This window comes from Mesorhizobium sp. M0771 (assembly GCF_040320155.1).
GTDB lineage: Bacteria > Pseudomonadota > Alphaproteobacteria > Rhizobiales > Rhizobiaceae > Mesorhizobium.
Genome location: NZ_JAMYPC010000019.1, coordinates 1 through 55,537, shown reverse-complemented (window position 1 = coordinate 55,537; position 55,537 = coordinate 1). Strand labels below are relative to the sequence as shown.

55 protein-coding genes and 1 tRNA gene are annotated in these 55,537 nt (G+C 63.9%); 28 read left to right on the top strand and 28 right to left on the bottom strand.

What is annotated here, in order from left to right; genetic code table 11:
* Window positions 1-76 precede the first annotated feature (76 nt).
* The gene (locus NKI05_RS24930) at window positions 77-1,084 is read right to left on the bottom strand and encodes an iron ABC transporter substrate-binding protein (RefSeq protein WP_023685327.1); all 1,008 of its coding nucleotides are present in this window, start codon (window positions 1,082-1,084) and stop codon (window positions 77-79) included.
* Window positions 1,085-1,288: 204 nt separating this feature from the next.
* Between NKI05_RS24930 and NKI05_RS24925 the strand changes: the two genes are divergently transcribed.
* The 3 genes from NKI05_RS24925 to NKI05_RS24915 all read left to right on the top strand — a co-directional run bounded on the left by NKI05_RS24925 (window position 1,289) and on the right by NKI05_RS24915 (window position 4,616).
* On the top strand, window positions 1,289-1,840 hold the full coding sequence (locus NKI05_RS24925) for a sigma-70 family RNA polymerase sigma factor (RefSeq protein ID WP_023671665.1): 552 nt from the start codon (window positions 1,289-1,291) through the stop codon (window positions 1,838-1,840).
* Window position 1,841: 1 nt separating this feature from the next.
* Complete coding sequence (locus tag NKI05_RS24920; RefSeq protein WP_023815693.1) at window positions 1,842-2,480, top strand: NrsF family protein; 639 nt, start codon at window positions 1,842-1,844, stop codon at window positions 2,478-2,480.
* 201 nt (window positions 2,481-2,681) lie between these two features.
* Window positions 2,682-4,616 carry a PAS domain S-box protein gene (locus tag NKI05_RS24915; RefSeq protein WP_023731059.1) on the top strand — a complete coding sequence of 645 codons (1,935 nt, stop codon included), beginning with the start codon at window positions 2,682-2,684 and terminating at the stop codon, window positions 4,614-4,616.
* Between the two features lie 27 nt (window positions 4,617-4,643).
* Here the strand turns inward: NKI05_RS24915 and NKI05_RS24910 are convergent, their stop codons facing one another.
* The 7 genes from NKI05_RS24910 to NKI05_RS24880 all read right to left on the bottom strand — a co-directional run bounded on the left by NKI05_RS24910 (window position 4,644) and on the right by NKI05_RS24880 (window position 10,071).
* Window positions 4,644-5,522 carry a 3-hydroxybutyryl-CoA dehydrogenase gene (locus NKI05_RS24910; protein WP_023671668.1) on the bottom strand — a complete coding sequence of 293 codons (879 nt, stop codon included), beginning with the start codon at window positions 5,520-5,522 and terminating at the stop codon, window positions 4,644-4,646.
* 120 nt (window positions 5,523-5,642) lie between these two features.
* Window positions 5,643-6,572, bottom strand: a complete 930-nt coding sequence (locus NKI05_RS24905) for an electron transfer flavoprotein subunit alpha/FixB family protein (RefSeq protein WP_352793369.1) — start codon at window positions 6,570-6,572, stop codon at window positions 5,643-5,645.
* A 20-nt stretch (window positions 6,573-6,592) separates the two neighbouring features.
* Complete coding sequence (locus tag NKI05_RS24900) at window positions 6,593-7,342, bottom strand: electron transfer flavoprotein subunit beta/FixA family protein (RefSeq protein ID WP_023671670.1); 750 nt, start codon at window positions 7,340-7,342, stop codon at window positions 6,593-6,595.
* 215 nt (window positions 7,343-7,557) lie between these two features.
* Window positions 7,558-8,358, bottom strand: a complete 801-nt coding sequence (locus NKI05_RS24895) for a rhomboid family intramembrane serine protease (RefSeq protein ID WP_023671671.1) — start codon at window positions 8,356-8,358, stop codon at window positions 7,558-7,560.
* Between the two features lie 29 nt (window positions 8,359-8,387).
* Window positions 8,388-8,969, bottom strand: coding sequence for a cob(I)yrinic acid a,c-diamide adenosyltransferase (locus NKI05_RS24890; RefSeq protein WP_023671672.1), 582 nt, complete (start codon window positions 8,967-8,969; stop codon window positions 8,388-8,390).
* A 19-nt stretch (window positions 8,970-8,988) separates the two neighbouring features.
* Entirely contained in the window at window positions 8,989-9,180 is a 192-nt protein-coding gene (locus NKI05_RS24885) for a twin transmembrane helix small protein (RefSeq protein WP_023671673.1), read from the bottom strand.
* A gap of 24 nt (window positions 9,181-9,204) precedes the next feature.
* Window positions 9,205-10,071, bottom strand: coding sequence for an SDR family oxidoreductase (locus tag NKI05_RS24880; protein ID WP_352793366.1), 867 nt, complete (start codon window positions 10,069-10,071; stop codon window positions 9,205-9,207).
* A 60-nt stretch (window positions 10,072-10,131) separates the two neighbouring features.
* On the opposite strand from NKI05_RS24880, the gene NKI05_RS24875 reads away from it, so the two are divergent.
* Entirely contained in the window at window positions 10,132-10,983 is an 852-nt protein-coding gene (locus NKI05_RS24875) for a YihY/virulence factor BrkB family protein (RefSeq protein WP_023671675.1), read from the top strand.
* Here the strand turns inward: NKI05_RS24875 and NKI05_RS24870 are convergent.
* On the bottom strand, window positions 10,980-11,855 hold the full coding sequence (locus tag NKI05_RS24870) for a DMT family transporter (RefSeq protein WP_031195766.1): 876 nt from the start codon (window positions 11,853-11,855) through the stop codon (window positions 10,980-10,982). The two genes, NKI05_RS24875 and NKI05_RS24870, sit on opposite strands and share 4 nt — an antisense overlap.
* A gap of 219 nt (window positions 11,856-12,074) precedes the next feature.
* Between NKI05_RS24870 and NKI05_RS24865 the strand changes: the two genes are divergently transcribed.
* Entirely contained in the window at window positions 12,075-12,362 is a 288-nt protein-coding gene (locus NKI05_RS24865; protein WP_023671677.1) for a hypothetical protein, read from the top strand.
* Here the strand turns inward: NKI05_RS24865 and gluQRS are convergent, their stop codons facing one another.
* A complete protein-coding gene (gene gluQRS, locus NKI05_RS24860) occupies window positions 12,363-13,238 on the bottom strand; it encodes a tRNA glutamyl-Q(34) synthetase GluQRS (RefSeq protein ID WP_023686689.1) in 876 nt (291 codons plus the stop codon).
* Window positions 13,239-13,312: 74 nt separating this feature from the next.
* Between gluQRS and NKI05_RS24855 the strand changes: the two genes are divergently transcribed.
* Both NKI05_RS24855 and NKI05_RS24850 read left to right on the top strand, forming a co-directional pair.
* Entirely contained in the window at window positions 13,313-13,954 is a 642-nt protein-coding gene (locus NKI05_RS24855; RefSeq protein ID WP_023685318.1) for a DNA-3-methyladenine glycosylase family protein, read from the top strand.
* 128 nt (window positions 13,955-14,082) lie between these two features.
* A complete protein-coding gene (locus tag NKI05_RS24850) occupies window positions 14,083-14,640 on the top strand; it encodes an HNH endonuclease (protein WP_008874122.1) in 558 nt (185 codons plus the stop codon).
* Window positions 14,641-14,923: 283 nt separating this feature from the next.
* Here NKI05_RS24850 and NKI05_RS24845 read toward each other — a convergent pair whose 3' ends face one another.
* A complete protein-coding gene (locus tag NKI05_RS24845; RefSeq protein ID WP_023686688.1) occupies window positions 14,924-15,442 on the bottom strand; it encodes a disulfide bond formation protein B in 519 nt (172 codons plus the stop codon).
* A gap of 62 nt (window positions 15,443-15,504) precedes the next feature.
* Window positions 15,505-16,089 carry a YqaA family protein gene (locus NKI05_RS24840; RefSeq protein ID WP_023815696.1) on the bottom strand — a complete coding sequence of 195 codons (585 nt, stop codon included), beginning with the start codon at window positions 16,087-16,089 and terminating at the stop codon, window positions 15,505-15,507.
* Between the two features lie 206 nt (window positions 16,090-16,295).
* On the opposite strand from NKI05_RS24840, the gene NKI05_RS24835 reads away from it, so the two are divergent.
* Window positions 16,296-16,380, top strand: a tRNA-Leu gene (locus tag NKI05_RS24835).
* Between the two features lie 188 nt (window positions 16,381-16,568).
* On the opposite strand, the gene NKI05_RS24830 is transcribed toward NKI05_RS24835, so the two are convergent.
* The 7 genes from NKI05_RS24830 to NKI05_RS24800 all read right to left on the bottom strand — a co-directional run bounded on the left by NKI05_RS24830 (window position 16,569) and on the right by NKI05_RS24800 (window position 22,669).
* The gene (locus tag NKI05_RS24830) at window positions 16,569-17,144 is read right to left on the bottom strand and encodes a cation efflux transmembrane domain-containing protein (protein ID WP_023815697.1); all 576 of its coding nucleotides are present in this window, start codon (window positions 17,142-17,144) and stop codon (window positions 16,569-16,571) included.
* 133 nt (window positions 17,145-17,277) lie between these two features.
* A complete protein-coding gene (locus NKI05_RS24825; RefSeq protein WP_023815698.1) occupies window positions 17,278-18,429 on the bottom strand; it encodes a YncE family protein in 1,152 nt (383 codons plus the stop codon).
* A gap of 75 nt (window positions 18,430-18,504) precedes the next feature.
* On the bottom strand, window positions 18,505-19,785 hold the full coding sequence (locus NKI05_RS24820) for a GNAT family N-acetyltransferase (protein WP_023815699.1): 1,281 nt from the start codon (window positions 19,783-19,785) through the stop codon (window positions 18,505-18,507).
* Window positions 19,785-21,188: a lipopolysaccharide biosynthesis protein gene (locus NKI05_RS24815; protein WP_023815700.1), complete on the bottom strand. Its 1,404-nt coding sequence runs from the start codon at window positions 21,186-21,188 to the stop codon at window positions 19,785-19,787. Before NKI05_RS24815 ends, NKI05_RS24820 begins: the two co-directional genes overlap by 1 nt.
* Window positions 21,189-21,451: 263 nt before the next feature.
* Window positions 21,452-21,955 (bottom strand): hypothetical protein, encoded by a 504-nt coding sequence (locus NKI05_RS24810; protein ID WP_023815701.1) that lies wholly within the window; start codon window positions 21,953-21,955, stop codon window positions 21,452-21,454.
* A gap of 158 nt (window positions 21,956-22,113) precedes the next feature.
* Window positions 22,114-22,419, bottom strand: a complete 306-nt coding sequence (locus NKI05_RS24805) for a hypothetical protein (protein ID WP_081726008.1) — start codon at window positions 22,417-22,419, stop codon at window positions 22,114-22,116.
* Complete coding sequence (locus tag NKI05_RS24800; RefSeq protein WP_023685308.1) at window positions 22,397-22,669, bottom strand: DUF4242 domain-containing protein; 273 nt, start codon at window positions 22,667-22,669, stop codon at window positions 22,397-22,399. The genes NKI05_RS24805 and NKI05_RS24800 overlap by 23 nt, the downstream gene beginning before the upstream one ends.
* A gap of 244 nt (window positions 22,670-22,913) precedes the next feature.
* Here NKI05_RS24800 and NKI05_RS24795 point away from each other — a divergent pair, with 244 nt between their 5' ends.
* Complete coding sequence (locus tag NKI05_RS24795; protein WP_031205507.1) at window positions 22,914-25,502, top strand: ATP-binding protein; 2,589 nt, start codon at window positions 22,914-22,916, stop codon at window positions 25,500-25,502.
* 224 nt (window positions 25,503-25,726) lie between these two features.
* Here NKI05_RS24795 and secA read toward each other — a convergent pair whose 3' ends face one another.
* A complete protein-coding gene (gene secA / locus NKI05_RS24790; protein WP_023714961.1) occupies window positions 25,727-28,459 on the bottom strand; it encodes a preprotein translocase subunit SecA in 2,733 nt (910 codons plus the stop codon).
* Between the two features lie 244 nt (window positions 28,460-28,703).
* On the opposite strand from secA, the gene NKI05_RS24785 reads away from it, so the two are divergent.
* The gene (locus tag NKI05_RS24785) at window positions 28,704-29,624 is read left to right on the top strand and encodes a peptidylprolyl isomerase (protein WP_023804562.1); all 921 of its coding nucleotides are present in this window, start codon (window positions 28,704-28,706) and stop codon (window positions 29,622-29,624) included.
* Between the two features lie 46 nt (window positions 29,625-29,670).
* On the opposite strand, the gene NKI05_RS24780 is transcribed toward NKI05_RS24785, so the two are convergent.
* Together NKI05_RS24780 and NKI05_RS24775 are read right to left on the bottom strand one after the other, a co-directional pair.
* Window positions 29,671-30,258, bottom strand: coding sequence for a TetR/AcrR family transcriptional regulator (locus NKI05_RS24780; protein WP_023694003.1), 588 nt, complete (start codon window positions 30,256-30,258; stop codon window positions 29,671-29,673).
* A gap of 130 nt (window positions 30,259-30,388) precedes the next feature.
* Entirely contained in the window at window positions 30,389-31,618 is a 1,230-nt protein-coding gene (locus tag NKI05_RS24775) for a caspase family protein (protein ID WP_023731046.1), read from the bottom strand.
* A 169-nt stretch (window positions 31,619-31,787) separates the two neighbouring features.
* Between NKI05_RS24775 and argJ the strand changes: the two genes are divergently transcribed.
* The 5 genes from argJ (at window position 31,788) to NKI05_RS24750 (ending at window position 34,937) form a co-directional block, all read left to right on the top strand.
* The gene (argJ, locus tag NKI05_RS24770; RefSeq protein ID WP_023751714.1) at window positions 31,788-33,029 is read left to right on the top strand and encodes a bifunctional glutamate N-acetyltransferase/amino-acid acetyltransferase ArgJ; all 1,242 of its coding nucleotides are present in this window, start codon (window positions 31,788-31,790) and stop codon (window positions 33,027-33,029) included.
* A 29-nt stretch (window positions 33,030-33,058) separates the two neighbouring features.
* Window positions 33,059-33,808, top strand: a complete 750-nt coding sequence (locus NKI05_RS24765; protein ID WP_023713717.1) for a GNAT family N-acetyltransferase — start codon at window positions 33,059-33,061, stop codon at window positions 33,806-33,808.
* Entirely contained in the window at window positions 33,805-34,221 is a 417-nt protein-coding gene (gene mutT, locus NKI05_RS24760) for an 8-oxo-dGTP diphosphatase MutT (protein WP_023685791.1), read from the top strand. Before NKI05_RS24765 ends, mutT begins: the two co-directional genes overlap by 4 nt.
* A gap of 97 nt (window positions 34,222-34,318) precedes the next feature.
* Window positions 34,319-34,627 (top strand): hypothetical protein, encoded by a 309-nt coding sequence (locus tag NKI05_RS24755; RefSeq protein ID WP_023686679.1) that lies wholly within the window; start codon window positions 34,319-34,321, stop codon window positions 34,625-34,627.
* A 127-nt stretch (window positions 34,628-34,754) separates the two neighbouring features.
* Window positions 34,755-34,937 carry a Flp family type IVb pilin gene (locus NKI05_RS24750; RefSeq protein WP_023672984.1) on the top strand — a complete coding sequence of 61 codons (183 nt, stop codon included), beginning with the start codon at window positions 34,755-34,757 and terminating at the stop codon, window positions 34,935-34,937.
* Between the two features lie 12 nt (window positions 34,938-34,949).
* Here the strand turns inward: NKI05_RS24750 and NKI05_RS24745 are convergent, their stop codons facing one another.
* A complete protein-coding gene (locus NKI05_RS24745; protein ID WP_023733657.1) occupies window positions 34,950-35,822 on the bottom strand; it encodes a methyltransferase domain-containing protein in 873 nt (290 codons plus the stop codon).
* A gap of 72 nt (window positions 35,823-35,894) precedes the next feature.
* Here NKI05_RS24745 and NKI05_RS24740 point away from each other — a divergent pair, with 72 nt between their 5' ends.
* The 4 genes from NKI05_RS24740 (at window position 35,895) to NKI05_RS24725 (ending at window position 38,359) form a co-directional block, all read left to right on the top strand.
* Window positions 35,895-36,680 (top strand): ComF family protein, encoded by a 786-nt coding sequence (locus NKI05_RS24740; protein ID WP_196814906.1) that lies wholly within the window; start codon window positions 35,895-35,897, stop codon window positions 36,678-36,680.
* 22 nt (window positions 36,681-36,702) lie between these two features.
* Window positions 36,703-36,984, top strand: a complete 282-nt coding sequence (gene grxC, locus NKI05_RS24735; RefSeq protein WP_023672982.1) for a glutaredoxin 3 — start codon at window positions 36,703-36,705, stop codon at window positions 36,982-36,984.
* An 86-nt stretch (window positions 36,985-37,070) separates the two neighbouring features.
* A complete protein-coding gene (locus NKI05_RS24730; protein ID WP_352793358.1) occupies window positions 37,071-37,937 on the top strand; it encodes a carbon-nitrogen hydrolase family protein in 867 nt (288 codons plus the stop codon).
* A complete protein-coding gene (locus NKI05_RS24725) occupies window positions 37,934-38,359 on the top strand; it encodes a DUF1178 family protein (RefSeq protein WP_023672980.1) in 426 nt (141 codons plus the stop codon). The genes NKI05_RS24730 and NKI05_RS24725 overlap by 4 nt, the downstream gene beginning before the upstream one ends.
* A 4-nt stretch (window positions 38,360-38,363) precedes the next feature.
* Here the strand turns inward: NKI05_RS24725 and NKI05_RS24720 are convergent, their stop codons facing one another.
* Complete coding sequence (locus tag NKI05_RS24720) at window positions 38,364-38,849, bottom strand: MarR family winged helix-turn-helix transcriptional regulator (RefSeq protein WP_023672979.1); 486 nt, start codon at window positions 38,847-38,849, stop codon at window positions 38,364-38,366.
* A gap of 101 nt (window positions 38,850-38,950) precedes the next feature.
* Here NKI05_RS24720 and NKI05_RS24715 point away from each other — a divergent pair, with 101 nt between their 5' ends.
* Window positions 38,951-39,841 (top strand): DMT family transporter, encoded by an 891-nt coding sequence (locus tag NKI05_RS24715; protein ID WP_023693996.1) that lies wholly within the window; start codon window positions 38,951-38,953, stop codon window positions 39,839-39,841.
* 87 nt (window positions 39,842-39,928) lie between these two features.
* Here the strand turns inward: NKI05_RS24715 and NKI05_RS24710 are convergent, their stop codons facing one another.
* The 4 genes from NKI05_RS24710 to NKI05_RS24695 all read right to left on the bottom strand — a co-directional run bounded on the left by NKI05_RS24710 (window position 39,929) and on the right by NKI05_RS24695 (window position 43,259).
* Window positions 39,929-40,261: an MmcQ/YjbR family DNA-binding protein gene (locus NKI05_RS24710; RefSeq protein WP_023693995.1), complete on the bottom strand. Its 333-nt coding sequence runs from the start codon at window positions 40,259-40,261 to the stop codon at window positions 39,929-39,931.
* A 25-nt stretch (window positions 40,262-40,286) separates the two neighbouring features.
* Window positions 40,287-41,036 (bottom strand): bifunctional 2-polyprenyl-6-hydroxyphenol methylase/3-demethylubiquinol 3-O-methyltransferase UbiG, encoded by a 750-nt coding sequence (gene ubiG, locus NKI05_RS24705; RefSeq protein WP_023672976.1) that lies wholly within the window; start codon window positions 41,034-41,036, stop codon window positions 40,287-40,289.
* An 85-nt stretch (window positions 41,037-41,121) separates the two neighbouring features.
* Window positions 41,122-41,421: an antibiotic biosynthesis monooxygenase family protein gene (locus NKI05_RS24700; protein WP_050588469.1), complete on the bottom strand. Its 300-nt coding sequence runs from the start codon at window positions 41,419-41,421 to the stop codon at window positions 41,122-41,124.
* On the bottom strand, window positions 41,418-43,259 hold the full coding sequence (locus tag NKI05_RS24695; protein ID WP_023731038.1) for a CHASE3 domain-containing protein: 1,842 nt from the start codon (window positions 43,257-43,259) through the stop codon (window positions 41,418-41,420). The genes NKI05_RS24700 and NKI05_RS24695 overlap by 4 nt, the downstream gene beginning before the upstream one ends.
* 245 nt (window positions 43,260-43,504) lie before the next feature.
* Here NKI05_RS24695 and NKI05_RS24690 point away from each other — a divergent pair, with 245 nt between their 5' ends.
* The 8 genes from NKI05_RS24690 to NKI05_RS24655 all read left to right on the top strand — a co-directional run bounded on the left by NKI05_RS24690 (window position 43,505) and on the right by NKI05_RS24655 (window position 55,424).
* Window positions 43,505-44,758 carry an aspartate kinase gene (locus NKI05_RS24690; protein WP_023707556.1) on the top strand — a complete coding sequence of 418 codons (1,254 nt, stop codon included), beginning with the start codon at window positions 43,505-43,507 and terminating at the stop codon, window positions 44,756-44,758.
* Between the two features lie 83 nt (window positions 44,759-44,841).
* Window positions 44,842-47,112 (top strand): phosphoenolpyruvate--protein phosphotransferase, encoded by a 2,271-nt coding sequence (ptsP, locus tag NKI05_RS24685; RefSeq protein ID WP_023672972.1) that lies wholly within the window; start codon window positions 44,842-44,844, stop codon window positions 47,110-47,112.
* Window positions 47,113-47,120: 8 nt separating this feature from the next.
* Window positions 47,121-48,200 (top strand): peptide chain release factor 1, encoded by a 1,080-nt coding sequence (gene prfA, locus NKI05_RS24680; protein WP_023686670.1) that lies wholly within the window; start codon window positions 47,121-47,123, stop codon window positions 48,198-48,200.
* Entirely contained in the window at window positions 48,193-49,071 is an 879-nt protein-coding gene (gene prmC / locus NKI05_RS24675; RefSeq protein ID WP_352793354.1) for a peptide chain release factor N(5)-glutamine methyltransferase, read from the top strand. Before prfA ends, prmC begins: the two co-directional genes overlap by 8 nt.
* A gap of 304 nt (window positions 49,072-49,375) precedes the next feature.
* Window positions 49,376-50,371 (top strand): DUF4167 domain-containing protein, encoded by a 996-nt coding sequence (locus NKI05_RS24670; protein WP_352793352.1) that lies wholly within the window; start codon window positions 49,376-49,378, stop codon window positions 50,369-50,371.
* Window positions 50,372-50,579: 208 nt separating this feature from the next.
* On the top strand, window positions 50,580-53,186 hold the full coding sequence (gene clpB / locus NKI05_RS24665) for an ATP-dependent chaperone ClpB (protein ID WP_023685772.1): 2,607 nt from the start codon (window positions 50,580-50,582) through the stop codon (window positions 53,184-53,186).
* Window positions 53,187-53,257: 71 nt separating this feature from the next.
* Entirely contained in the window at window positions 53,258-53,614 is a 357-nt protein-coding gene (locus NKI05_RS24660) for an MmcQ/YjbR family DNA-binding protein (protein ID WP_023685771.1), read from the top strand.
* Between the two features lie 292 nt (window positions 53,615-53,906).
* Entirely contained in the window at window positions 53,907-55,424 is a 1,518-nt protein-coding gene (locus NKI05_RS24655) for a L,D-transpeptidase family protein (protein ID WP_352793350.1), read from the top strand.
* The last annotated feature ends 113 nt before the right edge of the window (window positions 55,425-55,537 follow it).

The following is a 55,537-nucleotide window of genomic DNA, read 5'->3' as shown; positions in this document are numbered from 1 at the left end:
GCCATCTCGAAAACAGAGCGCTCCTGCGGAAAGTCCGGCAGGAGCGCAATCGTTGCCCTTTTAGGACGAACCCAGCCTAAAGCAAGCCGGCTGCCGTCATCAGGTCCGTCACCTTTTTGGAGTTCAGTGTCGCCGGATCGACCTTCGGCGCCTGCAGGTCGGCCAGCGGCACCAGCTTGGGATTGGACTGCGCGTCCTTGCCGATAGCGTATTCGAAGGACGTGCCGGTCTTCAGCACGTCCTGGCCGCCTTTCCCGGTCACCCATTTGAGGAACGCCTGGGCTTCCTTCGGGTGTTTGCTCGAGGCGAGCACGCCGCCGCCGGAGATCGAGACGAAAGCGCCGGGATCCTGGTTCTTGAAATAATGCAGTTCGACGTTCTTGCTGTTTTCGCCGGTCTTTGCCTGATCGCCGAAATAGTAATAGTGGTAGATGATTCCGCCTTCGATCTCGCCGGCATTGACCGCCTTCATCACCGTGCCGTTGCCCTTGTAGGCGGTGAAATTCTCCTTCATGGCCTTCAGCCAGTCGGCGGTTGCGGCTTCGCCCTTGAGCTCGAGCAACGCGCTGACGATGGCCTGAAAATCGGCGCCGGAAGGCGAGGCTGCCCAGCGGCCTTTCCAGCTCGGATCGGCGAGATCGAGCATCGATTTGGGCAGCTTTTCGGCCGTGAGCTTGGTTTTGTTGTAGGCAAAGACGGTGCTGCGCGCCGCGACACCCACCCATCTGCCGCTGCTCGGCTGGAATTCGGCCGGGACTTGCGCCAGCGTGTCGGCGTCGACCGGCGCGAAAAGGCCCGCCGCTTCGACCAGGGTCATCGCCGGCGAGTTTTCGGTCAGGAACACGTCGGCCGGCGAAGAAGCGCCCTCGGCGACGATCTGGTTGGAGAAATCGCTGTCGCCGCCATTGCGCAGCGTGACCTTGATGCCGGTTTCTTTGGTGAAACCTTCGACCCATTCCTTGGCCAGGCTCTCATGCTGGGCGTTGTAGACGATGATGCCGGCATCCGCGGCCATCGCCGGCCCGGCGATCATGCTCACGGCCAGCGCTGTGGCCCCCGCTAGGGTGGAGAGCGTGTATCTCATGGCGTCATCCTCAGTCTCGGTGGTTCTGGTTTCGCAGGCTGCACCTATCGATACCTGACAGCAGTAGTCAACATTGCTCGGCTGCTTCAATCGGTCGCCGCTCCCGCAAACTTTCGTGATTTTGCGGCACTTTGGCTTGGACATCATTTCGCCGGACACGTAACAAATCGGTGCCGAGGCGCGAAGATCGGGGAGTGAACTCTTGTGAGCGGCAAGGATGAGGCCGAGCTTTCCCGGCTGATGCGGGCCGCGATCGCGGGAGATGAAAGGGCCTACGCCGACTTTTTGCACCGGATCGCCGCGCTGGTTCGCGGCTTTGCGAGGCGCAAGATCGTACAGGGCGGGGTCGATCCCGAGGATGTCGTGCAGGAAACCTTGCTGGCCATTCATGTGAAACGGCATACCTGGCGCCAGGACGCGCCGGTGTTGCCATGGATCTATGCGATAGCCCGCTTCAAGCTGATCGATGCTTTCCGGCGGCGCGGACGGCGCATCGAAATCGAGATCGACGAGATCGCCGAGACCTTTGCCGAGCCGGAAACCGAGACCGTCAGCGAACGCGACATCAACCGGGCGCTGGACGGACTGCCGGCTGCGCAGCGTTCCGTCGTTTCTTCGATCTCGGTCGACGGCCGCTCCATCGGCGAGACGGCGGCCAGGCTCGGCGTCAGCGAGACGGCGGTGCGGGTGTCGCTGCATCGCGGGCTTGCCGCGATCGCCAAGCGATTTGGGCAGGGGCGCTTCGGGCGGCAGTGACATGAGGACGGAGGATCTCATCAAGGCACTCGACGCCGACACAAGCAGCAAGGCGATGCCGCTGCGCTCGGCCTGGTTGATGGCGGCGGCAGCCGCGGCGGTGATCGCGGCTCTGGTCTTCTTTCTCACCATCGGCCCGCGTCCCGACATCATGACCGCCATGCACACGATGCGGTTCCTGGCGAAGTTCGTGTTCACCATCGTGCTCGCCGTCACCGCCTTTGGCCTGGTCCGGGCGTTGTCGACGCCGGGCGCTTCGACGGCAAGAGCCGCGGCCTGGATGCTGGCGGCGCCGCTGCTGGTGGCCGTGGCGGTGGCTCTCGAACTGTTCATGGTGCCGGAGCCGATGTGGAGCACGCGCATGGTCGGCTCCAACATGATGATCTGCATGGGCTTCATCCCGCTGATCGGAATCGGCCCGCTTGCCGTCTTCCTGTGGATGCTGCGCTATGGAGCGCCGACGCGGCCGGTGTTGGCCGGGGCGGTCGCGGGACTGCTCGCCGGCGGCCTGGCGGCGACCTTCTACGCCACGCACTGCTTCGACGATTCGCCGCTTTTCGTCGCCACCTGGTACACGCTCGCCATCGCCGTCCTCGCCGGTCTGGGCGCGCTCGGGGGACGGTTCTTCGTGCGCTGGTGACCGGGCCGTCCAAGATCGCCCAATAATCACCGATCCTTAATCATGCCGGGAATTGTTTGCGGGTTCACCGTGTTGCCGGTGGCTCCGGCGCAACCTTTCCTTAAAATCGATCATCCAGTGTTTTTTGCAGAATGTGTTGCGCATGGGGTGGCATGCACAGTGATGCGACGAGAGCGAAAAAGCCTGCGGGCTGACAGTCACGTGGCTTTGGTGCTTGCGGCCGGAGGGCTTTGCGCTGCCGTGGTCGCGCTCCTGCTGTCGCGGCTCGATGTCAGCGCCGAAGTGCTGAAACTCTGCCTGCAGATATCGGTGCCGGTCGCCGCCGTTGCGCTGATTCTCGCCGCCCTGTTCATTTACCGGATACTGGACGACCGCCGGCAGATCGCCGAAAGCGAGCAGCGTTTCCGCCGCGCCATGGAGGATTCGGCGATCGGCATCGCCATTGTCGGCCTCGACGGCCGCATCCATGAAACCAACCCGGCCTTCGCCGCCATGCTCGGCTATAGCAAGCAGGAGATCGAGGCGCTGACCTTCTTCCAGATCACCCATCCCGACGATGTGCAGATCGGCCGTGAGACGATGGACGGCATGCGGGCGGGCACCGTCAACGCCTTCCACTTCGAAAAGCGCTACCTCAGGAAGGACGGCACGCCGGTATGGGCCCATCTTGCCGGTTCCGTCATTCGCGACGAGAAGAGCGGGAGCCCGCTCTACCTGGTCTCCCAGATCGAGGATATCGATGCGCGCAAGCAATCCGAGGCGCGCATAGCCGAAGCCGAAACGCGCTGGAATTTTGCCCTGGCCAGCGCCGGACAAGGCGTCTGGGATCTTGATATGCGGAAGGGCGGCACCACCTACTCCGCCACCTGGGTGAAGATGCTGGGCTATGCCGATGGCGAACTGGACGGCGACCCCGACCGCTGGCTGGCGATGATCCACCCCGACGATCGCGAAAACGTCGCCGAAGCCGATCGTGCCCATCTGGAGGGCAGGACACCGTTCTTCGAAGCCGAGTTCCGGATGCGCCACAAGGATGGCCACTGGGTCTGGATCCTCGACCGCGGCAAGACGCTCGAACGCGACAAGGACGGACGGCTGGTCAGGGCCATCGGCAGCCTGACCGACATCACCCAGCGCAAGCAAACCGAGGAAAGCCTCATCGTATCGGCGGCAATGCTGGCCGACGAGAAGGAGCGGCTGAGGGTGACGCTGCAGTCGATCGGCGACGCCGTCATCTGCACCGATGCCGCCAACCGCATCACCTTCATGAACCCGGTCGCCGAAAAGCTCACCGGCGTTGTTGGCGCGGAGGCGCTCGGCAAGACGCTTGGCCATGTCTACTGGGCGGTGGACGAAGAAACCGGGCAAAGGATCGGCATGACGCGGCCGGCGCTCGGCAGCGCCAGCCCTGTCGACCAGAACAGTCGCGCCGTCCTCATCCGTCGCGACGACACACGCTGCAGCATCCGCCAGGTGGTGTCGCCGATCATGAACGACCGCCAGGAGTTCTGCGGTCTTGTCATTGTCTTCCAGGACTTCACCGATGCGCGCGCCTTGCAGCGCCAGCTCGCCTATGCCGCCGCGCATGATGCGCTGACTGGCCTTGCCAACCGTTCGAGCTTTATCCGCACCATGGAGGAACTGGTCGACCGGAGCCGCAAGGCCGGCACAGCCAGGCCGGCGGGCGAACATCATTTCATGTTCATCGATCTAGACCATTTCAAGCTGGTCAACGACACTGGCGGGCACGCCGCCGGCGACGCCTTGCTGAAGCGGGTTGCCGAGGCCATTCGCGGTGCGCTTGGGCCGGAGGATATCGTGGCCCGCCTCGGCGGCGACGAATTCGCGGTCATCCTGAAAGCCGGGCCGAGCGCCGGCGCCAGGATTGCCGCACGCTCGGTCATCGACGCCATCCGCGGCCTGCAGTTCAGCTGGGACGGCCGGCCGCATGCGATCGATGCCAGCATCGGGCTGGCGCCAATCCACAGCAACAGCGGTGAAGTCGACGAGATCATCGCCCGGGCCGATGCTGCCTGCTATGCGGCCAAGGCCGCCGGCCGCGGCTGTGTTTCCGTGGCGCCTGACGATACCGGGTCAAGAGGCCAAGCAGAGCCGCCGCTTGCAGCGGCGTCCTGAGGGAGCACGGAACTTTCGTTCTGGTGGTTAGCGCGTCGGAACCGGATGCTCGCCGCGATAGTCGTAGAAGCCGCGCCCGGTCTTGCGGCCGAGCCAGCCGGCCTCGACATATTTCACCAGCAGCGGGCAGGGGCGATATTTCGAATCCGACAGGCCGTCATGCAGCACCTGCATAATCGACAGGCAGGTGTCGAGGCCGATGAAATCGGCGAGCTGCAGCGGTCCCATCGGATGGTTGGCGCCGAGCCGCATGGCGGTGTCGATGGCATCGACCGAGCCGACCCCCTCATAGAGCGTGTAGATCGCCTCGTTGATCATCGGCAACAGAATGCGGTTGACGATGAAGGCCGGAAAATCTTCAGAGACGGTGATGGTCTTGTCGAGCTGTTTCACATAGGCCTTGGCCGCCTCGAAGGTCTGATCCTCGGTAGCGATGCCGCGCACCAGTTCGACCAGCTTCATCAGCGGCACGGGGTTCATGAAATGTATGCCGATGAAACGCTCGGGACGGTCGGTCTGCGCGGCAAGCCGGGTGATCGAAATCGACGAGGTGTTGGTCGCCAGAATGGCTTCCGGGTTGAGCTGGGGACAGAGCTGCGCGTAAATCTTGCGCTTGACCGTCTCGTCCTCGGTCGCCGCCTCGATCACCAGATCGGCACCGGCGAGATCAGCCATGGTGGGGGCTGCGGAAATGCGCGCCATCGCTTCGTTACGCAGCTTTTCCTCAAGCTTGCCGGAGCCGACCTGGCGGGCCATGTTGCCGCTGACCGTGGCAATACCCTTCTCGATACGGTCGGGCGAGACGTCGTAGATCAGCACCTTGAAACCCGAAAGTGCTGATACATGCGCGATGCCGCCGCCCATCTGGCCGGCGCCGATGATGCCGATCGTCTCGATCTTGGCCATTTGCAGCGATCCCGTCGAAAAGGCCTTTGCGGCCTGCTTTTTGTGCAGTGCAAACTAAAAGGGTGGGGCAGCTTCGTCTACCCCACCCTTTCACAATTTAATACGCTTTAGCAGAGAGCGTCAAAGCGCCTTTTGCAGTTCCGGCAGGATGACGAACAGGTCGCCGACCAGGCCGTAATCGGCAACCTGGAAGATCGGCGCCTCTTCGTCCTTGTTGATGGCGACGATGACCTTCGAATCCTTCATGCCGGCAAGGTGCTGGATGGCGCCGGAAATGCCGACGGCAATATAGAGGTCCGGCGCCACGACCTTGCCGGTCTGGCCGACCTGCCAGTCATTCGGGGCGTAGCCGGCGTCGACGGCAGCGCGCGAGGCGCCGACGGCTGCACCGAGCTTGTCGGCGACCGGCAGGATGACTTCCTGGAACTTTTCCGAGGAGCCGAGCGCGCGGCCGCCCGAAATGATGATCTTGGCCGAGGTCAGCTCCGGACGGTCGGTTTCCGAGAGTTTGTTCTCGACGAAAGTGGAGAGGCCGGGATTGGCCGCGGCCTTCACCGTCTCGACAGCTGCCGAGCCGCCCTCGGGGGCAGCCTGGAAGGAGGCGGTGCGCACAGTGATGACCCTCTTGGCGTCGGTAGACTGCACCGTCTGGATCGCATTGCCAGCATAGATCGGCCGCTTGAACGTGTCTGGTGAAACCACTTCGATGATCTCGGAGACCTGCGCGACATCGAGCAGGGCCGCCACGCGCGGCGCGACGTTCTTGCCCGACGAGGTCGCCGGCCCGATTATGGTGTCGTAGGCGCCGGCCAGCGAGACAACGATTGCGGCGAGCGGTTCGGCGAGGCGCTCGGCCAGTTCGTCGGCCTCGGCCAGCAGCACCTTGCTCACGCCCTTGAGCTTGGCGGCGGCGTCGGCAGCGCCTTTGGCGCCTTTGCCGGCCACCAGCACATGCACGTCCGAACCGATCTGCAGCGCCGCCGAGAGCGCTTTGGCGGTCTGGTCGGAAAGAGTTGCGTTGTCGTGTTCTGCGATGAGGAGAATGGTCATTTTATCTGTTCCTTCCAGTCTCAGAGCACGCCGGCTTCGTTCTTCAGCTTGTCGACCAGTTCGGCGACGCTCTTGACCTTCACGCCCGCCTTGCGGCCGCTGGGCTCCTCGGTCTTGAGCACCTTCAGGCGCGGCTTGACGTCGGCGCCGTAATCGGCCGGGCTCTTTTCGTCGAGCGGCTTCTTCTTGGCCTTCATGATGTTGGGCAGCGAGGCGTAGCGCGGCTGGTTGAGGCGAAGATCGGCGGTGATGATCGCCGGCATCTTCAGTTCCACCGTCTGCAGGCCGCCATCGACTTCGCGCGTCACCTTGGCCTTATCGCCGTCGAGCACGACCTTGGAGGCGAAGGTGCCCTGTGCCCAGCCGAGCAGGGCGGCCAGCATCTGGCCGGTCTGGTTCGAGTCATCATCGATCGCCTGCTTGCCGAGGATCACGAGGCCGGGCTGCTCGGCGTCGACGACGCCCTTCAGCACCTTGGCGACGCCGAGCGGCTCGGTCTGTTCATCTGTCTTGACCAGGATGGCGCGGTCGGCGCCCATGGCGAGCGCGGTGCGGAGCGTTTCCTGCGCCTGCTGCGGGCCGATCGAAACGACGATGATCTCTTCGGCCTTGCCGGCTTCCTTCAGCCGGAGTGCCTCTTCCACCGCGATCTCGTCGAACGGGTTCATCGCCATCTTGACATTGGCGAGTTCAACCGCCGAACCATCAGCCTTGACGCGAACCTTGACGTTCGCATCCACAACCCGCTTCACGGGCACAAGGATCTTCATTTGCCTGTCACCTCTCCTGAGATATCCGGGCGCGCTATAGCAGCGTGCGCCTCCGCAGAGTTGTCGAAAGCCGACATTCCTGACTGAATTGCGGCCAAACGGAATCCTGGCCGGACGAATTCTGGTCTTCTGCCGCCTAGCGGTGGCGCTCTCCGTAGTTGTGGCGACGCAACACGTCAATATGCCACGGCAGCGGCCAAACCACTCAAATCGGTTCAGTTGTGACCGGAAGCGCCACCCCGGCCCCAACGCGTCTCAGGTTGCACGGGAGCCGGACCGGCTGGCGCCGGCCCAATAGAAGCGGCTGGCTGATCGGCGGGTTCCGGCTCGCCGTCGTCACCGGCGAGCAGCGGCACGCCGCGGCTGCGCATGATGAGCACCAGCACGCCACCGGCAATGATGCCGCCAATGTGGCAGGCCCAGGATATCTGGTTTTCGCCGCCGGCGGCAAACATCACCACCTGGAAGCCGATCCACAGGATCAGCGGGATGAAGGCCGGGATACGCAGCGGAATCCGGGCAAAGACCAGCACCCACACTTTCACCCGGGGGTAGAGGACCAGATAGGCGGCGACGACGCCGGCAATGGCGCCGGAGGCGCCGATCAGCGGAACCTCCGAACTCCAGGCGACGAGCCCCTGGAAGAAGGCGCCGGCGATGGCGCAAAGCAGGTAGAAGATGAGGTAGCGGATGTGGCCGAGTGCGTCCTCGACATTATCGCCGAACACCCACAGGAACAGCATGTTGCCGCCGAGATGAAAGATATCGGCATGCAGGAAGGCATAGGTAAGGTAACTCAGGCTCTCGGGAATGACGACGAATTGGGGCGAGAGTTCTGCCGTGTCGTGGACAACCGAAGGAATGAAGCCGAAGCCGAGCACGGCTGCGTTGTTGAAATTTTCGCCGCCGATCGTCGTGATGAGAAAGACCAACACGTTGGCCGCGATCAGGCCGATCGTCACATATTGCAGCCGGATGTGGCGCAACCTGTTGGAGTCGTAAAGCGGGATGAACATGCCCCAAGCCCTTTCCCGCCTTCGAAAATTCAGCGGTTCTTGCCGGGCACCCATAACACGTCGGCATTTCCGTTGTCATTGACCGCACGAGCGGCGACGAACAGAAAGTCGGAGACGCGGTTTATGTATTTCAGCCCCTCGCGATTGACATGTTCGGCCGGGTCCTGCGCCAGCGCCACCATGATCCGCTCGGCCCGTCGCGCCACGGTGCGGGCAAGATGAAGTGCTGCCGCCGCCGGCGTGCCGCCATTGAGCACGAAGGATTTGAGCGGCTGCAGATCCTTGTTGAGAAGGTCGATATCCTTTTCGACGCGGTCGGTCTGCGAGGCGATGATGCGCAGCGGCTCGTAGCCGAGCGGCTTGCCGTCGTCGGGCACGGCGAGATCGGCGCCGAGGTCGAACAGATCGTTCTGGATGCGGGACAGCATGGCGTCGATGGCGGGATAACTTGCCGCTGTGTGCAGGCGGGCGATGCCGATGCAGGCATTGGCTTCATCGACGGTGCCGTAGGCATCGACGCGCAGGTCGGATTTCAGCCTGCGTTCACCGGTGCCGAGGCCAGTGGTGCCGTCATCGCCGGTGCGGGTGTAGATCTTGTTGAGCTTGACCACGTCGCCTCCCGAACGGCCGTCACTTGCGGGTGAAATACACCACCAGCAGGATTAGTGCCAACGCCAGCGCCTGCAGCAGCACGCGTGCCTGCATCAGCTTGTTCGAGCTCACACCGGAGCCGCCGCGCATCATGTTGATGAGGCCGCGGACAAGCACGATCACCACGGCGACCATGACGAGGACGAGGAGGACTTTGATGACGGTTGCCATGATCTGTTCCCAGTTCTGTTGCGATCAGGCGCGTCCGGCCAGAACGCGGTAGAGCATCGATGCCGGCAGGATGCGCTTGAGCATCACGCCAATCCTGGCCGGCACTGTTACCACATAGTGCGGGCGCGGGCGCCGCGACAGAAGTGCATGGCGCAAGGCCGCATAGACCACCTCCGGCCCCTTTTTCAGCCGTGATGAGCTGCCGCCGGCCCGAAGCCGCGCCAGCTGCGCGGCATAGGCGACGTGGTGGACGGAATTCTCGTGGTCGATGTTTTTCAGGAACCAGAACAGCCCGTTGCTGGCGATTTTCGAGGTCACCGGCCCCGGTTCGATCAGCGAGACATGGATGCCGCTGCCCCTGAGTTCCTGCTGCATGCACAGCATCAGGCCTTCGAGCGCGTGCTTGGAGGCTGAGTAGGCGCCGCGAAAAGGCACCGGCGCTAGCCCAAGGATCGAGGAACAATGAACGAGGCGGCCATGTCCCTGGCGACGCATTACCGGTACGATGCGTCGGGTGAGGTCGTGCCAGCCGAAGAAATTGGCCTCGAACTGCTCGCGCAATGCCGCAACCGGCAGGTCTTCCACGGCGCCGGGCTGTGCATGGGCGCCGTTGTTGAACAGGGCGTCGAGGCGTCCGCCTGTCCGCTCCAGCACCGAGCCCACAAGGGCTTCGATAGAGTCCGGCTCACGGTAATCGAGGTAAAACGCTTCGATGCCATCGGCTTCGAGTGCGGCTATGTCTTCAGGCTTGCGCGCCGTTGCAAGCACCCGCCAGCCATCCGCCTTCAGCGCACGGGCGCAGTGGGCGCCTATCCCGGACGAGGCGCCGGTGACGATGATGGTGCGCAACTCTTTGGCAGGCCGCGTCGTGGTTTGAGCAAGGGTTGCCATTTGCCACAATCCCTTCCCATATTCGCGGCGTCGAGACAATCGAAGGGAACGCGGCTCTTGATGCGGAATATCGTCGTGCTGCGCCGCGTGCTCTATGACGCGCTTGGCCATTTCAACACCGATGACGGCTGGGCCATGGCCAGCCATCTGGCGATCACTTCGCTCATGGCGCTGTTCCCGTTCCTGATCTTCGCCACCACGCTGGCGAGCTTCCTCGGTGCGCAGGCGTTCGCCGATACTGCCGTGCACCTGGTCTTCGACACCTGGCCCGAACAGATCGCCAAGCCTATCGCGCGCGAGGTGCTCAACGTGCTGACCGTGCGGCGCACCGATCTTTTGACCTACGGCGTGCTGCTGGCGGCCTATTTCGCCTCCAACGGCATCGAGGCACTGCGCACCTCGCTCAACCGCGCCTACCGCGTCGCCGAAACGCGCGGCATCATCTACCGCCGGGTGCAGAGCATTTTCTTCGTGCTGATCGCGACGGCCGGTTTCCTGGCGATCAGCGTGCTCCTGGTCTTTGCGCCTTTGCTGGCGCGGCTGGCGGAAGCTCATTTCGAGTGGATCAAACCCTATACGGGCACGATCACGCTGTGGCGCTACGTCATCGCCTCAACCGTCATCATTGGTGGCTTGTTTGCCGTCCACTACTGGCTGCCGGCGGGCAAGCGCCGCTTTGTCTCGCTGGTGCCTGGCATCATCTTCACTCTGGCTGCGTGGCTTGTCGGCTCGACGATGTTCGCGACCTACCTCGACCATTTCTCGTCCTATGTGACGACCTATGCCGGCCTCGCCTCGATCATGATCGCCGTGGTTTTCCTCTATATGCTGTCGGCGATCTTCATCCTCGGCGGCGAACTCAATGCGGCGATCAGCCGCTTTCTCGAAGCGCGCGCACGGGTCGGCAGCTAGGTTTTGGCTGGCCGAGCCGTGGCCAGCCCGACGCCGAGCGTCGCGATTGCCATGCCGACGATCTGCACGAGGCTGAGCTGTTCGCCGAACAGCGCCCAGGCGATGACAGCGGTGACGGCCGGCACCAGGTAGAACAGCGACGCGACCTTCGACATCTCGCCGTCGCGGATCATCACCATCAGCAGGAAGATGGCGCCGATCGACAGCACCAGGACCAGCCAGGCCATGGCGAAGATCAGTTCGCCGTTGATGATCACCGTGTGGGTCTCCAGTGCCAGCGAAGCCAGGATCATCAGCGAGCCGCCGCCGATATATTGCCACATCGTCGCCGCCACCAGGTCGCCACCCGAGGCATAGCGCTTCTGCCAGATGGTCCCGGCGCTCATGCCCAGCACCGAGACCAGCGACGCCGTCAGGGTTTCGGGCGTAACGCCGCCGCCGAGAGCGCCGAGCTTCGGCCACAGCACGATGATCACTCCCACAAGGCCGACGGCAAGGCCGGCCCAGTGGCGCGGCAGGATGTCCTCGCCGAGGAACCGGCCGGCAAGCACGGCGGTGATCAGCGGTTGCAGGCCGACGATCAGCGCCGAAAGCCCGGCGGGCATGCCCCTGTGGATCGCCCAGAACACGGCGCCGAGATAGATGCCATGCATGAGGATGCCGGCGACCGTGGCGTGAAGCGCTTCTGCCCTTGTGGCTCGCTTCGAGCCAAGCACGAGCATCAGCCCGGCAAGCAGCAAGGCGGCGATGACAAAGCGGGCCGCCAGAAAGGTGAAGGGCTCCGCCCAGGGCATGGCGTAGCGCGCGCCGATGAAACCTGTCGCCCACAGGACGACAAACGAGGCGGGGATGAACCGCTTGAGACTGTGCATTTTCGGGGAAGCCGTTTCCGGTGGAGAGGTCCGATTCGGTGAAGAGACAAATACGGCAATTGCTCTAATGCGGTTCAATCCGGCAAGCAAAGCGAAACAATTGGTACATAAGCTCATCCTGATGTAGGAGGTGGCCGAATTCAAAGGGCGGCGTCAGGGCAATCGACTTCTGTCGATGGATCCGGCGACATGGCGTTTTGGCTTCGACAGGGAGCGCGCATGCTGTTGCATCTCGACACAAGCTGGCTTTTGATGACGGTGGCCAGTGTGGCCGTGTTCGGCTTCTTCTTCGGTTCAGCGCTCGACGCCATCATGCAGGAGGACGGTTTTGGGTCGACCGGCAACACATTGCTGTTCACGCTCGGCTTTTTCGCCGCGGTCATGGCCGCGAACGAACATGGCATCGTCCTGAGAGATCTGAAGCTCGCGGTTGCCTGGGGACTGGGCGGCGCCTTCGCGTTTATAGGCGCGTTGGCGCTGCTCAAGGCGGGGCTGGCCCGGCTTTAGTCAGAGCCCGACCAGCCGCCTGACATCGTCCGGCAACATGCCTGCCGGCCTCAGCGCGGCAAGGCCGGTATCAGCAAAACTCTTCGACAGTTTGCGCCCATCCGGTCCGAGTATGAGACGGTGGTGGAAATACTGCGGCTGGCCGAGGCCGAGCAGTTCCTGCAGCAGGCGCTGGATGCCGGTCGCGGAATAAAGGTCGCGGCCACGCACGACATGACTGACGCCTTGCAGAGCGTCGTCGACGACCACGGCCAGGTGATAGCTGGTCGGGATGTCGCGGCGCGCCAGAATGACGTCGCCCCAGTCCTGCGGACGCGCCTCGACTCGCTGCGTCGCCGAAAGCGTCTCGTTGGTGAATTCGCGCCAGGACAAATCCGTGCCGACGCGCGCCAGCGCTGCATCAATGTCGAGGCGCCAGGCGAAGGGCGCATTTTCGGCGATGCGGCGGTTGCGTTCGCTGACCGGCAGCGCCTTGTCGGCGGCGGGATAAAGCGGCACGCCGTCCGGGTCGCGCGGCCAGCCGCGGCCGCGCTTTTCGCTGTCGGCGATGAAGGCCCTGATCTCGCCACGGCTCATAAAGGCAGGGTAGACGAGTTCTTCGCGGACCAGCCGGTCGAGCACGGCCTGATAGTCGGAGAAATGCTCGGCCTGGCGCCGCACCGGCTGTTCCCATTCGAGACCTAACCATTCGAGGTCGCGAAAGATGCCGGCCTCGAATTCAGGCGTGCAGCGGATCGTGTCGATGTCCTCGATGCGCAGCAGCAGGCGGCCGCCGGCCGCACGCGCCAGTTGCTGGTTGAGCAGTGCCGAATAGGCATGGCCGAGATGCAGTTCGCCGTTCGGGCTCGGCGCGAAGCGGAATGTCAGGAGCGTCATCTCACAAGCGGCAATCGGGTTGTGCAGCGGTTTTGCCAATTGCTACCGTGAGGTCGGTTCAGGAACAAGAAAACATGCAACGCATCGCGACACTGGACGATATTGCGCGCGGGCTGGATGCGCTTTGCGCAATCGATCCGCGCCTGGAAAAGGTGCGCGGCATGGCCGGCGAGGTGCCGCTGCGGCTGTCGGAGCCCGGCTTTCGAAGCCTGGCCTCCATTATCGTTTCGCAACAAGTATCCCGTGCGAGCGCCGATGCCATTTTCGGCCGGCTGGTGAAACTGGTCGATCCGCTAACGCCGCAGGCGATCCTTGCCGCCGGCGAGGACATGTTTCGTGAGGCTGGGCTGTCGCGGCCGAAGCAGCGCGGTCTGATCGCGGTTGCGCAGGCCGTGGTTGAGGGGCTCGACCTGCATCACCTCTGTTCGCTCGACGCCGAAGAGGCGATCGCGGCTATGATCGCGGTGCCGGGCATCGGCCCGTGGACGGCGGAAGTCTATCTCCTGTTTGCCGCCGGCCACCCCGATATTTTCCCCGCGCGCGACGTCGCGCTGCAGAGCGCGGTTGGCCACGCGCTCGGCATAGAGCCGCGTCCGCCGGAGAAAACGCTGATCGCCCTGGCCGAATCATGGAGCCCGTGGCGAGGCGTCGCATCGCGGCTTTTCTGGTCCTATTATCGCGAAACCAGGGGCCGGGACGCAGCACCTCCGGCCTGAAACCGTAAAAAAGCATGAAAATCCTGCATTTTTGCCGCTTTTGGCTGATGACAATCCGCTTCACATCCCTGTCATGTCGGGCTTACAGTATCCGCGCCGATCGGTTCTAGAACGAGGAGGTCAACAAGGTGACGGTTGCCGTATCTCCGGATGGGCTTCCTGCGCTGGTGCTGAATGCGGATTACCGTCCGCTCAGCTATTACCCCTTGTCGCTCTGGTCCTGGCAGGACGCCATCAAGGCGGTGTTCCTCGACCGGGTCAACATCGTCGCCGAATACGAGCATGCGGTGTCTTCGCCGACCTTTTCGATGAAGCTGCCCAGCGTCGTCAGCCTGAAGGCCTATGTGAAGCCGTCGAGGCACCCGGCATTCACCCGCTTCAACGTGTTCCTGCGCGACCGCTTCCAGTGCCAGTATTGCGGCACGCCCGAGGATCTGACCTTCGACCACGTCATCCCGCGCCATCGCGGCGGGGCCACGACGTGGGAGAATGTCGTGGCCGCCTGTTCACCCTGCAATCTGAGGAAGGGCGGCATGATGCCGGCGCACGCCAAGATGTGGCCGCTGCAGAAGCCATACCAGCCGACCGTGCACGACCTGCACAACAATGGCCGGCTGTTCCCGCCCAACCATCTGCATGAAAGCTGGATGGATTATCTCTACTGGGATGTGGAGTTGGAGCCGTAGGGATTGGCGCGATCGGCCTTGCCAGGGCAATCGCCGATGTCAGGTGCTGCCCCTCATCCGGCTGCCGCCACCTTCTCCCCCTATAGTGACGGGGAAAAGGGAATTGGCTGCAACCTCGGCGCTCGTTCTGCAACGTTGAAAATTGGCGAAAGCATGGATGAAAGTGTCTTTCTCCCAGTCGCTATACGGGGAGAAATGCCCGGCAGGGCAATGAGGGGCGGCGCAACCGTTCAAGCCCAGCCGCAGAATGGGCGGTGCGAGTTCTGTTTCTCGCGTCGCTAGATCAGTCGCGCGCCAGCGCGCCGCGGAAGGCGACGGCGGCGAGGATGAAGCTGGCTATGGCGTTCCAGCCGGCCAGCGACAGGCCGAGGATACGAAGGGCTGCCTTGTCGCAGGATGGCGGCACGAATTTGTCGAGCGCGTCGAGCACGCCCTTGCCGCCGGTGTCGACCGGGCCGGCGCCGGCCGTGCAATCGGCCGGGCCCTGCCACCAGGCCCATTCGACGCCCGAATGATAGACGCCGAGATAGAGCCCGTAGAGCATCAGCAGGCCGCCGACGGCAAGCAGGCCGCGCGTCAGCCATGCGGGTGCGCTGAACATCGAGGCGATCACCGCCAGCAGCATCAGCGGGGCGCCGATATAATAGGGCGTGCGCTGCTCCAGGCACAGATGGCAGGGGATGTAGCCGCCTATGTGCTGGAAGGCGAGCGCGGAGCCGACCGTGGCGGCCATGGCGACGGCGAGAAACAAAGCGGTGCGCGTCCGCTGGCGTCCGGTATCGGCTGTCATCGTGGCTGTCATGTTTCGTCCGTTGAATTCGCCGTCCGCCGGCATAGTCCTGACCCACCGCCCGCCTTGGGCGGTCAGAAGGCGTATTTGACGAGGATATAGAGCAAAATCAGGGCGGCGGCGCCGGCGCCGACGATCAATCCCAAACGCTTCTCGATGAATTCCTTGATCTCTTCGCCATAGCGGCGCAGCAGCCAGGCCAGAAGCAGGAAACGGGCGCCACGCGCCAGGATGGCGGAGACGATGAAGACGAAAAGATTGACGTGGAGGGCGCCTGCCAGAATGGTGACCACCTTGATCGGCGGCAAGTGGGCGGCACCCGATGTGACAAGCAGCACCAGCATCAGCCCGGTGCCGGCCGACTGCCACCTCTCGAACGCGTCAAGGCCGCCAAAGTGCTCCAGCATCGGCCGTGCTATCGTGTCGTAGGCATAGTAACCGATCAGCCAGCCGGCAATGCCGCCCAGCACCGACGCGACAGTGGCGGTCAGCGCATAGCGATAGGCGCGTTCGGGCCGCGCCAACGCCATGGGCAGGTACAAGACGTCGGCAGGTATGAAAAACACCGAGCTTTCGACGAAGGCGATGAAGGCCAGCCACCATTCGGCGGATTTGCGGGCCGCCAGCGACAAGGTCCAGTCGTAAAGTCCGCGAAGCATCGGCTCTCCTGGATGCAGGTTGCCCAGACGCAACGCGCTTTGATGCGCGTCTGTCTAGAAAGATTTTCCGCGCCGCACAATGGCAGGAGCGTCATGAAACAGAAAGGCGGGCTTTTGCCGCAAGCAGGGCACGGCGGCGCATTTGGCCAGTTGACGAACAGGCCTCCGACCGTATAGTCCGCGCCCATCCAGGCCTCCTGGCCTGAGCCCCTATGGCGGAATTGGTAGACGCGCTCGACTCAAAATCGAGTTCCGCAAGGAGTGCTGGTTCGATTCCGGCTAGGGGCACCATTTTTGATCTCACGCCAGTTCGCTTCGCTCATGGGCTCCGATGGGGCGGCCTGACCGGCCGACGGGCGGTCGCCCTTGCGAACCCTCCGGGTTCGAACAGTGCCTCGAACACAGAGCCAACCGCGGCTGCTGAGGATGACAGCGATAGCGCCAATCAGCGGCGGCCGGTAGCCCCGCTCTACGTGCTCTCAGGCCGCCGCACGGTGTTCTTCACGGGCAGCTTCCCACACTTCGCGGGCCGCGTCGGCGTTCATGACCGCGATCCCCAATCCCACCGCCAAATCGGGCCACGCGGAATGCCAGAGCAAGGCCGTGACCAACCCTGCGGCAATAATGGCGATGTTGGCCAAGGCGTCGTTGCGGGCCGACAGGAAGGCCGCCTTTGTGAGGCTGCCGCCACGATGCCGGTGCGCGGCCAGCATGTAGGCACAGGACAGGTTGACGGCGAGGGCGCCAAGTCCCGCCAAGGTCAAGGCGATGGGCTGCGGCGGCACCGGCGCGTTGAACTTCTCCCAAGCCGTCCAGAGCGTTGCCAGACCCGGCATGAGAAGGATGAGCGCCAATGCCATCCCCACCCGCGCACGGGAGCGCACAGACCACCCAAGTGCGAGCAGGATAAGGAGGTTCACGGAAGCATCTTCAAGAAAGTCGATGCTGTCGGCGAACAGGGACACTGATCCAATGGCGAGCGCCACAGCGAACTCGATCCCGAAATAGGCAAGATTGAGAAGCGCGACGATGAGGACGATGCGGCGGAGGTTCATCTTCTGGCGGTATCCGAAACCAGTGTGTGGAGCTACAGCTTCGCGGTGTCCAAGGAAAGCCCCTGCTCGTTCCGGGCCGACGAGCGGTCGCCCTTTGCGACCCCTTGCGTTCGAGCGCGCCTCGAACGCGGACTTAGCGCATATTTCCCGTATGGCCTTGGGAATACCGTCCCGGTTGCGGCCACACCGTCAGGCCGTGCGGCTCTGAGCCAACCCGAAACTTGGTCACGGCGCCTGTTGTCGTGTCGATCATGTAGGCGGCACTGTCGAAGCGGCCGGACAGCCATAGTTGTTTGCCGTCGGCGCTGACATTGCCCATGTCGGGGCTGCCGCCGCCGGGGATCGGCCAAAGTGCTACGACCGCGCGGGTGGCGAAGTCGATCACGCTCACGCTGCCCGGTCCCTTTGCCTTGCCCTGCTCCATCTTGTGCGAGCCCCGGTTCGAGACATAGAGCCGCTTGCCGTCGCGGCTGACGACGAAGCCATGGGCGCCGATGCCGGTCGGGATGAAGCCGATCTCCTTGAAACTGTCGCCATCGACGAGGAACACGCCGTCATTCATCATGTCGGCGACGTAAAAAACCTTGCCGTCGGGCGAGAGGCGGATGTCCTGCGGCATGCCCATTTTCGAGAAGTCGAGATGGCCAAGCACCTTCTGGTTCTTCAGGTCGATCTTTGCCAATCCGCCATTGCCGTATTCGCAGGTGAAGATCGCGTAGGCCCCGTCGACCGAGAATTCGGCGTGGTTGATGCCGGGGCAAGTGGGCGTCGGCAGGCTCGACATTAGCGCCATGGTGTGAGGATCGCGGAAATCGAGCCGCTCCAGGGCTTCGTCGACGACGATGGCCGCGCCCGGCATGAAATACAAATTGTAGGGATCGTCCACGGCGATCTGCGGGCCGGGCTTGCCGGTCATCGGGTCGATCGGCGTGAGGCTGCCGTTCTTGCCGGTGCCATTGTTGGCGACCCAGAGCGTCTTCAGGTCCCAGGACGGCACGACGTGCTGCGGTTTGCTGCCGACCGGGAACCTGTCGACTTCCTTGAGTGTCATGGTGTCGATCACCGTGACGCTGTTGGAGGAGCGGTTCGGCACATAGACGCGCGGCAGTGCACCCAGCGTGGCCGGGCTGAGATGGCTGGCGGCGGTGTGGCTGTAGATGTTGATGGACGGCGCGGGCTCGCTGCAATCCTCGGGACAGCTATCGGCCCAGGCGCGGACAGGCAGCAGCGCAAGCAGCAAAAAGGCCGCACGGGGACCGGCGTGACGCAAAAAGGTTCTGATCATCAGGATGGCTTGTCGTGAAGGCCGGCCGAAATTGCCGCCGGAGCCATAGCTGGTGTCTTGCCGTTGATCCAGTGGCTATCGCCGTCCCAGCAAACTCTTCACGCGGTTGCGCAGCAGGCGGGCCATGTTGCGGGTCTCGCGGTAGAGATGCAACTGCGAGGCTGCCTGGCGGGCGAGGCGGTCGGCATCCGGAGTCAGCCCGATCACCAGCGAGCCCATCGGCTTGCGCTCGCTCCACAGCCGGCTCATCACCGGATGGTCGGGCACGGCGCAGGAATCGGTCATCATAACGTTGGGGTCGTCGAGATGCTGCCTGGTCACCTCGATCATCAACAGCGTGCCCGGCGAATAGGTCGCCAGCGTCTCGTCATAGGCGGTCTTCCAGGTGTAGGCGACGCCGGCCTCGACGAAGACGACCAGGCAGGCGATCGTGCGGCCGTCCAGCGTCAGCGAATGGATGCGGCACATGTCGTGCTCGGCCAGCCGGTGCACGGCTTCGCGGGCAAAGGCGGCGCGGTAGCGGTCGATGGCCATGGCGGTGCGCTCGCGGCCCTTCCAGCCGGCGGCTTCCAGCGTCAAAAAACTTTCGATGGCGTGGCGGATTTCGTCCGGTCCCCGCGCCACGACATGTTCCAGCCTGCCGAGATCCCCCAGGCGCCGCTTTAGGCGGCGGAATTCGCGGTAGTGGTGCGCGCGCAGCGATGCCTTCAGATACGCCTCGCCGTCGAGCGTACTTTCGAGCACCGGCCGGTCCGCCTTGCCGGTGGTGACCATCGTCAGGCCGCGCGTCTCGGCAACGGTGGCCAGCACGCTGGCCAATGGGCCGTCGAGGCGCATGTCGGGCAGCACGAAGACCTTCGGCAGCTTGAGATGCGGCCGCGACAGCATGCCGAAGAAATCCTCGACGACGCCGATCGGGTCGTCGTGGTCGACCAGCGGTGTGCCGATCGGGCCGAACGGGCTCGACCAGGTGCGCATCACCGGAACGCCGAGCGGCACGGCCGGCCGTTCGACCGAGAACGGCACCAGCAGGCGCAGCCGGTTGCGGTATTCGTCGCCGTCGCGGATCACCGCCAGCTTGACCTCGCGATCTTCCAGCCGGGGCATGGCCGGCGCCAGAAAGCGCGGGTTGAAGAAGACGTTGGGCTCGATCGTGCGGGTGCACAGATAGTCGAGTTCCTCGACCAGTTCGAAGCCGGCCGAAGCCGGATAGATCGCCAGCTTGCGCAGCGGCCGGTTGTTGGCGAGGATCTCGAGATGCGCCGGATCGGCGTCGCGCGCCAGGCCGGCAAGGCCCGACACCATTGCGCCGGCCGGGCCGCCGCTGGTTTCCTCGATCAGCGGGATGGCGGCCATCAGGCGGCTCCCTTTGCTGCGGGCACGAAGATCAGCATGACGATGCCGAGCTTGCGCCAGACGGTGAAGGACAGGGCGCTGGCCTCGAAGACCATGGCGAGGCTGGTGGCGATCGCCGCGCCCCACAGGCCGAAGAGCGGGATCAGCACCACGTTGAGGCCGATGTTGAAGGCGAGCGTCATGGCATAGACGGCGGCGCAGATGTTCTGGTTGCCGCTCATCGTCAGAAGGCTTTCGCAAGGGCCGACGGCGGCGCGCGCCACGACGCCGAACACCAGCAGGAACAGCAGCGGATAGCCGGCGGTGAATTCGGGGCCGAACAGCACCAGCATAGGCTCGCCGAGCGCCAGCACCAGCAGCGCCATCAGCAGCGACGGCCAGAACGTCCACGACACGGTCTCGCGTGCGAACGCGGCGAGCTTTTCCGGTTCGCCATGGGTGAACTGCGCATAGCGCTGGGCAACGCCGGCCTTGACGGAGAAATAGACGAAATGCACCAGCGCCAGCGTCTTGACGGTGGCGAAATAGACGGCGACGTCATTGGGCTGGAGATAGGCGCCGACCATCAGCACGTCGGCGTTGGTGAGCAGGAAGAAGAAGCTCTCGACCAGGAAGATCGGCAGCGAGACGATGAACCACTCGGCGAAATGCACCTTCATCGGCCCGGCCGGGATATTCCTGCCCATGCGCGTGGTCACGCCGATGAGCTGGCCGAGCGTGGTGGCGTAGGTGGCGGCGATCGAGGCGAAGATCGCTGTCCTGGCGTCGGGCGCATAGCCCAGCGCCAGCATCAGCGCCATCAGCGCCAGGATCAGCACCGGCCGCACCAGATAGGTTGGCGACAACGCAAACAACGCCCAGGAATTGGCGCGTGACTGGCCTTGCAGCAGGTCGCCCATGGCGATCATCGGCAGGCAGAACAGGCCGAGGATGAAGGGCATAACATAGTAGCTCTCGATCCAGTTCGCGCACAGCCAGACGCCCAGTGCGCCAAGCCCGGCGATCGCGGTTGAGGCAATCAGCACGAACAGGCGGCTGGCGACCACGATGCCGCGCAGCTCGGCCAGCATGTTGCGTTCGCGGTATTCGGGGATGAAGCGGATGACCGAGGTGTGGAAGCCGAGGCAGGCGAGGTTGCCGACGATGACCATCGTCACCCAGACGAGGACGAAGATGCCGTATTCGAACGAGCCCATCCAGCGCGCCATCAGCACCTGGCTGATGAAGGCGATGACGGCGCTGACGATGCGGATGGCAAAGGCGATCAGCGACATGCGGCCGGCTTCGCCGCGCTCGTCGGCGGTGAACAGCACCGCATCGATGCGGTCAAGCAGAGGCCCCATGCGCAGCGCCAAACGCTGCGGCAAGAACCGCCCGGCCGTCGTCGCCGCGGAAAAGCGCACCCCGATGTCTCTCCGTTTTCCGCCTCTTTTCAAGGTTTCGATGTATCCGAAACACCTTAAGAAAGGGTGGGCAGGTGCGGGTGCGCCGAGGGGCCAAGGACGGCCGCGTGTGCAAGGTGCGTCATCGTATGCCGGGGCATAATAAAAGGCGAGCGAACGCCGGGGAAGACTGGGGAGCCGGTCGGCGTTTCGCTCGCCCCTCCCCCGCCAAGGGGGAAGGCAGGCATCGGGTGTGTCCGGTGCCGGATGTCACATCGGGAACGTTACATCCCCTTCATCGCGTCGCAGGACACGTTCGGGTTCATGTCGGCGAAGGCGCCGGTCGGGTTCTGTTTCCAGGCCCAGACATGCAGTTCGTAGAACGGGCCGAGGCCGTAGCGGTTGGGGGCGCTGTTGAAGTTGAACAGCTGGCCTTCGAGCGAGGCCGGGCCTTTCGAGGTGATGTATTCGACCGCTATTAGCTTCAGGCCGCCGTCGGCCATCGGCTCGTACATCACCGCCTCGGGCTTGGCGACATCGACGGCATCGTCCTTGAGATAGGCGCCGTTGACATAGTGGATGCCCATGGCGCCGCCGGTGATGCCGCTGGCGCAAGGGATGGGGGCATAGCCTTCGGCGGTGGCGGCTGCCACATTCTCGAAGCGGCTGTTGGCTGCGCGCACCTTTTCGGCCAACGGGTTGGCGTCGTGCGCCTGGGCGGCCGCACCCGCCGCGATCGAGATGGCGGCGAAAGCCGCGAAGCGTGTCGTCCAAAGAGTTATGGTCATGGTCTTCCGTCCGTTTGTTGACGCTCGAGGCGACGGCGGCCGATCAGGCTGCCCGAAACGCTGCGGCGTTGGTTTAGGATTTGGTTTATCCGTCCCGGTTCATGCGATGCGGCTTCCGTTGCCGGGCTTTGGCCGCAGCCCTTAAAAACCGTGCAAAATCAACGATCCCAAAAGTAATATTGCCAATATTCCTGCGGGACGTCCCGCTCCGATAGCCCGATGTCGCGCCTCAGATAGTCGCCTTCCGGGGGCAAGCGCCGCCTTTCAGACAGATACGCAGGCAGCCTCGTCGCGAACCGCCATAGACGGCCGAGCACGGAGGTTGGCCGGACGGTCTTTCCCAGGACAGGCCCGATTCCGCCGAGCGGCAGGCCATCAGGCAGTTCGCCACGGCCGCGAAGGACAGTTTGATGCTCATCATCGTGGCGACCGAACGCAGGATCAGAGGTAAAAATAAGGGTCAAGAACCCGCACCTCCGTGATCTTGTCGACCGGCAGCGAGTTTTTCTGAGCCGTGCTGCGGATCGCTTCGGGCGTCGGCGCGTCGTAGATGCAGAAGCTGTGCTTCTTGTCGGGCGTGACGAAGGACTGGATCCAGGTGACGCCCTTTTCGGCATTGCGCATGACGACCCCGCCGACCGCAGTGGCGCCGATGTCGGTCATCGGAATGTTGAGGCCGTCCGGAAATGTGCGTTCAATCAGATAGCGAGGCATGGAAGACTTCCTTTTCCATTGATTCACGCTCGATCGGAGCGCTGCTGGACGTTGACCACGCCGGCCCGGCCCGCGCATCGGAACGATTCCCCATATTGGACGGGACGATTCCCTATATTGGCGTCGTTCTTTGTGGAAAGAGGCACGGCAATGTGTGCAAAGTCACATTGCGGCGCTTTCTTCACGGGCTAATCGTGAGCGGCCCGCCATGGTGGGAAAACTCCGATCCTGTGAGACGATGATAATGATGCTTCTGGAACGGCAGACGCAGCTGCAGCAGTTGGAGAGCCTGCTTGGCGATGCAATAGGCGGCCATGGCCGCGTCGCCGTGCTGGCCGGGGAGGCCGGCGCCGGCAAGACGGCGCTTGTCGAGGCATTCGCGGCCCGTGTGGGGCAAAGCGCGGCAATGTTGCGCAGCGCTTGCGAGGATCTGTCGATCCCAGATCCGCTGGGGCCGCTCTACGATCTGGCCCGTGAAGCGCAATGGGCGCTGCCGCGCGCCATCGATGCCCGGCATGGGCAGAGACTGCCGCTGTTTTCCGACGCGCTCGACGCCTTTGCGGCCAAGGGACCGAGCCTGCTGGTGATCGAAGACCTGCACTGGGCCGACGATGCGACGCTCGATTTCGTGCGCTTCCTCGGCCGGCGTATCGCCAACACCCACATCCTGCTGTTGCTCACGGCGCGCACCGACCGCAGCGAAGGACAGATGCGCGTGCGCCGCGCCCTTGGCGAAATCCCGGCCGGCAGCGTGGCGCGCATGGACGTGCCGCTGCTCAGCGAGGCGGCCGTGCTGTCGCTCGCCGATGCGGCTGGCCGCGATGGCGACGCCATCTACCGGGCGACCGCAGGCAATGCCTTCTTCGTCACCGAATTGTTGTGCGCCGAAAACGAAATGGCGCTGCCGGCAAGCGTGCGCGACGCGGTGCTGGCGCGGGCCGAGCGGCTGTCGGTTGGCGCCCGGGCCATGCTCGACGCGGTGTCGGTGTTTCCGCGCCGCGCCGACGCCTGGGCCTTGCAAGGCCTGTGCGGCGTCGCCAGCGCCGGCCAGTTGGCCGAGTGTGTCGCCAACGGCCTGCTTGACGATCTGGGCGACGGCTACGCCTTCCGCCACGACATCGCGCGACGCGCCATCGAAATGATGCTGACGACGTCGCACAGGCGGCAGTTCAACCAGCGTGCGCTGGCGGCACTGCTCGAAAATGGCGACGTCTCCACAGGCCGCCTGGTGCATCATGCGGTCGAGGCGCACAATCTGGCGGCGGTGCGCGAACTTGCGCCAATCGCCGCGCGCGAAGCGTCGCGTGTCGGCGCCCATCGCGATGCCGCCGGCTATTACGAAATCGCCTTGCAGCAGGCCGACAGCCTGCCGGCCACGGAACGTGCGGTACTCTACGAAAGCCATGCGTTCGAGTGTCATCTCATCGGCAAGATCGACGACGCGCTTGCGGCGCAGGGCGAGGCGCGCCGACTGCATCAGGCAGACGGCAACAGGCTGAAGGAGGGCGACAGCCTGAGATGGCTCTCCCGGCTGAGCGAAATGGGCGATGACCGCGAGGCGGCGGCCGCCTTCGGCGCCGAGGCTGTGGCTATGTTGGAAGCGGCTCCCGCCGGTCCCGAACTCGCCATGGCCTATTCGAACCTTTCGCATCTGGCGATGCTGTCGGAGAGGGTGGAAGACACGCTGTTCTATGGCGAGAAGGCAGCGGCGCTGGCTGCGCGCATGAACCGTCCCGACATCGCGTCGCATGCCCTCAACAATGTCGGCTGCGTCGAGCAGTGGCTCAATCCGGATGCCGGACGCCTGCGCCTCGACGAAAGCCTTGAAATTGCGCTCCAAGGCAATTTCCAGGAACATGCCGCGCGCGCCTTCACCAACCGCGCCTGTTTCGAGATCACCCAGATGAGCTACGACGCGGCACGTCCGGTGCTCGAGAGCGGCATCCACTATTGCACCGAGAACGATCTCGGCACCTGGCGCGACTATCTCAGGGGCATGCTGGCCGATGTGCAACTGCGTCAGGGCCAATGGGATGAGGCCGCCGCGACGGCAAGCGATGTCATCGACAATGAGCGGACAACCACCGTGGGCCGGTTTCCGGCGCTGCTGGCATTGGCGAAACTGCGCCTGAGGCGCGGCGATCCTTCGGCCGAGCCGCTGTTCGCCGAAATGGCGCGTCTGGTCGGAAGCGGCGGCGACCTGCAGATGCTGAGCTCCTATGCGGCCTTGATAGCGGAGCAGGCATGGCTGGGCCTGGCCGACAGGCAAGAGGCGCTGGCGCTGATCACCCGCGCCGAAACGCCGGTGCGCTCGCGTGCCCATGTCGGGGAGCTGGCGCTGTGGCGAACATTGCTCTCTCCCGATATGCCGGCCGGCGACACCGCCGACATGGCGACACCATACCGGCTGCTTCTGACCGGCGACTGGCGTTCGGCTTCGGCACTCTGGGCCGAATTGAATGCGCCATACGAGCGCGGACTGGCGCTCATCCTCGGCGACGACGAGGGGCAGCGGCTGGCATTGGATATTTTCGACGGCCTGGGGGCAAGGCCGGCAGCCCAGCGCCTGCGCGATATCATGCGCAAGAACGGCGTTGGCGGCATCGCCCGCGGCCCGCGCCGCTCGACGCGCGCCAACCTCGCCGGCCTCACCTTGCGCCAGATGCAGGTGCTGCAGCTGATCGAACGCGGCCTGTCCAACAAGCGGATCGCCGAGCAATTGACGATTTCGCCAAAGACGGTCGATCACCATGTCTCGGCGGTGCTGGGCAAGCTGGATGCGGTGTCGCGCGGCGAGGCGACGGCGGCGGCGCGCGATTCGGGGTTGTTGTGAGAAGCTTGTTTTAAAATTTCGACTGAGAGGTCGCGATCCTTCGCGCCCCCTCGGTCCTGCCGGACATCTCCCCCTCAAGGGGGGAGATTGGCTGTCACTGTGGCTTTCGCCAATTGTCGAAATTGAAAGAAGTTACGGCGCCGAAGCTGCTGATCTCCCCCCTTGAGGGGGAGATGGCCGGCAGGCCAGAGGGGGGTGCTGTCCCGCCGACCTAGCCTTCGAAATCAGGCAAACGCGCCGTGGCAGTGTTTGTATTTCTTGCCGGAGCCGCAGGGGCAGGCTTCGTTGCGGCCGATCTTGCCCCAGGTCGCCTGGTTGTTCGGATCGCGGTCTTCGGGAGCGACGATGGCGTTGCTCTCCTGGCGGACCAGAAGTGCGGTCTCGCCACCCTCGAAATCGTCCTCGCCCGTGGTGCCGTCAATGTGGCTGCCGAACATTTCAGGCGCTTCGGGCGGCGGCGCTTCGGCGGCCTGGCGGACCAGTTCGACGCGCATCAATTGCGCGGTGACGGCCTGGCGCAGATTGCCGAGCAGCGCCTGGAACAGCTCGAACGCCTCGCTCTTGTATTCCTGCAGCGGGTCGCGCTGGGCGTAGCCGCGGAAGCCGACGACCGAACGCAGATGGTCGAGGTTGACGATGTGCTCGCGCCACAGATGATCGAGCGTCTGCAACACCACCGAGCGTTCGACATAGCTCATCACGTCTGGGCCGAAGCGCTCGGCGCGCTCCTTGGCGGCGTCGTCGGCGGCCTTGGTCAGGCGCTCGCGGATGTCGTCCTCGGCAATGCCTTCTTCCTTGACCCAGTCCTCGACCGGCAGGTCGAGATTGAGGAATTCGGCGACCTCGGCCTTGAGGCCGGCGACGTTCCACTGCTCGGCATAGGCGTTTTCGGGGATGTTCTTGGTGACGATCTCCTCGATGACGCCTTCGCGCATCTCGGCGATCGTCTCGGACAGGCCTTCGCCGTCCATCAATTCGATGCGCTGCTCGAACACCACCTTGCGCTGGTCGTTCGAGACGTCGTCGTATTTCAACAGGTTCTTGCGGATGTCGAAGTTGCGCGCTTCGACCTTCTTCTGCGCCTTTTCCAGCGCCTTGTTGATCCACGGATGGATGATGGCCTCGTCTTCCTTGAGGCCAAGCTTCTGCAGCATGCCGTCCATGCGCTCGGAGCCGAAGATGCGCATCAGATCGTCCTGCAGCGACAGGAAGAATTTCGAACGGCCGGGGTCGCCCTGGCGGCCGGAGCGGCCGCGGAGCTGGTTGTCGATGCGGCGCGATTCATGGCGCTCGGTGGCGAGCACGTAGAGGCCGCCGGCGGCTAGCGCCTTTTCCTTCAGGCGCTCGACATCGGCAATGATTTCCTTTTCGCGCGCCTCTCGCTCGGGACCAGCAGGCATGTCGCCCAGTTCGTCCTCGATGCGCATCTCGGCGTTGCCGCCGAGCTTGATGTCGGTGCCGCGTCCCGCCATGTTGGTGGCGATGGTGATGGCGCCGGGTTTGCCGGCCTGGGCGACGATGGCGGCCTCGCGCTCGTGGTGGCGGGCGTTCAACACCTCGAAATCCTTGAACCCTTCCTTGCGCAGGCGCTCGGCCAGTTGCTCGGATTTTTCAATGGAGGTGGTGCCGACCAGCGTCGGCTGGCCCTTGGCGCGCGCTTCCTTGATCTCCTTGACGATCGCCTTGTACTTCTCCTCGACCGTCCGGTAGACCTCGTCGTCCTCGTCCTTGCGGATGACCGGCAGATTGGTCGGGATCTCGGTGACTTCGAGGCCGTAAATGTTGCCGAACTCCTCGGCCTCGGTCAGCGCCGTGCCGGTCATGCCGGAAAGCTTCTTGTAGAGGCGGAAGTAGTTCTGGAAGGTGACGGAGGCCAGCGTCTGGTTTTCCGGCTGGATCGCCACATGCTCCTTGGCTTCGAGCGCCTGGTGCAGGCCTTCCGAATAGCGGCGGCCCGGCATCATGCGGCCGGTGAATTCGTCGATGATGACGATCTCGTCGTTGCGGACGATGTAGTCCTTGTCCTTCTGGAACAGCCGGTGCGCCTTCAGCGCGTTGTTGACGTGGTGGACGATGGCGACGTTCTCGACGTCATAGAGCGACTCGCCCTTGAGCAGGCCGGCCGCGCGCAGCAGGTTTTCCAGCTTCTCGGTGCCTTCCTCGGTGAAGATCGAGGTCTTCTGCTTCTCGTCGATCTCGTAGTCGGCTGGGCCGAGCTGCAGCATGAAGGCATCGATGGTGTTGTACATTTCCGAACGGTCCTCAAGCGGACCGGAAATGATCAGCGGCGTGCGCGCCTCGTCGACCAGGATGGAATCGACTTCGTCGACGATCGCGTAATTGTGGCCGCGCTGCACCATCTGCGCGCGCTCATACTTCATGTTGTCGCGCAAATAGTCGAAGCCGAGCTCGTTGTTGGTGGCATAGGTAACATCGGACGCGTAGGCGACGCGGCGTTCCTCGTCGGACAGGCCATGGACGATGACGCCGACCGAGAGGCCGAGGAATTTGTAGACGCGGCCCATCCATTCGGAGTCGCGGGTGGCAAGGTAGTCGTTGACGGTGACGACATGGACGCCCTTGCCGGCAAGCGCGTTGAGATAAACGGGCAGGGTGGCGACCAGGGTCTTGCCCTCGCCGGTACGCATTTCGGCGATGCCGCCATTGTGCAGCACCATGCCGCCGATCAGCTGCACGTCGAACGGGCGCATGCCGAGCACGCGGCGGGATGCCTCGCGGACGGTGGCGAAGGCCGGCACCAGCAGGTCATCGAGCGTGGCGCCGTTGGCGATATCCTGGCGGAATTTTTCCGTGCGGGCCTGAAGCTCGGCGTCGGACAGCGCCCGCATCTCGTTTTCCATGGCGTTGATCGCCTCGACACGCGGCCGGGTCGATTTTACGCGACGATCGTTGGAGGAACCGAAAACCTTACGGGCGAGACCGCCGAGACTGACCATCCGATGGTCCTTTCGATAGAATTCTCAATTTTGAGATGAGCGCCGGCCGGCCCCATCAATTCCGCGTGAAACGCGGACAAACACAAAAAGCGCCCGGAAAACGGTTCTGGACGCAAAGTCGTTGGACAGATAAGAGGGGGCTCAACTGATGTCAACGCCGCGTTAGCCCTATGGGCAGCGCCAAATTCCGCCACAATCCGGCTGATCTGCAAGCCCTACCTATCCCCCCTTGGAGTTAATCTTGATGTCCCTACTGTTTCGCCGTGCGTCGCTCGCCAGCCTTGGCCTGGCTTTCGGCCTGTCGGCCCTGTCGCTGTCTCCGCTGATGGCCCAGGAAGCCGCTCCCGCCCCGGCCGATGCCGCAGCAGCGCCGGCGGCAGCCCCCGTCGATCCGAACACCGTTATCGCTACAGTCAATGGCCAGAAGCTGACCGAGGCGGACCTTGGGCTTGCCGAGGGCGAGCTGTCGCAGCAGTTCTCGCAGTTGCCACCCGAGCAGCGCCGCGCCGCGGCCCTTTCGGCGGCCATCGAAATCCGCGTCATGGCCGCCCAGGCGGTCGCTACCGGGCTCGACAAGGATCCCGAATTCCAGCGCCGCATGGCGTTCCTGCAGCAGCGCGCGCTGCATGGCGAGATGGTCGAGAAGGGCGTCGTCGACAAGGTTACCGATGCCGAGGTGCGCGCCCGCTACGACCAGGAAATCGCCAGCACGCCGCCGGTCAATGAGATTCATGCCCGTCACATCCTCGTGAAGACGAAGGAAGAGGCCGAGGCGATCATCAAGCAGCTCGATGGCGGCGCCGACTTCCAGAAGCTCGCCAACGAGCATACCAGCGATCCCTCGGGCAAGACCAATGGCGGCGATCTCGGCTGGTTCGGCCCGGGGCAGATGGTGCCGGAATTCGACAAGGCGGCAGTTGCGCTCGAAATCGGCAAATACACCAAGGAGCCGGTGCAAACGCAATTCGGCTGGCATGTCATCAAGCTCGAGGACAAGCGCACCAAACAGCCGCCGGCCTTCGACGACGTCAAGGACCAGGCCAAGCAGGCGGTGATCCGCGACAAGTATTTCGCACTGGTCAAGCAGCTGCGCGGCGCCGCAAAGGTTGAAATCCCCGACGCCAATCTGAAGAAGGCCGTCGACACGATGGAAGCCGGCAAGTAAGGCCGGCACCGAAAAAACATGCAAAGGGCGCCGTTCGGCGCCCTTTTCAATTGCGGGAGATGCCGGACATCACATAGCGGACAGTGGCACGGATTGTCGCCTCATCTTCGTCCAGCCGGTTGGTCAAAAGGTGTTTCCAGGCATAGGAAGCGATGAGGTCGGCGACCAGCGCTGCGTCGATATCGGCCGCAACCTCGCCGCGCGCCTTGGCGCGCTCGATGATCCGAGCGGTGTGGGACACGCGCCCATCGGCATAGCCAGTCAGGGCCGCGGCCGCCGCTTCGTCGGACTGGGCCTCGGCGATCAGCGAGCGGAATACGCTGCCCGAGGATGTGTCGCGCCAATGCGCGAAGAGGTTCCTCAGAAAACCGACGAGGTCGTCTTCGAGACTGCCGGTATCGGGGACGTCGACACGCTTTTGCCGCTTGTAGACCTCCAGCAGCAGGGCCGCCTTGCTCGGCCACCAGCGATAGATCGTGGGTTTGCCGGCGCGCGCCCGCCGCGCCACGGCCTCTATGGAGAAGCCGGCATAGCCGGCCTCGACCAGCACCGCCTCCGCGGCCTCGAGAATGGCCTCGGCGCTGTCTGGGTTGCGCCGCGCCCCGATCGATCTGCGGGCCGGATCCTCGCCCATGTCTGTCCTCGCCAACAATGTCTGCCCTCGCCAACAATCTCGCCGGCAATATAGGTGAGCTGGCAGGCAAACGAAACGGCCCGTTTCCAGCGCTTGTAGAAGCAGGTCTCACATTCGCTTCGCGGGGATTTCAGTTCATCGCTTGCGAGGTTTCCGAGGCGATACGCCACTGGCCGTCGCTCTTCACCAGCCCAAGCGTGACTCGTGCCTTACCGGTCATGCGCGCCGCCGATTTGTCTTTCGACATATAGTCGTAGCTCATCGCGAACACGGCTTCGGCGCGGTTCTCGCCCTGCGGCGTCACCTCGAGGCTGCCGGGCTCGAGACTGAACGACCAGGATGCAAATTGCGCGAACCAGTCCGTCTTGAGCTTGACGACGGCGTCGCTGTCATAGCGCGTGCCGAAGATGGTGGCGGAAGGCGCATAGAGCCGCTTGACGGTCTCGCCGATCGCCGCGGCATCGGGCGCAAGATAGTCGTCGCGCAGGAATTTCTCGATTGCGGTCTTGTCGTCGCCTACAGACCGTTCGAGTGCCGCAACCTTTGTTTCGGGCGCCGGGGGGACGGCGGGCTTCGGCTGTGCAACCGTTTCGCCGCCGGGCACAAACTCAAACCGTTCGAGCAGCGAACCCTGTTCCCATGGGCGCTGTCCCTCGCGGGTTTCGGAGACCACGTCGCGGCGCACCGCGATCATCATGTCGTTGATGCTCTGGCCGGGCTCGGCCATGTGCCGCAGCAGGGCGGCGGCGAACGGCGAATTGCGTCCGGTGCCGTCCATGGCGACAGCGCCTGGCGCCGTCGAGAAGGCGATGAAGGAGCCGCGCGTCGAATCGAACTGCGCCAGACCGGCAAGCGCCGTTGCCGAGCGCGTGGTGGCGGTGCGGCTCAGGCTGCGGGCAAAGGGATTGTTGCGGCAGGCATCGAGAAAGACCAGGCTGACCTTGGTCTGCTGCTCCATGATGTCGAGGACTTCGTCGATCGGCACGGCTTCGAGCTGCAGCTTGACCGGCATGTCGAGCCGGGCGTCGACCGGCACGATGTAGTTGCGCCCTTCCACCTGCAGGCCGTGGCCGGCGTAATAAAAAAGCCCGACGCCCGCACCTTCCAGCGCATCGGAAAATTCGCCGATCTTGCGCTCGAGTTCGCGCTTGCCGAGATCGTTGCCCTCGATGACTTCGAAGCCGATCGAGCGCAGCTTGCCGGCAATATCGAGCGCATCGTTGACCGGATTGGTGAGCGTGCCGGCTTCGGCATAGGTGCCATTGCCGATGACCAGCGCCACGCGCCGTTCCGGCTGCGCATCGGCGCTCAGGAGCAAAAGCCCCATAAACGCCACCGCCAAGATCACCAGCCTGCCCATGGCCGATATCATAACGCCAGAGGCCCCGCCGACGCCAACGGATTTGAAATGCAAGCTTAATCCCTGGTGGCTTGCCCACAGCGGCGGCCAAGAAAACGCCCTTGCGCCGGGCCGTGCTATCGGGCAAACCGGCCTTCGCCTAGCGTTTTTCCGTCGCCCGAGGTCCCCAATGTACGCAACGATTTCGCCGCTCGCGCCGAAGAAATATCCCAAAATGCCTGCCATTGAGGGCGTGCGCATCGCCACCGCAGAGGCCGGGATCAAGTACAAGAACCGTACCGACCTCTTGGCCATGGTCTTCGATGCCGGCACAGCGGTTGCCGGCGTGTTCACGAAGTCGAAATGCCCCTCGGCGCCGGTCGACTTCTGCCGCGAGAACCTTGGCGCCGGCAAGGCGCGGGTGCTTGTGGTCAATTCCGGCAACGCCAACGCCTTCACCGGCAAGAAGGGCCGCGCCTCCACCCAACTGACCGGCGAGGCCGCGGCCAAGGCCGCAGGCTGCACGCCAGGCGAAGTGTTCCTCGCTTCTACCGGGGTAATCGGCGAGCCGCTCGACACCACCAAATTCAGCCATTTGCTGGCCGGACTGGTCAAGGACGGCAAGCCGGATCTGTGGATCGAGGCGGCAAAGGCCATCATGACCACCGACACCTATCCGAAAGTGGCGACAGCGACGGTCAAGCTCGGCGACACCGACGTCATCATCAATGGCATCTCCAAGGGCGCCGGCATGATCGCGCCCGATATGGCGACTATGCTGTCCTTCATCGCCACCGATGCGCCGATCGCCGCCCCCGTGCTGCAGGACTTGTTGTCGCGCGGCACGGCCAAGACCTTCAACGCCGTCACCGTCGACAGCGACACCTCGACCAGCGACACGCTGCTGTTGTTCGCCACCGGAGCCGCTGCCAAGCGCGGCGCGCCCGCCATCAGCGATCCCAAGGATGCGCGTCTCGGCGCGTTCCGCCGGGCGCTGGGCAAGGTGCTCAAATCGCTGGCGCTGCAAGTGGTGCGCGACGGCGAGGGCGCCCGCAAGCAGGTCGAAGTCACCGTTACCGGCGCCAAATCGGCGCGCTCGGCCAAGCGCATCGCGCTGTCCATCGCCAATTCGCCGCTGGTCAAGACGGCGGTTGCCGGCGAGGACGCCAATTGGGGCCGCGTCGTCATGGCCGTCGGCAAGGCCGGCGAGCCGGCCGATCGCGACCGGCTGTCGATCTGGTTCGGCGACAACCGTCTGGCGCATGAGGGCGAACGCGACCCGGGCTACTCCGAGGAAGCGACCTCGGCCTATATGAAGCGCGACGACATTCGCATCCGCGCCGATATCGGTATCGGCCGCGGCAAGGCGACGGTGTGGACCTGCGACCTCACCAAGGAATATGTCGCCATCAATGGCGATTACCGGAGCTGATGGAGTTGGCTTCCAGGCATCCGGCAAGCATGCTCGCCATCGTGCGCCGCTACGAGGCTGCGGGGTTTCGCGCCTGGCCGGCGGCGGCCGTGCATTATGACGGCACCTGGGTGGTGCGGCTGACAGCCGGCCATCCGGCCAAGCGGCTGAACTCGGTCAACCCGCTCGATCCCGGCGACACCCAGCACATTGCCGAGCGCATCGGCCGCGCCAGCCGGCGCTTCGACGCCTATGGCAGGCCGCTGACCTTCCGCATCTCGCCGCTGTCGGGGCCGGACCTAGCCAAGCATCTCGACAATGAGGGCTGGAGCACATTCGACGAATCCCTGGTGATGCGGCTGCCGCTGGCGGACGCGCAACTGGCGCCGGCCATGGACCAGATTCCGCTGAAGGATATCAGCCGCTTTCTCGGCGCGTCGCTCAAGGTCAGCGGCTCGGATGCATCGCTGCGGCCCGGTCTTTCGGAAATCATCGGCGCCATCCAACCCGAAGTCGGGCTGTTTGCGCTGGAGGAAGGGGCCGACCCTCTGGCGGTGCTGATCTGCGTCCATGACGGCGATCTTGCCGGCCTGTTCGAGATCGCCACCGCCAAGTCGGCGCGCAATCAGGGCCATGGCCGCAACCTGATCCTGTCGGCGCTGAAGTGGGCGAGGCTGCGTGGCGCTCGCGAAGCCTGGCTGCAGGTCGAGGCCGGCAATGCGCCGGCGCTGGCGCTCTATCGCTCGCTGGGCTTCGACGAAGTCTATCGCTACCACTATCGCCGGCCGCCGGGCGCATGAGCGAGATCACCGGCAAACGCCTGCTGCTGGTCGCCGCGTGCGCGCTGGTCGATACCGATGGGCGGGTGCTTCTGGCGCAGCGGCCCGAGGGCAAACAGCTTGCCGGCCTGTGGGAATTTCCCGGCGGCAAGGTAGAGCCAGGCGAGACGCCGGAACAATGCCTGATCCGCGAACTGCAGGAAGAAATCGGCATCGAGACTGACATTCCTTGCCTGGCGCCGCTCACCTTCGCCAGCCATTCCTATGATGATTTCCATCTCCTGATGCCCCTGTTCGTCTGCCGCCGCTTCCGCGGCATCGCGCAGCCCAGGGAAGGGCAGGCGTTGAAATGGGTGCGGCCAAAGCAGATGCGCGACTATCCCATGCCGCCGGCCGACGCGCCGCTAATCCAGTTCCTCATCGACCTGTTGTGATACAAAGCCATTTCGCGGTCTGATCTAGCCAGCGTTAATGGAAGATTTATCTCGTCGTGAAAAATTGCGGCAAAGCGGGTTCGCGGGGAGCGATTGCATGAGCCTCGACAGGGAATGGGACTCGATCCGGCCAGATCGCAGCTTTCGCGCCGCCGGCGTCGGCTTATTGCGCGTCACGCTGTTGTTCGGCTCGGCCGCAGTGGCGCTGGCGCTGATCGCGGTCCCCGTGCTGGACAACCAGACGCGATCGTCCAGCCGCGATGCTCTTGCAGGCGGTCTCGACCCGATGAGCACGGGTTCGATCGGCTCGCGGGCCACCTATACGCTGCGCAGAAGCGTGCTGCAGCCCTCACCGAACTCAGTCTGCATCATCCGCGCCGACGGCCAACGCAGCGGCGACTGCTGACCAACAAGGTCGACACCAGCTTGAGAACTTCCTCAACGCAGGCCCATTTCACAGCCTGTTAAGCTTGTGCCGTTAACCTTTCTTAACAGGTCGGCGATATGGTCGGGGATGAGAGGGATCGACGATCATGAAGCCATTGCTGCGCCGATTTTTGCAGGACGAAACAGGCGCCACGGCCATTGAATATGGCCTGATCGTTGCGGTGCTGTCGCTTGCCATCGTCGGGGGTGTCGGCAAGGCCAGCAATGCGATCCAGTTTCTGTTCAGCGACAACAACAGCAGGCTCGCAAACGCCTTCGCCGAGCACTGATCCGGAGCGCCGTCACCGCCCGCCGGGGTTTTCCAGTATCGTCTTCAGCGAGACCTTCGCCGAACCCGGTTTCAAGGGCTTTTGCTGCGAGGCATCGGGCGCCCAGCCCGACATCCAGACGATGGAAAAGCTTGCCCTGATGCGGCCATCAGCGTCCGAAAAGCGTTCGGCATAGATTTCGGCGGCACGGGTAAAAAGCTTTCGCGCTCCCGGTCGCCGGCTGCGATCAGTCAGCGCGCTGGTTTCGCCCATCGCCCTGAGATCGGCAATGAGGTCGAAGAGGGTATCGTAGCGGACGGTCACCGTTTCGACGTCGGCCACCGGCAGCGCCAGTCCGGCGCGCTGCAGCAGTGCGCCGGCGTCGCGAACATCGGTGAAGGGGATGACACGCGGGCTGGCGCCGCCATAGAGTTCGGTCTCGGCGGCGAGCAGGCTTTCGCGCAATTCGGAAAGCGTGCCGGCGCCGGCAAAGGCGCCGAGGAAAAGCCCGTCGGGCCGCAGAGCGCGGCGGATCTGCACCAGCATGCCGGGAATGTCGTTCATCGCCTGCAACGACAGAAGTGAAACGACGAGGTCGAGGCTTTCCGGCTGGAACGGCACTGTTTCCAGCGGTGCTATCAGCCCTGGCCGGCCGTCCAGAAACGCTGGATCTGCCTCGACGCGCACGATCTCCGCTGCCTTGCCGCTTGCAGCGACCACGTCCGTTGCGTCCGGCGTCTGGCAAAACAGCACCGCGGCCTTGCCGAATTTCCGCTCGACCGCGCCGAGCCGGTCGGCAAGGTCTTCCGCCGCCCGCCGCATCAGAAAATCCGCGCCGGCTACGGGGTGGGCCAGCGCCCTGCGCTTGCGCACCAGCCAAAGTTCAGTATCGATGATCGGCTGCAACGGTAGACATCCCTGTTTGTCTGTCTAGTGATATCCTGGCGCGGACGACAAAACCACGTGGCCGATCCGGTGATGGAGATCAAGAGCCTCGCTCAAATCATGTTGAAACTGGCCATGTTGGACTGGCCGGCGCGGATGCTGTTCCCGCCGGTCTGTGCCGGCTGTCGCAGGCACGTCTCGCAACCCGGCGTTTTGTGCGGTGCCTGCTGGCCGAAGCTGAGGCTGCTGGAGCGGCCATGGTGCGCGGTGATGGGCACGCCATTCACCCACGATATGGGCGAGGGGTTCCTGTCGGCCGAGGCGATCGCCGATCCGCCGCCGTTCGAGCGGGCGCGGGCGGCTGTGGCCTATTCCGGTGTCGCCCGCCAGATGGTGCAAGGGCTGAAATACCAGGACCGCACCGATCTGGCGCCATGGATGGCGCGCTGGATGCTCCGCGCCGGGGCCGAGCTAGTTGCAGACGCCGATGTCGTCGTGCCGGTGCCGCTGCACTGGCGGCGCTTCTTTCGACGGCAGTTCAACCAGTCGGCGGAGTTGGCAAGGGCGGTTTCGCAGCTTAGCGGGCTGCCTTTCTCGCCCTCGGCGGTCCGGCGCGTCAAGCTCACGCGCCAGCAGGTCGGGCTGGAGCGGCAGGAGCGAGAGGACAATGTGCGCGCCGCCTTCCGTGTGCCTGCGGAAGCCGAAATCGAGATCACTGGGCGCCGCGTGCTTCTGGTCGACGATGTCTACACCACCGGCGCTACCGTGCGCTCGGTCGCCAAGGCGCTGAAGAAGGGCGGCGCCGGAGCGGTCGATGTGCTGACCTTTGCGCGTGTCCTGCCGGGGGACTTTCGGGCCGACGAGTCCGCGACTATATAAGGTCGAGGAAAGGCACGGACCGATGCTCGATGTGACGATTTACACCCGTATGATGTGCGGCTATTGCGCGGCGGCCAAGCGGTTGCTCGACCGCAAGGGCGTCGCCTACACCGAGCATGACGCTTCGTTTTCGCCGGAATTGCGCCAGGAAATGATTTCGCGGGCGCATGGCCGCTCGACCTTTCCGCAGATTTTCATCGGCGACACGCATGTCGGCGGCTCCGACGACCTCCACGAATTGGAGGCACGGGGGCAGCTGGATAGGCTGCTTGCCAACGGCTCGACGACAAAGAGCGGTTCGTAGCGCCGCTCTATGTCTTTGTTTTTACGCAATTCCGGACGGAAAACCGTTACACGATTTTCCTGGAATTGCTCAAAGAGGACGTGACGATGGGTGTTTTCAAGGCGGCGGCGATCCAGATGCGTTCGGGCGAGAGCCCTGAGCGCAACGCGATCGATCTCGAACGGCTGGTGCGCGAGGCGGCAGGCCTCGGTGCAACCTACATCCAGACCCCGGAAATGACCGGTGCGCTGATCCGCGACAAGGAAGCCAGGGCTGCTTCCTTCACCTCGGAAGACAAGGACATCGTCGTGGCGACCGCGCGCAAGCTCGCCAGCGAACTCGGCGTCTTCTTGCATATTGGCTCTACCGCCATCCTGCGCGCCGACGGCAAGCTCGCCAACCGGGCGCTGCTGTTTGGGCCGGACGGCGCGACGCTCGCCACCTACGACAAGATCCACATGTTCGACGTCGATCTCGACAATGGCGAAAGCTGGCGCGAATCCGCCGCCTATGAGCCGGGCACCGAAGCGGTCGTCACCGAGATCGACGGCGCCAGGCTGGGCTTTGCCGTCTGCTACGATCTACGCTTTCCACAGCTGTTCCGCGCCGAGGCGATGGCCGGCGCCGACCTCTTGTCGGTGCCTGCCGCCTTCACTCGCCAGACCGGCGAAGCGCACTGGCATGTGCTGCTGCGAGCCCGTGCCATCGAGAACGGCGCCTATGTGGTTGCTGCAGCACAAGGTGGCCTGCATGAGGATGGCCGCGAAACCTATGGCCATTCGCTGATCGTCGACCCATGGGGTCGAATTCTCGCCGAGGCCGACCATGACGATCCGGAGGTGATCATCGCCGAGATCGACACGGCGCAGTCGTCGGCCGCGCGTAAGAAAATCCCCAATCTCAAGAACGCGCGTGATTTTGCCGTCAATGCCGGCGTAGTGGAAGCGCCGCGGCTCAGGGGCGCGGCTTCGTGATCCGCTTTGCCCTGATCTGCGAGCACGAGCACGAATTCGAGGGCTGGTTTCGCAGCAATGACGATTTCGACACGCAGAAGAAGCGCGGCTTCGTCGATTGCCCGAGCTGCGGCTCGCACAAGGTGCAAAAGGCGCTGATGGCGCCAGCCGTCTCCACCGCGCGGAAGCAGGAAACAATTGCGCTGGCCATGGGCGAAACCCAGAAGCAGGCTTTGGCGCAACTGAAGGCGATGGCCGAGAAGGTGCGCGAGAATGCCGACTATGTCGGCGACAAGTTTGCCGAGGAAGCGCGCAAGATCCATTTCGGCGAGAGCGATGCGCGCGGCATCTATGGCGAGGCGACGTTGGACGAAGCCAAGAGCTTGGCCGAGGATGGCATCGATTTCATGCCGATCCCGAGTTTTCCCGAGGAGCGCAATTGAGCGATCAGCTGGCGCTATCGATCAATTTGCCAAGCAACTGAGCCAGTGCCCCCCGCTCCGTGCCGGTGAGCCCGGCGAGGATTTCATGCTCGTTGGCGACGTGGGCGGTCAGGGCTTCGTCGATCAAGGCCAGACCTTTTTCGGTCAGTTGCACGACAATGCCACGCCGGTCGTTGGGGTGCGGGCCGCGCAGGATCAGTCCGGCCTTCTCAAGCCGGTCGAGCCGGTTGGTCATGGCCCCAGAGGTCACCATCGTCGCCTCGTATAGAGCGGTCGGTGTCAGCGCGTAGGGCTGGCCGGAGCGGCGCAGCGTCGCCAGCACATCGAATTCGCCGGCCTGCAGTCCGAAACGGGCAAACAGCGGGGCGAGGCGCTCGCGGGCGATTAGCGACGAGGCTTCGTTCAGCCGCCCAAGCACCAGCATTGGCGACACCTCCAGGTCCGGCCGTTCCCGCTTCCATTGCTCCACCGCCTTTGCCGCGCGATCCATTTGTCTCACCGCTAAGTATCTTGACGTTAAGAATCTTTGTGGTATGCTACCTCAAGATACAGTTTCGACCCAGTGCCGCAAGTGAGTGACGGGACCATCCGATGAAATTTCTCTGGGAATCGGCGCTTGGCCTGCTGGTCGTCACCGGCGGCCTGCTCGGCCTGACCTTGCCGTTCGGCAAGCTGGCGACGGCTGCCGGCGTTCCGGCCATGGTCTGGGCCTTCGTCATCTCGTTCGGCGCCGGGGGCGTGCTGCTGTGCGCGTTGCTCGCGAACGGCGAGCGCATGCGGCTCACCTCGCACAGACTGCGCTATTTCTTCATCACCGCCGCCGTGTCCTACGCCGTGCCCAATCTGCTGATGTTTTCGGCTATCCCGCATCTCGGCGCCGGCTATACCGGCATCATGTTCACGCTGTCGCCGGTCATCACACTGGTGTTTTCGATCCTGCTCGGCGTTCGACGGCCAAATACGCTCGGCAGTATTGGTATCGCCGTCGGCTTCATCGGCGCCGTCATGGTGGCGGTGACGCGCGGCGAGGCCGGCCAGCCGGCCGATGTCTACTGGGTGCTGGTCGGACTTTTGATCCCGGTCAGCCTTGCCGCCGGCAATATCTATCGCACCGTCGACTGGCCCGAAGGCACCGGTCCGATCGAACTGGCCGTCGGCAGCCACCTGGCCTCGGCGACGCTGCTGCTGATCGGCATTCTCGCGCTGTTCGGCGTCGGCGCTTTCGCCCCGCTCAGGGCCGTGCCGCTGGTTGTCGTGGCGCAAGTCGCTTCGGCCTCGGCGATGTTTGCCTTCTTCTTCCGGCTGCAGGCCGTGGGCGGTCCGGTCTATCTCAGCCAGATCGGCTATGTGGCGGCGGCCGTCGGCCTGTTTGCCGGAACCATCTTCCTCGGCGAGCACTACCAGTTGCTGACCTGGGCCGGCGCGGTGATCATCACCATCGGCGTGATCATCACCACCAAGGCGCAGAGCCAGAAGGCATAGGGTCTTTGGTTTACGCAATTCCCTAGGCAATGCGCTATGCGCTTTTCCCGGGAAAACCGCTTCACACTTTGCTCGAACTGCTCAAGCTTAAATTTGGCTCGCGTCGAGGCGCTTCCGTAGCGCCGGCGGGACGACGTTTCGCCAGGCCGTCCGAACGGCGCTGCGGAATGTCTGTTCGTCGCAGGCTTCGAGCATGATCGACGTCCATCCCTTTTGGCCCCAGCCGCCTGTCACGGGCCTGAAAACCGATGGCTCAGCCGCGGCCATCATCTCTTGCTGGTCGCGGTCGAGCTTGACGACAGCACGGTCGGCTTCGGGCAGCGAGACGAAGATACGGTTGCGGACGCGGAAGTCAGCCTTGCCGAAATGCGATTGCTCGACCGTTTCGGGAAGATCGAGCGCCAGCTCTCGGGCCCTCATAGTGTCCACGGCCGCCCCCTTTCGTTCAGACCGATCGTTTTTCCGCCAGCACCATATAGTTGACGTCCATGTCCTTGGAGCGTGCCCAGCGGTCGGCGAGAGGATTGTAGGTCACGCCGGTGCGGTCGATGATGGTCATGGCGGCGCTGCCGAGCGCCTTTTCAAGCTCTTCGGGCCGCACCAGCTTGCCGAACTGGTGGGTGCCGCGCGGCAGCCAGCGCAGCACATATTCGGCGCCGATGATGGCCAGGCCCAGTGCCTTCAGCGTGCGGTTGATGGTGGCGACGAACATGATGCCGCCGGGCTTGACCATCTCGCCGCACTTGCCGATGAACAGGTCGACATCGGCAACATGCTCGACGACTTCCATGTTGAGGACGACGTCGAATTTCTCGCCGGAATCGGCCAAATCCTCAGCGGTCGTAGCGCGATAATCCACCGTCACGCCGCCTTCGGCCGCGTGCAGCTTCGCCACCTCGATGTTGGTTGCCGAGGCGTCGGCGCCGACCACTTCGGCTCCAAGCCTTGCCATCGGCTCGCACAATAACCCACCACCGCAGCCGATATCGAGGAAACGCAGGCCTTCGAACGGCCGCGCCGCCCGCGGATCGCGGCCGAAGCGCGCCGCCACCTGGTCCCGGATATAGGCCAGCCGGACCGGGTTGAATTTGTGCAGCGGACGGAATTTGCCGTTCGGGTTCCACCATTCGGCGGCAAGCGCGGAAAAGCGTTCCACTTCTCCGGCATCGATTGTCGATCGTCGGGCCTCTGGCATGGGGCGGGTCTCCTCGGACGCTAGGAAGTCGGGTGCCGGGGCAAGAAAGTCAAGGCCGGTTTTATGCGACTGCTGGCAAGTCGACCTAGGGCCTCGAGATCACAATCGCCGCATGTCCCATCTCAACACTCGCGGGATCGATGGCCCGCATCGCTTCGCAATCGCCGATCTCGGCGATGATGCGGCCGGCGGCGGCGAGAGCCTGCTCGCGACTTCGCCAGCGCACGACATCGACCCAGCTGCCATCGTCCCGCCGCGCCAGGCAGCGGTTTACGAAACCAGGTTGCCGCGCCAGCCAGTCGGCGACCAGGTTGTTGGCGGCGGCAAAGCCCGCTTCCGCTCCAGGCTTGAGGCGAAAGGTGACGATTTCCAGGGCCTCGGTCATTTTGCGTCCAGCACGTCGCGCAATTTCGCCGCCAGCTGCTCGATGGTGAAGGGCTTGGCCAGGAAATGCACGTCATGGTCGAGCACGCCATTGTGGACGACGGCGTTCCTGGTGAAGCCGGTGGTGAAGATCACCTTCAGCTTCGGCATGCGCGCCAGCGCCTCCTCGGCGAGCTTGCGGCCATTCATCACCGGCATGACGATATCGGTGAACATGAGCGCCACACCAGGGTTGTCGCCCAGCTTTTCCAGCGCTTCCTGGCCGCTTGTGGCATGAATGACGGTGTAGCCGAGTTCGCGCATGGCATCCGTGGTGGAAGCCCGCACGCGTGGATCGTCCTCCACGACAAGGATGGTTTCGGTGACCGGCACGGCAGGATTTCCGGCTCGTTCCGAAGATATGGCGGCCTCTTCCGGGCCGAAGAAGCGCGGCAGGTAGATCCTGATCGTGGTGCCTTGGCCGGGTTCCGAGTAAATCTTGACGTGTCCGCCGGACTGTTTGACGAAGCCGAACACTTGGCTCAGCCCGAGGCCGGTGCCCTTGTCGACTGGCTTGGTGGTGAAAAATGGCTCGAAAGCCCGCTCCATGACGTCCGCCGGCATGCCGGCGCCGGTGTCGCTGACCGCAATCATTACATACTGGCCGGCTTTGACCTCGGCATGGGTGGCGGCGTAGCCCTCGTCGAGGTGGCTGTTGGCGGTCTCGATGGTCATCTTGCCGTCCTCGCCCATGGCGTCGCGCGCATTGACCGCCAGGTTGAGAATGGCATTTTCGAGCTGGCTCGGATCGGCATGGGTCTTCCACAGGCCGCCAGCCAGCACGGTTTCGATGCGGATGGTTTCGCCGAGCGCCCGCCGAAGCAGGTCCGACATGCCGGCGACCAGACGATTGGCGTCTACAACCTGAGGCGCGAGCGGCTGCTGGCGCGAGAAGGCAAGCAGCCGTGACGTCAAGTTTGCGGCCCGGGTCGCCGCATCGGTCGCCGCTTCGATGAATTTCATGATGTCGTGCTCGCCCCGCGTCAGCTTGCGCTGGGCGAGGTTCATGGCGCTGATGATCACCGCCAGCATGTTGTTGAAATCGTGGGCGATACCGCCGGTCAGCTGGCCCACAGCCTCCATCTTCTGCATCTGGCGGATCTGTGATTCGGCCTTTTCACGCGTCTGGATTTCGTTGCCGAGCTCGATGTTCTTGCGCATCAGCTCTTCCTGGGCGATGGCCACTGCGCGGAACCGGCGGCGCGAAAGGCGAACCGTGTAGGCGCCAAGCAGGAAGATCGCCAGCAGCGCCGCTATCGAGCCGATTCGCAGCCAGTTTTCGACCCGGTCGGTATGAGCGTCGCGCGCGGCGATGGCTGCGCCGCCAATGCGCCGGATCGTGTCCATGCTGGCCCGGATCTGGTCCATGGCGGCCTTGCCCTGGCCGCTGCGGACCAGTTCCAGAGCTTTTGCCGCATCGCCGCGATCGTAGAGTGCAATCGTCTCAGCCAATTCGGCCTGGTTTTGTGAAAGCGCGTCCTTGACGTGGTTGATCTGCTGCACGAGTTCGTCGTCCGGCGCGGTCATGCCGTCGATGCGCGCAAGCTGGCCCGGAATGGCGTCGACCGCCTGCCGATAAGGCTGGAGGTAGGATTTCTCGCCGGTCAGGAGATAGCCGCGCTGGCTGGTCTCGGCCTCCTGAGCCATGGCAAGCAAACCGGAAAGCAATTCCTGATACTCGACCGCCTCGCGCGCGGCCTCACGATTGGCTCTCTGGGTCTCGACCAGCACGGCGCGTGTGCCGACGATCAACGCCAGCACGGCGAAGCCGATGAACAGCGGCAGCGATTGCCACCGCATGGCGCGTCGAAGGCGAACAATCATTCGATATGCCGGACCAAAAGGAGTTTCCCGCGGGCAGCATTTGGTAAGCGGCGGCGGGGCCGAACGCAATATGCCGCGATCCTGAAGCCGGCATCCGCCGCCAGCCTTGCGAAACCGTCATCATTTGGCTAAGGAGGCGCGCATTCAGCGGCCGGCTTCTGTCGAGCGCTTACTTCCCCTTTCGGTCCTGGGCCGGCTTCAGTCAAAGGCATTTCGCTTCCATGGCGCGCATCGTGATGAAATTCGGCGGAACCTCCGTCGCCGACATCGCCCGCATCCGCAATGTGGCGCGTCACGTCAAACGCGAGGTCGATGCCGGCCATGAGGTCGCTGTCGTGGTTTCGGCGATGGCGGGCAAGACCAATGAACTGGTTGGCTGGACGCGCGAAGCCTCGCCCATGCACGACGCGCGCGAGTATGACGCCGTGGTCGCCTCGGGCGAGCAGGTGACTGCCGGCCTGCTGGCGATCACACTGCAGAATATGGGCGTCCATGCCCGCTCCTGGCAGGGCTGGCAGATCCCGATCAAGACCGACAACGCGCATGGCGCGGCGCGCATCCTCGAAATTGACGGCGCGTTCCTGATCAAGCGCTTCGGCGAGGGCCAGGTGGCTGTCGTCGCCGGCTTCCAGGGCATCGGCCCGGACAACCGCATCGCCACGCTCGGCCGCGGCGGCTCCGACACAAGCGCGGTGGCCATTGCCGCGGCGGTCAAGGCCGACCGCTGCGACATCTACACCGATGTCGACGGCGTCTACACCACCGATCCGCGGATCGAGCCGAAGGCGCGGCGGCTCAGCAAGATTTCGTTCGAGGAAATGCTCGAAATGGCCTCGCTCGGCGCCAAGGTCTTGCAGGTGCGCTCGGTCGAGCTTGCCATGGTGCACAGGGTGCGTACGTTCGTGCGGTCGTCCTTCGACGATCCCGATGCGCCCGGAATGGGGGATTTGCTCAATCCTCCGGGAACGCTTATTTGCGACGAGGAAGAGATCGTGGAACAGCAGGTCGTCACCGGAATTGCCTACGCCAAGGACGAAGCGCAGATTTCTCTGCGCCGCGTTGGCGACCGCCCGGGCGTTGCCGCCGGCATTTTCGGCCCGCTGGCCGAGGCCAACATCAATGTCGACATGATCGTCCAGAACATCTCAGAGGACGGCAAGTTCACCGACATGACCTTCACCGTGCCGTCCGGCGACGTGGACAAGGCGCTGGCCGTGCTGGAGCGTCTGAAGGCTTCGATCGGCTATGACGTGGTGCAGTCGGAAGCCGGCATGTCGAAGGTTTCGGTCATCGGCATCGGCATGCGCAGCCATGCCGGTGTGGCCGCCACCGCTTTCAAGGCGCTGGCCGACAAGGCGATCAACATCCGCGCCATCACCACCTCCGAGATCAAGATTTCGATACTGATCGACGGTCCCTACACGGAACTCGCGGTTCGCACTTTGCATTCCGTGTACGGTCTGGATAAGCAGTAGCGAGAGCGATTTGAGTTGTTGCGTGTGCGCCGGTGGCAGTGGAAACTGCGGCGGGCAAAATGCCCATTGGAGAAGAAGCCGCGATGCGTGATACGGCCAGTGGCCCGCGCGTTCTGCTGAAACGGCTCCGCGAGCTCATGCAGGAGCCGCTGGAGCCGCAGGAGCGGCTCGACCGGATCGTGCGCGACATCGCCTCCAACATGGTCGCCGAGGTCTGCTCGCTCTATGTGCTGCGCGCCGATTCGGTGCTCGAACTCTATGCCACCGAAGGTCTGAACCCGAACGCCGTCCATTTGGCGCAGCTGCGGCTGGGGCAGGGCCTCGTCGGCACCATTGCCGCCAGCGCGCGGCCGCTCAACCTCTCCAATGCGCAGGAACATCCGGCCTTCGCCTACCTGCCGGAGACCGGCGAAGAGATCTACAATTCCTTCCTCGGCGTGCCGGTACTAAGGGCAGGGCGCACGCTCGGCGTGCTGGTGGTGCAGAACAAGACCATGCGCCACTACCGCGACGACGAGGTCGAGGCGCTGGAAACGACCGCCATGGTGATCGCCGAGATGATCGCCACCGGCGATCTCGCGCGCCTGACCCGGCCCGGCCTCGAACTCGACCTGCGCCGTCCCGTCAGCTTTACCGGCCTGTCCTTCAACGAGGGTGTCGGCCTCGGCCATGTCGTGCTGCATGAGCCACGCATCGTCGTCACCAATCTGTTCAACGAGGACAGTGAGGAAGAGGTGCGCCGGCTGGAGACGTCGCTCGGTTCGCTCAGGCTTTCCATCGACGACATGCTGGAGCGGCGCGATGTCGCCTTCGAGGGAGAACATCGCGAGGTGCTCGAGGCGTATCGCATGTTTGCCAACGACCGCGGCTGGGTGCGCCGGCTGGAAGAGGCGATCCGCAACGGCCTGACGGCGGAAGCGGCGGTGGAAAAGGTGCAGAGCGACATGCGCGCCCGCATGCTGCACATGACCGATCCTTATTTGCGCGAGAGGATGAGCGACTTCGACGATCTCGCCAACCGGCTGCTGCGCCAGCTGATGGGGCGCGGGCCTGACGACGTCGCGGCGTCACTGCCGAAGGATGCCATCCTGGTCGCGCGCTCGATGGGCGCGGCCGAACTGCTTGATTATCCCAGGGACAAGCTGCGCGGCGTGGTGCTGGAAGACGGCGCTGCCACCAGCCATGTCGTCATCGTAGCGCGCGCCATGGGCATTCCGGTCGCCGGCCAGATGAAGGGCGCCGTTTCCATGGCGGAAAACGGCGATGCCATCATCGTCGACGGCGAGGAAGGCACCATCCATCTGCGGCCGCAGCCCGACCTCGAAGCTGCCTATGCCGAAAAAGTGCGCTTCCGGGCGCGCCGGCAGGAAGTCTACCGGGAACTGCGCAAGAAGCCGTCGGTGACCAAGGACGGCGTCCAGGTCGACCTGCTGATGAATGCGGGCCTGGCCGTCGACCTGCCGCAGCTGGCCGAGGCGGGTGCGGCCGGCATCGGCCTGTTCCGCACCGAATTGCAGTTCATGGTCGCCTCGACCTTCCCGCGCGCCGAGGCGCAGGAGCGGCTCTACCGCGACGTGCTGGACGCGGCGCGTGGCAAGCCGGTCACCTTCCGCACCATCGACATCGGCGGCGACAAGGTGCTGCCCTACTTCAAGGGCGCTGTCCAGGAAGAAAACCCTGCGCTCGGCTGGCGCGCGATCCGGCTGACGCTCGACCGGCCGGGTCTGCTCAGGACCCAGATCCGCGCTCTGCTGAAGGCCTGCGGCGGGCGCGAACTGAAGCTGATGCTGCCGATGGTGACCGAGCTCGGCGAAATCGCCCAGGCGCGCGAGATCATCGACCGCGAAGTGCGGCATCTCTCCCGCTTTGCCCACCATCTGCCGACCAGCCTCAAGGTGGGCGCCATGCTGGAAGTGCCGTCGCTGCTGTTCCAGCTCGACGAGTTGATGAAGGCGGTCGATTTCGTCTCGGTCGGCTCCAACGACCTGTTCCAGTTCGTCATGGCGGTCGATCGGGGGAACACGCAGCTCTCCGACCGCTTCGACACGCTGTCGACGCCGTTCCTGCGGGTTCTGAAGCAGATCGCCGACGCCGGGGTTCGCAACCACACGCCGGTGACGCTGTGCGGCGAGCTTGCCGGAAAACCCATTTCCGCCATGGCGCTGATCGGCCTCGGCTACCGCTCGATCTCGATGTCTCCAGCCTCGATCGGCCCGGTCAAGGCGATGTTGACCGAACTGCCACTGGAGGAATTGGAGGCTTTCTTTGCCGACAATCTGATGGCGCCAGCTCAAGGGCTGCCGATGCGAGCGCTGCTGCAGGCCTTCGCCGACGACCGCTCCATCCCGCTATAGCATTAGCCATGGTCAATCTTCCCCGCGAGCGTATGGATCAGGTCGTCAAGCGTTTCGAGATGCTCGAAGCGCAGATGTCGGCCGGCCCGGCAGCCGATGCCTATGTGAAGATGGCTTCCGAATATGCCGAGCTGCAGGACATGGTGGCCAAGGTCAGGGAACTGCGCTCAGTCGAGCGCGAGCAAGCCGACCTCGAGGCGATGCTTGCCGACAAGGGCACCGACGCCGAGATGCGGGCCCTGGCGGAGGCAGATTTGCCGGGCGTCGAAGCGCGAATCGAAGAGCTGCAGAAGGACATCCAGATCCTGCTGTTGCCCAAGGACGCGGCCGACGACAAGAACGCCATCCTTGAAATCCGCGCCGGCACCGGCGGCGATGAGGCGGCATTGTTCGCCGGCGACCTGTTTCGCATGTATGAGCGCTATGCCGCCGAACGCGGCTGGCGCTTCGAGACGGTGTCGGCCAGCGACGGCGACGCCGGCGGCTTCAAGGAAATCATCGCCACCATTTCCGGTAGGGGAGTCTTTGCCAATCTGAAGTTTGAATCCGGCGTGCACCGCGTGCAGCGCGTGCCGGCGACCGAGGCCAGCGGGCGCATCCACACTTCGGCGGCGACGGTTGCCGTACTGCCGGAGGCCGAAGAGGTCGACATCGACATTCGCGCCGAAGACATCCGTATCGACACGATGCGCGCCTCGGGTTCGGGCGGCCAGCACGTCAACACCACCGATTCTGCGGTGCGCATCACCCATTTGCCGACCGGCATCATGGTGGTGCAGGCGGAGAAGTCGCAGCATCAGAACCGGGCGAAAGCCATGCAGATTCTGCGTGCGCGGCTTTACGACCTCGAGCGCAGCAAGGCGGACGAGGAGCGCTCGGAGTCACGCAAATCGCAGGTTGGTTCGGGCGACCGTTCGGAGCGCATCCGCACCTACAACTTCCCGCAGGGCCGCCTTACCGACCATCGTATCAACCTGACGCTCTACAAGCTCGACCGGGTGATGATGGGCGAGCTCGATGAGGTCATCAATGCGCTGATCGCCGACCATCAGTCGAAGCTGCTCGCCGATATCGGCTTCGATGGCTGACATGTTGCCCGGCGCGCTCGGGCCGTTGTTGCGGGTGGCGCGGGAGCGGCTTGCCGCGGCCGGCCTTTCCGACCCGGCGCTGGATGCCAGGCTTATCGTCGAGCATTTTTCCGGCACGGACCGTACGCAGGCGATCGCCGACCCGCAACGGACGGTCGATGCGGGTGCGGTTGCCGCAATCGGCGCTGCTCTGCAGCGCCGCATGGCCGGCGAACCGGTTCACCGCATCCTCGGGTTTCGCGAGTTTTACGGCCTGCGGCTGTCGCTGTCGCCGGAAACGCTGGAGCCGCGGCCGGACACCGAAACGCTGGTCGAGGCGATCCTGCCTTTTGCCGGCGCGACGGCCGAAAGGCTGGGGGAATGCCGTATCCTCGATCTCGGCACCGGTACCGGCGCGATTGCGCTGGCGCTGCTCAGCGCGGTTCCGGCCGCGACCGCCACCGGGGTCGATATTTCACAAGACGCGCTGGCAACCGCGATACGTAATGCCGAGCAACTCGGACTCGCCGGCCGGTTCGTGGGGCTGCATTCCGACTGGTTCGAAAAAGTTTCGGGCCGATACCATGTAATTGCCGCAAACCCTCCCTATATATCGTCTGGAGACATTGGAAATCTGCAGGACGAAGTCCGCGATTTCGATCCGCACAGAGCCCTTGATGGCGGTGTGGACGGTCTTGGCCCCTACAGGATCATCGCCGCCGAGGCGGCAAAGTCTCTGGAAGCAGAAGGCAAGATAGCGGTCGAGATCGGCCACTCGCAGCGCAATGAGGTCAGAGACATATTCGCGGCAGCCGGCTACAGGCTGGCCGGGGCATTCGTCGATCTTGGCGGAAACGACAGGGTTCTTATGTTTGAACAGGGAAAGCCTTGATGCAGTGCAAAAAAGCGCTTGGCAATGCCGGGGAATGCGGCTAGGGTCCGCCCTAACCGGATGAGACGAAGCAGGCAGTGCTCTTAGCGATTCGGTTTTCCTTGGAAATAGCTGCCTTCTTGCGCAAACGACGCCCAAGCTTCGTGCGGGAATCGTCCGGCAAGTGATGTAACCGGAACGGGATGACACGTGGCGCCAACGCAATTGATGCGGGCGAACGCCGGTGAAGAAACGAAACGGCTGGCTGCATGAGCGCCTCCGTTCGTGAAACGTTTTTCGAAAATTTCAAAATGAAGAGAGTCTTATGAGGCCACAACAGCAGAACAGGCGCATGCGCGGTCGCAACAACAATGGCGGCGGCGGTGGCAACAACAATAACAACAACAACAACCGCAAGGGCCCAAATCCCCTGACGCGCAACTACGAGAGCAACGGCCCGGACGTGAAAATCCGTGGATCGGCTCAGCAGATCGCCGAAAAATACGCCACTCTGGCCCGTGATGCGCAAAGCTCCGGCGACCGGGTTATGGCGGAAAATTACCTCCAGCACGCCGAGCACTACAACCGCATCATTGCCGCCGCACAGGCGCAGATGCCGATCCAGAATGCCCCGCAGAACCGCGACGAATTCGACGACGATGAAGATCGCGACGATTTTGACAATGCCGGCAGCGGCAATGGCGGCGAGACGCAAGCGCCGATGGCGAACCACGGCAACGGTCCGCAGCCGACGATTGAGGGCACGCCGGCCGAACTCGCATACGGCCAGGAAAACGGCCGCGAGAACAACAGTGGCCGTGACAATAATGGCCGTGACAATAATGGCCGCAACAACAACGGCCGCGACAACAATGGCCGCAACCGTGACCGCCGCCCCAATGGCGGCTATGGCCAGAACGACCAGCGTGGCGACTTTGCCCAGCGTGGCGAGCAGAACGGCCAGCGCGGCGACCAGCAGCGCTTCACCGAAACCCCGGCACAGGCGGAAACCGTTTCCGCGGTTGAGCCCGAAGCCGAGAGCGGTTTGTCCGAGTCGGCGCCGCTGTACGAAAACCTGTCGCCGGCGGCTCTTGCCGCCCGGGCCGAACTCAATGAGGCAGCCGCCGAGAGCGGCGCTGCCCGTCGCCCGCGGCGTCCGCGCCGCCCGCGCAACAATGCCGATCAGGTCGGTGACGAACAGTCTGGTGGTGGCCAGGTGGTGGATGGCGCCGGCGAGACCGCTGCCGCTGTTGACGTGGTTGATGCGGCGCCGGCCGAAAGCCCTGCCGGCGACCCGTTCGCCGTCGACGCCAACAACTGACCCACAAGACATAAGTCGATGAAACGGCGGAGAGAGATCTCCGCCGTTTTCGTTTGCTCGGCCATGCAATATCATCAGCCGGACGTCTTGAGCGGCAATGGCTTGCGCCCCATATCTGGCGTGAACTGGACCCGGCTCGGATGAGCGGGTCCGTCACCGCAATCTGATCCGGTGCCGCAAAGCGGGCCGGTGATGGAAGGAGACAGATATGAACCTCGAAAAATACTCCGAGCGCGTCCGCGGATTCATTCAGTCCGCCCAGACCATGGCGCTCTCGCGCAATCACCAGCAATTCACTCCCGAACATATGCTGAAGGTCCTCGTCGATGACGACGAGGGGCTGGCCGCCTCGCTGATCGAGCGCGCCGGCGGCAACGTGCGCGACGTCAAGCTTGGCGTCGAGACCGCCCTTGAGGCCATGCCCAAGGTGGAAGGCGGCAACGGCCAGCTTTATCTGGCGCAGCCGCTGGCCAAGGTGTTTTCGACCGCCGAGGAATTGGCCAAGAAAGCCGGCGACAGTTTTGTCACGGTCGAGCGGCTGCTGCAGGCGCTGGCGATGGAGAAGTCGGCCAAGACGGCCGATATCCTGTCCAAGGCCGGCGTCACAGCGCAGGCGCTGAACCAGGTGATCAACGACGTCCGCAAGGGCCGTACCGCCGATTCGGCGAGCGCCGAGCAGGGCTATGACGCGCTGAAGAAATACGCGCGCGACCTCACCGCCGATGCCCGCGCCGGCAAGCTCGACCCTGTGATTGGCCGTGACGACGAGATCCGCCGCACCATCCAGGTGCTGTCGCGGCGTACCAAGAACAACCCGGTGCTGATCGGCGAGCCGGGCGTCGGCAAAACGGCGATCGCCGAAGGTCTGGCGCTGCGCATCGTCAATGGCGACGTGCCCGAATCGCTGAAGGACAAGCAGTTGATGGCGCTCGACATGGGCGCGCTGATTGCCGGCGCCAAATATCGCGGCGAGTTCGAGGAGCGGCTGAAGGCCGTGCTCAACGAAGTCACCTCGGCGGCCGGCGGCATCATCCTGTTCATCGACGAGATGCACACGCTGGTCGGCGCCGGCAAGGCCGATGGCGCCATGGACGCTTCGAACCTGTTGAAGCCGGCGCTGGCGCGCGGCGAACTGCACTGCGTCGGCGCGACCACGCTCGATGAATACAGGAAGCATGTCGAGAAGGACGCGGCCCTTGCCCGCCGGTTCCAGCCGGTCTTCGTCAACGAGCCGTCGGTGGAAGATACCGTGTCGATCCTGCGTGGCCTGAAGGAGAAGTACGAGCAGCACCACAAGGTGCGCATCTCGGATTCGGCGCTGGTCGCGGCGGCGACCTTGTCCAACCGCTACATCGCCGACCGTTTCCTGCCGGACAAGGCGATCGACCTTGTCGACGAAGCCGCGTCGCGGCTGAGGATGCAGGTCGATTCCAAGCCCGAGGCGCTGGACGAAATCGATCGCCGCATCATGCAGCTCAAGATCGAGCGCGAGGCACTGAAGGTCGAGAAGGACGAGGCGTCAAAGGACCGGCTCGCGCGTCTCGAAAAGGAACTCGTCGGCCTCGAGGAGGAATCGACCGAGATCACCGCCAAATGGCAGTCGGAGAAGCAGAAGCTTGGCCTCGCCGCTGACCTCAAGAAGCAGCTCGACGCGGCCCGCAACGACCTCGCCATTGCCCAGCGCAAGGGTGAATTCCAGCGCGCCGGCGAGCTTGCCTATGGCAAGATCCCGGAACTGGAAAAGAAGCTGAAGGAAGCCGAAGCCCAGGACGGCAAGGCCGGCATGGTCGAAGAGGTGGTCACGCCCGACCACGTCGCCCATATCGTGTCGCGCTGGACCGGCATTCCGGTCGACAAGATGCTGCAGGGCGAGCGCGACAAGCTGCTGCGCATGGAAGACGAGATCGGCAAGCGAGTCGTCGGCCAGGGCGAAGCGGTACAGGCGGTGTCCAAGGCCGTGCGTCGTGCCCGGGCCGGGCTGCAGGATCCGAACCGGCCGATCGGCTCGTTCATGTTCCTCGGACCGACCGGCGTCGGCAAGACCGAACTGACCAAGGCGCTGGCCAATTTCCTGTTCGACGACGAGAGCGCTATGGTGCGCATCGACATGTCGGAATACATGGAGAAGCACTCGGTCGCCCGGCTGATCGGAGCGCCTCCCGGTTATGTCGGCTATGAGGAAGGCGGTGCGCTGACCGAAGCGGTGCGGCGCCGGCCCTATCAGGTCGTGCTGTTCGACGAGATCGAGAAGGCGCATCCGGATGTCTTCAACGTCCTGTTGCAGGTGCTCGACGACGGGCGGCTGACCGACGGGCAGGGCCGCACGGTCGACTTTCGCAACACGCTGATCGTCATGACGTCGAACCTCGGCGCCGAATATCTGGTCAATCTCGGCGAAGAGCAGGATGTCGATGCCGTGCGCGACGAGGTTATGAGCGTGGTGAGAGCCTCGTTCAGGCCGGAGTTCCTCAACCGCGTCGACGAGGTGATCCTGTTCCACCGGCTGCGCCGGCAGGATATGGGCCGCATCGTCGAGATCCAGCTCAAGCGGCTGGAAAGCCTGCTCGTCGACCGCAAGATCACACTGTCGCTCGACCAGGAATCGATCGACTGGCTGGCGGCGAAGGGCTACGACCCGGCCTATGGCGCGCGGCCGCTGAAGCGGGTGATGCAGAAGGACCTGCAAGATCCGCTGGCGGAAAAAATCCTGCTTGGCGAGATACTCGACGGCTCGACCGTCAAGGTCACCGCCGGCTCCGACCGGTTGAATTTCCGGTCCAGGCCCACTGTGGTGCCGACCGACGCGGCAGCCTGATCCAACGCCGCGCGTCCGACCGGACGCGCGGCATTTTCTTATGAAACAACAATCCTTTGACGGGGGTGCAGATGACGCTGGACGACTACAACAGCTTCTGCGCCTCGCTGCCGCAGACGACGCACGTCGTGCAGTGGGGCGGGGCCGATGTCTGGAAAGTCGGTGGCAAGGTCTTCACCATCGCCGGCCATGACCGGGAGGGTGGCGTCTTCGTCACCTTCAAATGCTCTGAGATGGCATATGACGTGCTGAAGGATCAGCCCGGCTGCCGGCCGGCGCCCTATCTCGCCTCGCGCGGCATGAAATGGATCCAGCGTCAGACAAGCCAGAGCATGGATGATGATGCGCTGAAGGACTATCTCGGCGAAAGCCACCGCCTCGTCGTCCTCAAGCTGACGAAGCAGACGCGCAAGGAATTGGGCCTGTAGCAACCAGTAATCCGCCATCTTCATGCCCGGTTCATGTTGGAAAGCTTATGTTGTGGTTTGCTGGCGAAGGGGTTTGCCTGCAGGCTTTTGACGATCAGGGCGTTCCTTGCGCATCCAAACGGTGGCGAGAACGTTCTGGTGGGAACACTGCCGGGCGGCGGCAATTACGCATGACCCCGAAAATCGAAATTCGATTTTCGGAAAGGATCATGCGCAGACATGAAGTGTTACAACGTCCTTTGCGCGTCCAAACGGACGCGCGGCGCTGTAAGTACCGGAGAGTTTGACCACCATGTTCCGCACGATCCTTGCCTTTTCGGTGCTCGCCGCCGGGCTGCTCACGTCCAGCGCCATGGCATCGCCGACTGTGGACAACGCACTGCCGGCCGTCCGCGCCGCCGATAGCGGCGGCATTGTGCTTGCCCAGGACGGCAATCTCGACATCTATTACGACGCCAGGGGCAACCGCGTCATCGTCGATGCCGAGACCGGCAAGGTCATTGCCATCCAGCCGCCGCAGACCAGGCTCGACCGCCGCGCGCTGCGCCGGGAAATGCGGGCACGTGAGCTTGGACGCGCACCGGTCGAAGACGACGACCGCTACTATCTCGACGATCCCGAAGACATGGCGCGTTTCCGCCGCAGGCAACTGGACGATCAGGGACGAATCCCCGGCCCGCCGGTTGATGAATACGATCCTGAAAGCGACAGATTCCTGGGGGCCGCTCCGCAGGATGATGCCAATGACAGCGACACCTATCCGGAAGCGCCGAAATCCGCTGAACCGCGGCCCCTCAAGCGCCAGCCGCTGAACGAAGCCTCTATCGATCCCGCCGAACCGGCGGCGCCCGCCGACCAGGCCGCGCTGCCGCCGAAAGCCGGTGGCAAGACCGTGGTCGATCCCTCGCTTTCACTCGGCGCACGCCAGGATGTAGCCGCCTTGCAGGTGCTGCTCGACCGCGCCGGCGCTTCACCCGGCGTCGTCGACGGGCGCTTCGGCTCCAATGTCGACAAGGCGCTTGCCGCCTATAACCAGATCACCGGCAGCAATCTGCGCTCGACCGACGCGGTCGGCATCCAGGCTGCGCTGGCGCAAACCGGTGGCGATGCTTTCGCCAATTATACGATCACGCCCGAAGACGCGGCCGGGCCTTATGGCGCCTCGATACCGGAGGATTACAGCCAGAAGGCGCAGCTCGACCGCATGGCTTACACCTCCGTCACCGAAGCCTTGGCCGAACGGTTCCACATGGACGAGAACTACCTGAAGGGGCTCAATCCCGAGGCCGACTTCAGCCGTCCCGGCACCATCATCAAGGTCGCCAATTTCGGCAGGCTGGTGGCGACGCCGGTTGCCCGCATCGTCGCCGACAAGGACAAGAAGCAGGTGTTCGCCTATGACGCCGGTGGCAAGCTGGTCGCGGCCTATCCGGCCACCATCGGTTCAGCCGACACGCCCTCGCCGACCGGCACCCATACGGTGTCGCGCGTCGCGCTCGATCCGAACTACACCTACAACCCCAGCATCAATTTCAAGCAGGGCCAGAACGATAAGATCCTGACCATCCCGCCGGGTCCGAACGGCCCGGTCGGCTCGGTGTGGATTGCGCTGGACAAGCCGACCTATGGCATTCACGGCACGCCCGATCCCTCCAAGATCGGCAAGACCGAAAGCCATGGCTGCGTGCGCCTGACCAACTGGGATGCGCGTGAACTGGCCAAGCTGGTGTCGCCGGGCGTCACCGTCGAGTTCGTCGGCGGTCCCTCGGCCGATGATGTTGCGGAGCAAGTGAGCGCTCCAGCGCAGTGATGTTGGGGGGGGGCCTAAGTGGGGGGGCCAGAAAGGAGTGGGTGATTTTGGGGGGGGGGGGCGGGGTGTTTTGGGGGCGGCCCCAAAAAATTGAAGGGGGGGGGGGATGGAAT

Excerpts from the sequence above, each read along its gene's own strand:
- NKI05_RS24930 (WP_023685327.1), bottom strand. The coding sequence starts at position 1,084 with ATGAGATACACGCTCTCCACCCTAGCGGGGGCCACAGCGCTGGCCGTG.
- NKI05_RS24920 (WP_023815693.1), top strand. The coding sequence starts at position 1,842 with ATGAGGACGGAGGATCTCATCAAGGCACTCGACGCCGACACAAGCAGC.
- NKI05_RS24910 (WP_023671668.1), bottom strand. The coding sequence starts at position 5,522 with ATGGCCAAGATCGAGACGATCGGCATCATCGGCGCCGGCCAGATGGGC.
- NKI05_RS24905 (WP_352793369.1), bottom strand. The coding sequence starts at position 6,572 with ATGACCATTCTCCTCATCGCAGAACACGACAACGCAACTCTTTCCGAC.
- NKI05_RS24900 (WP_023671670.1), bottom strand. The coding sequence starts at position 7,342 with ATGAAGATCCTTGTGCCCGTGAAGCGGGTTGTGGATGCGAACGTCAAG.
- NKI05_RS24895 (WP_023671671.1), bottom strand. The coding sequence starts at position 8,358 with ATGTTCATCCCGCTTTACGACTCCAACAGGTTGCGCCACATCCGGCTG.
- NKI05_RS24885 (WP_023671673.1), bottom strand. The coding sequence starts at position 9,180 with ATGGCAACCGTCATCAAAGTCCTCCTCGTCCTCGTCATGGTCGCCGTG.
- NKI05_RS24880 (WP_352793366.1), bottom strand. The coding sequence starts at position 10,071 with ATGGCAACCCTTGCTCAAACCACGACGCGGCCTGCCAAAGAGTTGCGC.
- NKI05_RS24875 (WP_023671675.1), top strand. The coding sequence starts at position 10,132 with ATGCGGAATATCGTCGTGCTGCGCCGCGTGCTCTATGACGCGCTTGGC.
- NKI05_RS24870 (WP_031195766.1), bottom strand. The coding sequence starts at position 11,855 with ATGCACAGTCTCAAGCGGTTCATCCCCGCCTCGTTTGTCGTCCTGTGG.
- NKI05_RS24865 (WP_023671677.1), top strand. The coding sequence starts at position 12,075 with ATGCTGTTGCATCTCGACACAAGCTGGCTTTTGATGACGGTGGCCAGT.
- gluQRS (WP_023686689.1), bottom strand. The coding sequence starts at position 13,238 with ATGACGCTCCTGACATTCCGCTTCGCGCCGAGCCCGAACGGCGAACTG.
- NKI05_RS24855 (WP_023685318.1), top strand. The coding sequence starts at position 13,313 with ATGCAACGCATCGCGACACTGGACGATATTGCGCGCGGGCTGGATGCG.
- NKI05_RS24845 (WP_023686688.1), bottom strand. The coding sequence starts at position 15,442 with ATGACAGCCACGATGACAGCCGATACCGGACGCCAGCGGACGCGCACC.
- NKI05_RS24840 (WP_023815696.1), bottom strand. The coding sequence starts at position 16,089 with ATGCTTCGCGGACTTTACGACTGGACCTTGTCGCTGGCGGCCCGCAAA.
- NKI05_RS24830 (WP_023815697.1), bottom strand. The coding sequence starts at position 17,144 with ATGAACCTCCGCCGCATCGTCCTCATCGTCGCGCTTCTCAATCTTGCC.
- NKI05_RS24825 (WP_023815698.1), bottom strand. The coding sequence starts at position 18,429 with ATGATCAGAACCTTTTTGCGTCACGCCGGTCCCCGTGCGGCCTTTTTG.
- NKI05_RS24820 (WP_023815699.1), bottom strand. The coding sequence starts at position 19,785 with ATGGCCGCCATCCCGCTGATCGAGGAAACCAGCGGCGGCCCGGCCGGC.
- NKI05_RS24810 (WP_023815701.1), bottom strand. The coding sequence starts at position 21,955 with ATGACCATAACTCTTTGGACGACACGCTTCGCGGCTTTCGCCGCCATC.
- NKI05_RS24800 (WP_023685308.1), bottom strand. The coding sequence starts at position 22,669 with ATGCCTCGCTATCTGATTGAACGCACATTTCCGGACGGCCTCAACATT.
- NKI05_RS24795 (WP_031205507.1), top strand. The coding sequence starts at position 22,914 with ATGATGCTTCTGGAACGGCAGACGCAGCTGCAGCAGTTGGAGAGCCTG.
- secA (WP_023714961.1), bottom strand. The coding sequence starts at position 28,459 with ATGGTCAGTCTCGGCGGTCTCGCCCGTAAGGTTTTCGGTTCCTCCAAC.
- NKI05_RS24785 (WP_023804562.1), top strand. The coding sequence starts at position 28,704 with ATGTCCCTACTGTTTCGCCGTGCGTCGCTCGCCAGCCTTGGCCTGGCT.
- NKI05_RS24780 (WP_023694003.1), bottom strand. The coding sequence starts at position 30,258 with ATGGGCGAGGATCCGGCCCGCAGATCGATCGGGGCGCGGCGCAACCCA.
- NKI05_RS24775 (WP_023731046.1), bottom strand. The coding sequence starts at position 31,618 with ATGGGCAGGCTGGTGATCTTGGCGGTGGCGTTTATGGGGCTTTTGCTC.
- argJ (WP_023751714.1), top strand. The coding sequence starts at position 31,788 with ATGTACGCAACGATTTCGCCGCTCGCGCCGAAGAAATATCCCAAAATG.
- NKI05_RS24765 (WP_023713717.1), top strand. The coding sequence starts at position 33,059 with ATGCTCGCCATCGTGCGCCGCTACGAGGCTGCGGGGTTTCGCGCCTGG.
- mutT (WP_023685791.1), top strand. The coding sequence starts at position 33,805 with ATGAGCGAGATCACCGGCAAACGCCTGCTGCTGGTCGCCGCGTGCGCG.
- NKI05_RS24755 (WP_023686679.1), top strand. The coding sequence starts at position 34,319 with ATGAGCCTCGACAGGGAATGGGACTCGATCCGGCCAGATCGCAGCTTT.
- NKI05_RS24750 (WP_023672984.1), top strand. The coding sequence starts at position 34,755 with ATGAAGCCATTGCTGCGCCGATTTTTGCAGGACGAAACAGGCGCCACG.
- NKI05_RS24740 (WP_196814906.1), top strand. The coding sequence starts at position 35,895 with ATGGAGATCAAGAGCCTCGCTCAAATCATGTTGAAACTGGCCATGTTG.
- grxC (WP_023672982.1), top strand. The coding sequence starts at position 36,703 with ATGCTCGATGTGACGATTTACACCCGTATGATGTGCGGCTATTGCGCG.
- NKI05_RS24730 (WP_352793358.1), top strand. The coding sequence starts at position 37,071 with ATGGGTGTTTTCAAGGCGGCGGCGATCCAGATGCGTTCGGGCGAGAGC.
- NKI05_RS24720 (WP_023672979.1), bottom strand. The coding sequence starts at position 38,849 with ATGGATCGCGCGGCAAAGGCGGTGGAGCAATGGAAGCGGGAACGGCCG.
- NKI05_RS24715 (WP_023693996.1), top strand. The coding sequence starts at position 38,951 with ATGAAATTTCTCTGGGAATCGGCGCTTGGCCTGCTGGTCGTCACCGGC.
- NKI05_RS24710 (WP_023693995.1), bottom strand. The coding sequence starts at position 40,261 with ATGAGGGCCCGAGAGCTGGCGCTCGATCTTCCCGAAACGGTCGAGCAA.
- ubiG (WP_023672976.1), bottom strand. The coding sequence starts at position 41,036 with ATGCCAGAGGCCCGACGATCGACAATCGATGCCGGAGAAGTGGAACGC.
- NKI05_RS24700 (WP_050588469.1), bottom strand. The coding sequence starts at position 41,421 with ATGACCGAGGCCCTGGAAATCGTCACCTTTCGCCTCAAGCCTGGAGCG.
- NKI05_RS24695 (WP_023731038.1), bottom strand. The coding sequence starts at position 43,259 with ATGCGGTGGCAATCGCTGCCGCTGTTCATCGGCTTCGCCGTGCTGGCG.
- NKI05_RS24690 (WP_023707556.1), top strand. The coding sequence starts at position 43,505 with ATGGCGCGCATCGTGATGAAATTCGGCGGAACCTCCGTCGCCGACATC.
- ptsP (WP_023672972.1), top strand. The coding sequence starts at position 44,842 with ATGCGTGATACGGCCAGTGGCCCGCGCGTTCTGCTGAAACGGCTCCGC.
- prfA (WP_023686670.1), top strand. The coding sequence starts at position 47,121 with ATGGTCAATCTTCCCCGCGAGCGTATGGATCAGGTCGTCAAGCGTTTC.
- prmC (WP_352793354.1), top strand. The coding sequence starts at position 48,193 with ATGGCTGACATGTTGCCCGGCGCGCTCGGGCCGTTGTTGCGGGTGGCG.
- NKI05_RS24670 (WP_352793352.1), top strand. The coding sequence starts at position 49,376 with ATGAGGCCACAACAGCAGAACAGGCGCATGCGCGGTCGCAACAACAAT.
- clpB (WP_023685772.1), top strand. The coding sequence starts at position 50,580 with ATGAACCTCGAAAAATACTCCGAGCGCGTCCGCGGATTCATTCAGTCC.
- NKI05_RS24660 (WP_023685771.1), top strand. The coding sequence starts at position 53,258 with ATGACGCTGGACGACTACAACAGCTTCTGCGCCTCGCTGCCGCAGACG.
- NKI05_RS24655 (WP_352793350.1), top strand. The coding sequence starts at position 53,907 with ATGTTCCGCACGATCCTTGCCTTTTCGGTGCTCGCCGCCGGGCTGCTC.